General features: G+C 62.5%; 50 protein-coding genes and 2 pseudogenes (2 of these 52 only partly in view). 31 read left to right on the top strand and 21 right to left on the bottom strand.

Annotated features, from left to right (window positions below; genetic code table 11):
- Positions 1–2,665 carry the 3' portion of a DNA polymerase III subunit alpha gene (dnaE, locus tag NKH04_RS12795; protein ID WP_352971172.1) on the top strand. The gene continues 863 nt to the left of window position 1, outside the view, so 2,665 of the gene's 3,528 nt are visible here — the last part of the coding sequence; its start codon lies off the left edge, out of view; the stop codon is at positions 2,663–2,665.
- Between the two features lie 14 nt (positions 2,666–2,679).
- Here dnaE and NKH04_RS12790 read toward each other — a convergent pair whose 3' ends face one another.
- Positions 2,680–3,561, bottom strand: coding sequence for a DMT family transporter (locus NKH04_RS12790; protein WP_352816381.1), 882 nt, complete (start codon positions 3,559–3,561; stop codon positions 2,680–2,682).
- A 173-nt stretch (positions 3,562–3,734) separates the two neighbouring features.
- Between NKH04_RS12790 and NKH04_RS12785 the strand changes: the two genes are divergently transcribed.
- Positions 3,735–4,247: a hypothetical protein gene (locus tag NKH04_RS12785; protein ID WP_352971176.1), complete on the top strand. Its 513-nt coding sequence runs from the start codon at positions 3,735–3,737 to the stop codon at positions 4,245–4,247.
- Positions 4,248–4,397: 150 nt separating this feature from the next.
- On the opposite strand, the gene NKH04_RS12780 is transcribed toward NKH04_RS12785, so the two are convergent.
- On the bottom strand, positions 4,398–5,726 hold the full coding sequence (locus tag NKH04_RS12780) for a DNA polymerase IV (RefSeq protein WP_352742541.1): 1,329 nt from the start codon (positions 5,724–5,726) through the stop codon (positions 4,398–4,400).
- A gap of 68 nt (positions 5,727–5,794) precedes the next feature.
- Here NKH04_RS12780 and NKH04_RS12775 point away from each other — a divergent pair, with 68 nt between their 5' ends.
- Positions 5,795–6,370, top strand: a complete 576-nt coding sequence (locus tag NKH04_RS12775; protein WP_352971178.1) for a GNAT family N-acetyltransferase — start codon at positions 5,795–5,797, stop codon at positions 6,368–6,370.
- Between the two features lie 96 nt (positions 6,371–6,466).
- Positions 6,467–8,047 (top strand): hypothetical protein, encoded by a 1,581-nt coding sequence (locus NKH04_RS12770; RefSeq protein WP_353044370.1) that lies wholly within the window; start codon positions 6,467–6,469, stop codon positions 8,045–8,047.
- 9 nt (positions 8,048–8,056) lie between these two features.
- Here NKH04_RS12770 and NKH04_RS12765 read toward each other — a convergent pair whose 3' ends face one another.
- Together NKH04_RS12765 and NKH04_RS12760 are read right to left on the bottom strand one after the other, a co-directional pair.
- On the bottom strand, positions 8,057–8,710 hold the full coding sequence (locus NKH04_RS12765; protein WP_352971182.1) for a hypothetical protein: 654 nt from the start codon (positions 8,708–8,710) through the stop codon (positions 8,057–8,059).
- Positions 8,707–9,006: a DUF3572 domain-containing protein gene (locus tag NKH04_RS12760; protein WP_352502452.1), complete on the bottom strand. Its 300-nt coding sequence runs from the start codon at positions 9,004–9,006 to the stop codon at positions 8,707–8,709. The genes NKH04_RS12765 and NKH04_RS12760 overlap by 4 nt, the downstream gene beginning before the upstream one ends.
- Before the next feature lie 217 nt (positions 9,007–9,223).
- On the opposite strand from NKH04_RS12760, the gene NKH04_RS12755 reads away from it, so the two are divergent.
- The 8 genes from NKH04_RS12755 (at position 9,224) to NKH04_RS12720 (ending at position 17,747) form a co-directional block, all read left to right on the top strand.
- On the top strand, positions 9,224–9,595 hold the full coding sequence (locus NKH04_RS12755) for a response regulator (protein ID WP_006334976.1): 372 nt from the start codon (positions 9,224–9,226) through the stop codon (positions 9,593–9,595).
- Between the two features lie 33 nt (positions 9,596–9,628).
- Complete coding sequence (locus tag NKH04_RS12750) at positions 9,629–11,002, top strand: PleD family two-component system response regulator (RefSeq protein WP_352540644.1); 1,374 nt, start codon at positions 9,629–9,631, stop codon at positions 11,000–11,002.
- A gap of 463 nt (positions 11,003–11,465) precedes the next feature.
- Positions 11,466–12,200 (top strand): FadR/GntR family transcriptional regulator, encoded by a 735-nt coding sequence (locus tag NKH04_RS12745; protein WP_023679986.1) that lies wholly within the window; start codon positions 11,466–11,468, stop codon positions 12,198–12,200.
- Positions 12,197–13,384 carry a PLP-dependent transferase gene (locus NKH04_RS12740; RefSeq protein ID WP_352971184.1) on the top strand — a complete coding sequence of 396 codons (1,188 nt, stop codon included), beginning with the start codon at positions 12,197–12,199 and terminating at the stop codon, positions 13,382–13,384. The genes NKH04_RS12745 and NKH04_RS12740 overlap by 4 nt, the downstream gene beginning before the upstream one ends.
- Positions 13,385–13,413: 29 nt before the next feature.
- Entirely contained in the window at positions 13,414–14,691 is a 1,278-nt protein-coding gene (locus NKH04_RS12735; RefSeq protein WP_352770278.1) for an ABC transporter substrate-binding protein, read from the top strand.
- 212 nt (positions 14,692–14,903) lie between these two features.
- Positions 14,904–15,827 carry a carbohydrate ABC transporter permease gene (locus NKH04_RS12730; protein WP_352816719.1) on the top strand — a complete coding sequence of 308 codons (924 nt, stop codon included), beginning with the start codon at positions 14,904–14,906 and terminating at the stop codon, positions 15,825–15,827.
- Positions 15,827–16,675: a carbohydrate ABC transporter permease gene (locus NKH04_RS12725; protein WP_352502457.1), complete on the top strand. Its 849-nt coding sequence runs from the start codon at positions 15,827–15,829 to the stop codon at positions 16,673–16,675. Before NKH04_RS12730 ends, NKH04_RS12725 begins: the two co-directional genes overlap by 1 nt.
- A 4-nt stretch (positions 16,676–16,679) precedes the next feature.
- Entirely contained in the window at positions 16,680–17,747 is a 1,068-nt protein-coding gene (locus NKH04_RS12720; RefSeq protein WP_352682943.1) for an ABC transporter ATP-binding protein, read from the top strand.
- Between the two features lie 68 nt (positions 17,748–17,815).
- On the opposite strand, the gene rpmG is transcribed toward NKH04_RS12720, so the two are convergent.
- The 9 genes and pseudogenes from rpmG to NKH04_RS12675 form a co-directional block, all read right to left on the bottom strand.
- The gene (gene rpmG / locus NKH04_RS12715) at positions 17,816–17,983 is read right to left on the bottom strand and encodes a 50S ribosomal protein L33 (protein WP_006201775.1); all 168 of its coding nucleotides are present in this window, start codon (positions 17,981–17,983) and stop codon (positions 17,816–17,818) included.
- A gap of 318 nt (positions 17,984–18,301) precedes the next feature.
- Positions 18,302–18,670, bottom strand: a complete 369-nt coding sequence (locus NKH04_RS12710; RefSeq protein ID WP_352816715.1) for a YybH family protein — start codon at positions 18,668–18,670, stop codon at positions 18,302–18,304.
- A 51-nt stretch (positions 18,671–18,721) separates the two neighbouring features.
- Positions 18,722–19,183, bottom strand: coding sequence for a YqfO family protein (locus NKH04_RS12705; RefSeq protein ID WP_352471771.1), 462 nt, complete (start codon positions 19,181–19,183; stop codon positions 18,722–18,724).
- Between the two features lie 110 nt (positions 19,184–19,293).
- Entirely contained in the window at positions 19,294–20,469 is a 1,176-nt protein-coding gene (locus NKH04_RS12700) for an MFS transporter (protein ID WP_352502459.1), read from the bottom strand.
- Between the two features lie 16 nt (positions 20,470–20,485).
- Positions 20,486–21,220, bottom strand: a complete 735-nt coding sequence (locus NKH04_RS12695) for an NUDIX hydrolase (RefSeq protein WP_352971186.1) — start codon at positions 21,218–21,220, stop codon at positions 20,486–20,488.
- 72 nt (positions 21,221–21,292) lie between these two features.
- Positions 21,293–21,745, bottom strand: coding sequence for a DUF983 domain-containing protein (locus NKH04_RS12690; protein ID WP_023679976.1), 453 nt, complete (start codon positions 21,743–21,745; stop codon positions 21,293–21,295).
- Positions 21,745–24,051, bottom strand: a complete 2,307-nt coding sequence (gene rnr / locus NKH04_RS12685; protein WP_502913388.1) for a ribonuclease R — start codon at positions 24,049–24,051, stop codon at positions 21,745–21,747. Before rnr ends, NKH04_RS12690 begins: the two co-directional genes overlap by 1 nt.
- A gap of 6 nt (positions 24,052–24,057) precedes the next feature.
- Positions 24,058–26,673: a type I DNA topoisomerase gene (gene topA, locus NKH04_RS12680; protein ID WP_352471768.1), complete on the bottom strand. Its 2,616-nt coding sequence runs from the start codon at positions 26,671–26,673 to the stop codon at positions 24,058–24,060.
- Positions 26,674–27,120: 447 nt separating this feature from the next.
- Positions 27,121–27,497: pseudogene (locus NKH04_RS12675) on the bottom strand (COG4315 family predicted lipoprotein).
- Between the two features lie 187 nt (positions 27,498–27,684).
- On the opposite strand from NKH04_RS12675, the gene NKH04_RS12670 reads away from it, so the two are divergent.
- Positions 27,685–28,431, top strand: a complete 747-nt coding sequence (locus NKH04_RS12670) for a cytochrome c biogenesis CcdA family protein (RefSeq protein ID WP_352471765.1) — start codon at positions 27,685–27,687, stop codon at positions 28,429–28,431.
- Between the two features lie 24 nt (positions 28,432–28,455).
- On the opposite strand, the gene NKH04_RS12665 is transcribed toward NKH04_RS12670, so the two are convergent.
- Entirely contained in the window at positions 28,456–29,349 is an 894-nt protein-coding gene (locus tag NKH04_RS12665) for an SDR family oxidoreductase (RefSeq protein WP_352997548.1), read from the bottom strand.
- A gap of 128 nt (positions 29,350–29,477) precedes the next feature.
- Between NKH04_RS12665 and NKH04_RS12660 the strand changes: the two genes are divergently transcribed.
- Together NKH04_RS12660 and glmU are read left to right on the top strand one after the other, a co-directional pair.
- Positions 29,478–30,425 carry an AraC family transcriptional regulator gene (locus NKH04_RS12660; protein ID WP_352502464.1) on the top strand — a complete coding sequence of 316 codons (948 nt, stop codon included), beginning with the start codon at positions 29,478–29,480 and terminating at the stop codon, positions 30,423–30,425.
- Positions 30,426–30,555: 130 nt separating this feature from the next.
- Positions 30,556–31,917: a bifunctional UDP-N-acetylglucosamine diphosphorylase/glucosamine-1-phosphate N-acetyltransferase GlmU gene (glmU, locus tag NKH04_RS12655; protein WP_352502465.1), complete on the top strand. Its 1,362-nt coding sequence runs from the start codon at positions 30,556–30,558 to the stop codon at positions 31,915–31,917.
- Position 31,918: 1 nt separating this feature from the next.
- Here glmU and NKH04_RS12650 read toward each other — a convergent pair whose 3' ends face one another.
- A complete protein-coding gene (locus tag NKH04_RS12650) occupies positions 31,919–32,272 on the bottom strand; it encodes an ADP-ribosylation/crystallin J1 (protein WP_352971191.1) in 354 nt (117 codons plus the stop codon).
- A 227-nt stretch (positions 32,273–32,499) separates the two neighbouring features.
- On the opposite strand from NKH04_RS12650, the gene glmS reads away from it, so the two are divergent.
- The 4 genes from glmS (at position 32,500) to NKH04_RS12630 (ending at position 35,889) form a co-directional block, all read left to right on the top strand.
- On the top strand, positions 32,500–34,323 hold the full coding sequence (gene glmS, locus NKH04_RS12645) for a glutamine--fructose-6-phosphate transaminase (isomerizing) (RefSeq protein WP_352971194.1): 1,824 nt from the start codon (positions 32,500–32,502) through the stop codon (positions 34,321–34,323).
- A 113-nt stretch (positions 34,324–34,436) separates the two neighbouring features.
- Positions 34,437–34,718, top strand: coding sequence for a type II toxin-antitoxin system RelE/ParE family toxin (locus NKH04_RS12640; RefSeq protein ID WP_352471757.1), 282 nt, complete (start codon positions 34,437–34,439; stop codon positions 34,716–34,718).
- Between the two features lie 37 nt (positions 34,719–34,755).
- Entirely contained in the window at positions 34,756–35,055 is a 300-nt protein-coding gene (locus tag NKH04_RS12635) for a HigA family addiction module antitoxin (RefSeq protein WP_031212869.1), read from the top strand.
- Positions 35,056–35,136: 81 nt separating this feature from the next.
- On the top strand, positions 35,137–35,889 hold the full coding sequence (locus tag NKH04_RS12630) for a DUF502 domain-containing protein (RefSeq protein ID WP_352471756.1): 753 nt from the start codon (positions 35,137–35,139) through the stop codon (positions 35,887–35,889).
- On the opposite strand, the gene recG is transcribed toward NKH04_RS12630, so the two are convergent.
- Positions 35,841–37,949, bottom strand: a complete 2,109-nt coding sequence (gene recG / locus NKH04_RS12625) for an ATP-dependent DNA helicase RecG (RefSeq protein ID WP_352471755.1) — start codon at positions 37,947–37,949, stop codon at positions 35,841–35,843. The genes NKH04_RS12630 and recG overlap by 49 nt on opposite strands.
- A gap of 91 nt (positions 37,950–38,040) precedes the next feature.
- On the opposite strand from recG, the gene NKH04_RS12620 reads away from it, so the two are divergent.
- The 6 genes from NKH04_RS12620 (at position 38,041) to NKH04_RS12595 (ending at position 45,026) form a co-directional block, all read left to right on the top strand.
- Entirely contained in the window at positions 38,041–38,328 is a 288-nt protein-coding gene (locus NKH04_RS12620) for an FAD assembly factor SdhE (protein WP_352471754.1), read from the top strand.
- 13 nt (positions 38,329–38,341) lie between these two features.
- On the top strand, positions 38,342–41,839 hold the full coding sequence (gene mfd, locus NKH04_RS12615) for a transcription-repair coupling factor (RefSeq protein ID WP_352770309.1): 3,498 nt from the start codon (positions 38,342–38,344) through the stop codon (positions 41,837–41,839).
- 179 nt (positions 41,840–42,018) lie between these two features.
- Positions 42,019–43,392 carry a class II 3-deoxy-7-phosphoheptulonate synthase gene (locus tag NKH04_RS12610; RefSeq protein ID WP_254820158.1) on the top strand — a complete coding sequence of 458 codons (1,374 nt, stop codon included), beginning with the start codon at positions 42,019–42,021 and terminating at the stop codon, positions 43,390–43,392.
- A gap of 149 nt (positions 43,393–43,541) precedes the next feature.
- The gene (locus tag NKH04_RS12605; protein WP_352770313.1) at positions 43,542–43,961 is read left to right on the top strand and encodes a GFA family protein; all 420 of its coding nucleotides are present in this window, start codon (positions 43,542–43,544) and stop codon (positions 43,959–43,961) included.
- Positions 43,962–44,038: 77 nt separating this feature from the next.
- Positions 44,039–44,398, top strand: coding sequence for a diacylglycerol kinase (locus tag NKH04_RS12600; protein WP_352471749.1), 360 nt, complete (start codon positions 44,039–44,041; stop codon positions 44,396–44,398).
- Between the two features lie 40 nt (positions 44,399–44,438).
- On the top strand, positions 44,439–45,026 hold the full coding sequence (locus tag NKH04_RS12595; RefSeq protein ID WP_352770316.1) for a hemerythrin domain-containing protein: 588 nt from the start codon (positions 44,439–44,441) through the stop codon (positions 45,024–45,026).
- Between the two features lie 3 nt (positions 45,027–45,029).
- Here NKH04_RS12595 and NKH04_RS12590 read toward each other — a convergent pair whose 3' ends face one another.
- Complete coding sequence (locus NKH04_RS12590; RefSeq protein WP_352502473.1) at positions 45,030–45,617, bottom strand: DedA family protein; 588 nt, start codon at positions 45,615–45,617, stop codon at positions 45,030–45,032.
- Positions 45,614–46,178 (bottom strand): annotated as a pseudogene (locus tag NKH04_RS12585) (DUF1003 domain-containing protein). Before NKH04_RS12585 ends, NKH04_RS12590 begins: the two are co-directional and overlap by 4 nt.
- Positions 46,179–46,261: 83 nt before the next feature.
- On the opposite strand from NKH04_RS12585, the gene NKH04_RS12580 reads away from it, so the two are divergent.
- The 5 genes from NKH04_RS12580 to gltX all read left to right on the top strand — a co-directional run bounded on the left by NKH04_RS12580 (position 46,262) and on the right by gltX (position 52,859).
- Complete coding sequence (locus NKH04_RS12580) at positions 46,262–46,975, top strand: DNA-3-methyladenine glycosylase I (RefSeq protein WP_352770319.1); 714 nt, start codon at positions 46,262–46,264, stop codon at positions 46,973–46,975.
- Positions 46,976–47,040: 65 nt separating this feature from the next.
- Positions 47,041–48,723 carry an NAD+ synthase gene (locus tag NKH04_RS12575; RefSeq protein WP_352770321.1) on the top strand — a complete coding sequence of 561 codons (1,683 nt, stop codon included), beginning with the start codon at positions 47,041–47,043 and terminating at the stop codon, positions 48,721–48,723.
- A gap of 27 nt (positions 48,724–48,750) precedes the next feature.
- A complete protein-coding gene (locus NKH04_RS12570) occupies positions 48,751–49,164 on the top strand; it encodes a GNAT family N-acetyltransferase (RefSeq protein ID WP_352770323.1) in 414 nt (137 codons plus the stop codon).
- 382 nt (positions 49,165–49,546) lie between these two features.
- Positions 49,547–51,352 (top strand): ABC transporter ATP-binding protein, encoded by a 1,806-nt coding sequence (locus NKH04_RS12565; protein ID WP_353044369.1) that lies wholly within the window; start codon positions 49,547–49,549, stop codon positions 51,350–51,352.
- 133 nt (positions 51,353–51,485) lie between these two features.
- Positions 51,486–52,859 (top strand): glutamate--tRNA ligase, encoded by a 1,374-nt coding sequence (gene gltX, locus NKH04_RS12560; protein ID WP_352770326.1) that lies wholly within the window; start codon positions 51,486–51,488, stop codon positions 52,857–52,859.
- Here gltX and NKH04_RS12555 read toward each other — a convergent pair.
- Positions 52,777–53,961 carry a DUF2865 domain-containing protein gene (locus tag NKH04_RS12555; protein WP_352971199.1) on the bottom strand — a complete coding sequence of 395 codons (1,185 nt, stop codon included), beginning with the start codon at positions 53,959–53,961 and terminating at the stop codon, positions 52,777–52,779. The genes gltX and NKH04_RS12555 overlap by 83 nt on opposite strands.
- Positions 53,962–54,227: 266 nt before the next feature.
- Between NKH04_RS12555 and NKH04_RS12550 the strand changes: the two genes are divergently transcribed.
- Positions 54,228–54,848, top strand: coding sequence for a DUF1287 domain-containing protein (locus NKH04_RS12550; protein ID WP_352971201.1), 621 nt, complete (start codon positions 54,228–54,230; stop codon positions 54,846–54,848).
- A 12-nt stretch (positions 54,849–54,860) separates the two neighbouring features.
- Here the strand turns inward: NKH04_RS12550 and NKH04_RS12545 are convergent, their stop codons facing one another.
- Both NKH04_RS12545 and NKH04_RS12540 read right to left on the bottom strand, forming a co-directional pair.
- Positions 54,861–57,185 (bottom strand): NADP-dependent malic enzyme, encoded by a 2,325-nt coding sequence (locus NKH04_RS12545; RefSeq protein ID WP_352971203.1) that lies wholly within the window; start codon positions 57,183–57,185, stop codon positions 54,861–54,863.
- A gap of 229 nt (positions 57,186–57,414) precedes the next feature.
- Positions 57,415–57,416, bottom strand: a 2-nt sliver of a protein-coding gene (locus NKH04_RS12540; RefSeq protein ID WP_352471736.1) for a hypothetical protein. 436 nt of this gene lie beyond the right edge of the window; a 2-nt sliver of its 438-nt coding sequence is all that appears in the window; its start codon lies off the right edge, out of view; its stop codon straddles the right edge of the window (only 2 of its three bases are visible, at positions 57,415–57,416).

Below are 57,416 nucleotides of genomic sequence, written 5' to 3'. Positions count from 1 at the left end.
AATCGACAACACCGTCGAGATCGCGCTGCGCTGCTCGTATTACCCGAAGACCCGCAATCCGATTCTGCCGCGCTTTGCCGGCCGCGATGTCGCCGACGCCGATGCTGCGGTCAAGGCGGAGGCGCAGGAGCTTGCCAGGCAGGCGCATGAAGGGCTAGAGGCGCGGCTGGCGGCGCACGGCCCGACGCCGGGCTACACGGTCGAGCAATATCGCGAAAGGCTGGATTTCGAGCTCGGCGTCATCGAGAAGATGAAATATCCGGGCTATTTCCTGATCGTTGCCGACTTCATCAAATGGGCCAAGGCACAAGGGATTCCGGTCGGCCCGGGCCGCGGTTCGGGCGCCGGCTCGCTGGTCGCCTATGCCACGACCATCACCGACATCGATCCACTGCGTTTTTCGCTGCTGTTCGAGCGCTTCCTCAATCCCGACCGCGTGTCTATGCCCGACTTCGACATCGACTTCTGCCAGGACCGGCGCGAGGAAGTCATCCGCTACGTCCAGCAGAAATACGGCCGCGACCAGGTTGGCCAGATCATCACCTTCGGCACGTTGCAGGCGCGCGCGGTGCTGCGCGACGTCGGCCGCGTGCTGCAGATGCCTTACGGGCAGGTCGACAAGCTGAGCAAGATGGTGCCGTCGAACCCGGCCAATCCGGTCAAGCTCGCCGACGCCATCGCCAACGAGCCGCGCTTTGCCGAAGAGGCGGAGCGTGAGCCGATCGTGCAGACGCTGCTCGATACGGCGCAGAAACTGGAAGGTCTTTATCGGCACGCCTCGACGCACGCCGCCGGCATCGTCATCGGCGACCGGCCGCTGTCGGAGCTGGTGCCGATGTACCGCGATCCGCGCTCGGACATGCCGGTCACGCAGTTCAACATGAAATATGTCGAGCAGGCCGGGCTGGTGAAATTCGACTTCCTTGGCCTGAAGACGCTGACGGTGCTGGACAGGGCCGTCAAGCTGATCCGCCGCCGCGGCATCGAGATCGATCTTGCCCACATTCCGCTCGACGACCCCGAAACCTACGCCATGCTGTCGCGCGGCGAGGTGGTCGGCGTGTTCCAGGTGGAAAGTGCCGGCATGCGCAAGGCGCTGATCGGCATGCGGCCCGACTGTATCGAGGACATTATCGCGCTGGTCGCGCTCTACCGGCCGGGGCCGATGGAGAACATACCGACCTACAACGCCAGAAAGCACGGCGAGGAGGAGATGGCGTCGATCCACCCGAAGATCGACCATCTCGTCAAGGAGACGCAAGGCGTCATCGTCTACCAGGAACAGGTGATGCAGATCGCGCAGGAGCTCTCCGGCTATTCGCTGGGCGAAGCCGATCTGCTGCGCCGCGCCATGGGCAAGAAGATCCGCGCCGAGATGGACAAGCAGCGCGAGCGCTTTGTTTCGGGCGCGGTCGAGCGCGGCGTCGGCAAGCCGCAAGCCGACTTCATCTTCGACCTGCTGGCAAAGTTTGCCGACTACGGTTTCAACAAATCGCATGCCGCCGCCTATGCCGTCGTCTCCTACCAGACCGCCTATCTGAAGGCGCATTACCCCGTCGAATTCCTGGCGGCATCGATGACGCTCGACATGGGCAATACGGACAAGCTCGCCGATTTCCGCCAGGATGCGCTGCGCCTCGGCATCGAGGTGGTGGCGCCGTCGGTCATGACGTCGTTCCGGGATTTCGAGGTCGGCGAGAACCGCATCTTCTATTCGCTGGCCGCGCTCAAGGGCGTCGGCGATGCGGCGGTCGAGCACATCGTCGCCACGCGCGGCGAAAAACCCTTCAAGAGCCTCGCCGATTTCTGTGAAAGGGTCGATCCGAAGATCGTCGGCAAGCGCGTCTTCGAAAGCCTGATCATGGCCGGCGCGCTCGACTGCTTCGGTCATGACCGCGCGGCGATGATGGCCGGCGTCGAGCGGATGATGGGGCTGGCGTCGCTGGCGCAGCAGAATGCCGTCACCGGCCAGCATGACATCTTTGGCGCCTCGCTCGGCGCACAGTCGCAGGCGCTCAACTTGCCGGCGACCGATCCCTGGCTCGCCGCCGACCGCCTGCACCGTGAATTCCAGGTGGTCGGGTTCTATCTCTCGGCGCATCCGCTCGACGAATACAAGGCGGCGCTGCAGAAAATGCGGGTGCAGACCTGGGGCGAGTTTTCGGCCGCCGTCAAACGCGGTGCTGCCGCCGGCCGGCTCGCCGGCACGGTGACCACCAAGCAGGAGCGCAAGACGCGCACCGGCAACAAGATGGGTGTCGTGCAGTTCTCCGACACCTCCGGCCAGTATGAAGCGGTGCTGTTTTCCGAGGGGCTGGCGCAATACCGCGACCTGCTCGAACCCGGCCGCTCGGTGGTGATCACCGTTTCGGCCGAGGACAGGCCTGAAGGCGTCAATCTGCGCATCCAGACCGTGCAGTCGTTGGAGGAAGAGGCAAGCCGTATCCAGAAAGCGTTGCGCATCTTCGTCAGAAATGACGCACCGGCATCGACAATCCAATCGCAGCTTGGCCAGCGTGGCGACAGTCAGGTGAGCATCATCGTCATCAAGGAAGGCGGCGAGGGCGAGGTCGAGATCGAGTTGCCCAACCGCTACCGCGTATCGCCGCAGATCGCGTCGGCGATGCGGGCGGTGCCGGGCGTGGTCGAGGTGGAACTGGTCTAAGAGTTAGCGCACGCTTATGAAGCGGCGATCTCCGCCGGTTGCGGTGCTCTCCGCTGCAGATTGAGCAGATTGCCGAGCAGGATCAGCAGGGCGCCACCGGCGGTGAAGGCGTCGATCTGCTCGTGATAGAGCAGCCATCCGATCACCGCCGACAGCGGCACGCGCAAAAAGTCCATTGGCGAGATGACCGTCGCATCGGCATAGACAAGTGCGCGGGCCATGCAGAAATGCGACGACATGCCGGTGAAGGCGATGAGCAGGATCCACGGCCAGAGCTCAAGCGGCGGGTTGCGCCATTCGTAAAGCGCCGGGACGAGGCCAAGCAGCGACTGGATGATCAACATCCAGAAGATGATGCGCACGACGCTGTCCGTCCGCGTCAGCGACTTGACGAGGACCACCGAGACGCCGAAGCAGACCGCGGCTCCCAGCACGATGACATGTCCCGGATTGACCGCGCCGACGCCCGGACGCACGATGATCACAACGCCGATCAGCCCGAGCACGATTGCCGCCAGCCGTGGCCGGGAGAGCCTTTCGCCGAGGAAAGCGACGGCCAGCAAAGCGGTCCAGATCGGCGTCGTGAATTCAATCGAGATCAGTACCGCAAGCGGGATCAGCGTCAGGGCGTAGAGCCAGGCAGCCTGGCCGGTATAGTGGACGACGTTGCGGGCGATATGAGCCAGCGGGCGTCCGGTGCGCATCGCCGCAAAACCGCCTGACATCATGACCAGCGGCAACAGGATGAAAAAGCCGATCACCGAGCGCAGCTCGAGCACCTGGAAGACGTTTAGTTCGGCCGTCGTGGCACGGCCGGCCACCGACATCGCCAGGAACGAGGCGATCGACAGCGCCATCCAGAACGCGGCCTTGGGGATCGAGGGTGCGGGTGCCATGCGGCTATGTCGCAAGCCGGAGCGCTCATCGCAACCGCTAGCCGACGCATTCGACTGGGCCAGCCGTGCAGCGTTGCAAACAGTGATGTTGAAGCCGGAACCCGCCGCTGAGGGAAGCGTTGGTCCCTCAGTGTTTGCGTGCTGTGTTTTGGATACCAACGAGGAGCGGTCCGATGAAATCACTTGCACGATTTGTACTTGCCGGCTGCCTGACGGCCGGGGCCGGGGCCGGGGCAGCGCATGCCGACGATCCGGATTTTCTTAGCTCATTCCAGGGGAATTTCGCCGGCAAAGGCATCGTCAAGGTGACCACCGATGCGCCGACGGTGAATGTCTCCTGTCATTTCAATTCCGACGCAACGTCGAGCTCGCTATCGCTCGACGGCAGCTGCCGCGGTCTTATCGTGGTAACGCGCGCCATCAGCGCCGATCTCAAATCGAGCGGGACGAAATACACCGGCACCTATGTCGGATCGCGCACCGGGCCGGCGCAATTGAGCGGCAGCCGCTCCGGCAACGCAATCAATCTCGGCATCCGTTGGGCCAAGGAGGTCAATGGCGATCGCAAGGCGCAAATGACGGTCGAGAAGAACGGCGAGAATGGCATGCGGCTGATCGTCGTCGATACCGATCCGAAAACCGGGAAGAGTGTGGTGACCACCCGGATCGATCTGCAGCGCACGTGACTGGGGCAAGTTGATATTCAGGTGAGGCCGGCCTGCGAAAGGCGGTTTCCTGCGCATCCAGTGCTCACGTATTCACAAGTGCGCTCCGCTCCGGTTCTCGGAAACCACCCTTCTCGACTCGGCCTGACCTGAATCTCAAACATGCCGGTATCATTCCTCGACCGGTTCGGGCGGATGGGCATCGCGGCCCTTGCCGAAGGTATAGCCGGTTTCCACCGCCCTGCGGCCGAACTTGCCGCGCAGCGTGTCGATGGCGCCTTCGGCCATGGCGCGCTTGCGTGACTGGACGTCGACCAGATCGGGCGGGTCCGCCCGGTCATCGTCGGAGAGATCGCTGACGCCAATGCCGAGCAGCCGGTATTTCGTGCCATCCGCTTCCTTGCGCAGCAGCTCGAGCCCGGTCTGAAAGATGCGGTCGGCCAGCCGGGTCGGATCGCCGAGCTGGCGATTGCGCGTGCGGATCTTGAAATCCTGGGTCTTCAGCTTGAGGACGACGGTGCGTCCGGCAATGCCGGATTTCTTCAGCCGGGCCGAGACTTTTTCCGACAGCGCCCTCAGCACCGAAACCAGTTCGTCGACGGAGGCGATGTCGGTATCGAAAGTGGTTTCCGCCGAGACGCTTTTCGCGTCCTGGTCGGGAACGACGCGACGGTCGTCCTCGCCGCGCGAAAGCCGGTAGAGCCGGTCGCCCATGACGCCGTAGCGGCGCATCAGATCGCCACGTTCCATGCGCTGCAACTGGCCGATGGTGCGGATGCCGTCGCGCTCGAGGGTGGCGGCAAAGGCCTTGCCGACCCCCCAGATCAGCGTCACCGGCTGCTCGGCCAGGAAGCCGATAGCCTCGGCCTCGCCGATCACCGAAAAGCCGCGCGGCTTGCGGAAGTCCGATGCCACCTTGGCCAGGAACTTGCAGTAGGAAAGACCGGCCGAAACGGTGATGCCGATCTCCTTTTCCACGCCGAGTGCGAAGCGCGCCAGCACCACCGCAGGCGGCAGGCCATGCAGGCGCTCGGTGCCGGCGAGGTCGAGAAAGGCCTCGTCGATCGAGAGCGGCTCGACCAGCGGCGTCAGCGCCTGCATCATAGCGCGCACCTCACGGCCGACGCGGACGTATTTTTCCATGTCCGGCGGCAGGACCACCGCTTCCGGACAGGCTTCGAGCGCCTTGAACATCGGCATTGCCGAGCGCACGCCGTGGATGCGGGCAATGTAGCATGCGGTAGAGACGACGCCGCGCTTGCCGCCGCCGATGATCAATGGCCGGTCCTTCAACGCCGGGTTGTCGCGCTTTTCGACCGCCGCGTAGAACGCGTCGCAATCGATATGCGCAAGGCGCAGCCGGTAGAGCTCCGGATGGCGGGCGAGCCGTGGACTGCCGCAGCGCTCGCAACGGCGTGCCTCGCTGCACTGAAAACTCAGGCAGTCGCGGCAAAAACCGTGTTCGGAATTGTTGACAGGGGCCGCCATCGCTGCGAACATAAAGAGAACAAATGCAATGGTACGTCAGGACGGATGCCACGACAAGGCGGTGGGCCGGGAGAGAGCTCATGAATACGACCATAGCGCCGCTAGTGCCCGAGCTTTGGGCGGATTTCGAAGATCTTTTCGGTAGGCAAGGCGCCTGCTACGGCTGCTGGTGCACACATTTCCGGCTGTCGCCCGCAGCACGCCGCGCGAGCAACCGGGAGCGCAACAAGGACCACATCAAGGCGCGGATCGAGGCCGGGCCGCCGCCCGGCCTGCTGGCTTTCGAGGGTGGCCAGGCGGTCGGCTGGATGCAGATCGGCCCGCGTGCGGACGTGCCCGAATGGAACAACCAGGGCAGGGGGTCGGCGCCGATCGACCCCGCCGACGCCAGCGATCTGGGCGTCTGGGCGATCTCCTGCTTCTTCATCCACACCAAAGCACGCGGCAAGGGCCTGTCGCACCGCCTGGTCCAAGGCGGCATCGAGTTCGCCCGCGAGAACGGCGCGCGGCTGATCGAGGCCTGCCCGATCGACCTGTCGAAGGATTCGCGCTCGATCGGGCTGTTCGTCGGCTCGTCGCGGGTCTTCGACAAGGCCGGGTTCCAGCGATTGGTCGAACGTAAGCCAGGCCGACCGCTGGTGCGGCTGGTGCTTTAGCCGGATGCGCTTTTGGCCTACAGTCGGCGTCTTGCCGCTGTAACGCTGTTTCACTAACACAAGCAATGATTTGGCCCGAGACAACGGAGAATCGACGTGAAGCGTGTATTGCCACTTGTTCTCGCCGTCGCGTTTAGCGCGCCCGCTTTCGCCCAGACCGTCGACAGCCAAGGCGCGAAGAAGCTTACCGATGATCTGGCACATTATTTCGGCAGGCAGGGTTTCGATATCGGGCTGGTGAAAATCACTGCCGACGGCGATGCGTACAAACTCGCCGTCGATTTCAAGCCGCTCGTCGCTTTGCTGTCGAAACAGGATTCCTTCAAGTTCGACGTCACGCCTTACGACATGCGGGTCAAGCCGCGCCAGGACGGGCAGTGGGACGTGTCGGCGGATACGTCGCTGACCGGATCGTTCGATTTCAAGGGGCCTCAAGGGCCGCAGCACATCGACTTTTCGGTGTCGAACAACAAGTTCACCGGTGTATATGATCCGGCCCTGGTGGCCTTCGTCAGCGCCACGGGGTCAATGGACGCTATGACGATGAAAACCCGGGAGCCGAAGCAAGAGGCCGATGTCTCTGCCGGTGCCGGCACCGCCACGCTAAATTCGACGAAATCGGCGAACGGCGGCATCGATTTCACTGTCGCGGAAAAGATCTTGAATTTTGCTGAAGTCCTCAAAATCAACGATCCCGAGCGAGGGTTGAATTTCCCGGTCACCCTCAATGCGCCGGAACTTTCGGTGCATGCAAACGGCAAGGGTGTTCGGACAAAGCCGTTGATGGATCTGCTTGCTTTTGCCGTCGCTAATGAAGACGAGGCGAAACTGAAAGTAAATCAGGCGGAACTTAAGTCACGTCTTCTTGCGGCGTTGCCTGTCTGGGAAAGAATCGACGGAACGTACGCCTTCAAGGATTTCGCAATTGAGAGCCCAGTCGGCAAGTGGGGTGCGAAGCAGTTGGATTTGGCTAGTGGCATGGATGGCGTCTCCCAGAACGGCAAAATCAACTATGGGATCAAGGCCTCCGGTCTGACGATCCCCCGGCAATTGCTGCCCGCCTGGACTGGTCCACTGGTGCCGACGGATATCGACCTCAACTTCGGCGGTGCCAATATCGATCTCGACACGATGGCGAAGAAGGCGATCGAAGCCTTTGATCTCAATAAGAATCCGCCGTTGCCGGGGGAATTCGGCAAGGCTTTGGTCGCCGATTTCAAGGCCAAGAAACCCAAAGTAATCCTCGGCCACTCGACCGTGAAGAATGGCGACGTCGAAGTCGCCATAGAAGGCGAGATGACTTTCCCGGGCGGCGAAAAGCCTGATGCGACCGTGACCGTCGCTGTGGCCGGCTACGACAGGATCGTCGATGCCTTGAAGGAAGGCGCCAAGAGCGATGAGCAGATGGCGCAGGCCTTCCCCTTTGCGCTGGCCGTCAAAGGTTTTGGCAAGACGATGCCGGATGGCCGGCTGGAATGGGTGATCAACACCAAGGCCGATGGGTCCGTTGCGGTCAACGGCGCCATGCTGAAGGGGCCGGATGAAGTCCAGGACGACAGCGCCGGCCAGGATGACAACTCGGGCGATGATGGCGCGAATGGAACGGACAATTCGACCGGGGGCGAGGATTCGGACGGCGGCGACAATGGCGGGGCAGGACCGAAGCTGCAGCCCTGAGCGCTCGCATTAAAGCCCCAGAGCGCTCGCGATCTTCGGCGCGGCGTCGCGCCAGTCTTCGACGACTCTGACGCCGTCCGGCGGCGGCGGCAGGAAAGCGCGCAGCGAATTGTCGGCCATCAGATGGAAGAGATACGCATCGGCGACCGAGTTCTGCACCGACACAAGATTGGACGGCTGATCGTCGACGAAAGCGACCGGGCGGCCCTTGTTGCCGCGCAATTTGGCCACCGCCGGTCCCTTGGCCATTTCGGTGGTCAAAAGCGGGTAGGGCAATCCGAGCGCGTCGAGATGCGCACGGCGCACCACGCGGTGCTTGTGCGGCATGGCGGTTAGCAGAACGATCTCGGCGCTGTCGCTAAGCGCTGCAAGAGCATCCTCGGCACCGTCGGTGATGCTTTGCCAATCGGCCTGGGCGTCAAAGAATTCCCCCAGAAGTGCCGTAACCTCGGGCTGTTCGATCAAACGGCCGCTCGCCGTTTCGGTGATGTTGCCGGTGAGGCGGAAGGAAGCCAGCGTCAGGCCGAAGCCGCGCGATTTGAGGAAATGCGGAAACGGCCGGATGAATTCGAGCACGACGTCGTCGACGTCGAGCACCAGCAGCGGCCGGTCGTCGTCGGCCAGCTCCTCGATCTGCCGCGCCGTCTCGGGATCGTCGCTCATACCGAATGCTCATGATTGTCGTCGCCGAGCGGCAGCGCCCGCAATGCCTTGCCGACTGCGGCCGGCGGCGTCCCGGTCTCCTCGGAAAAACGCATCAGCGTCGGCTCGTGGGCAAGGATGAACTGCAGCACGCCGGCCAGGAATCCAGGCTCGCCCGCCGCCCGGCGGATGGAATGGGCTTCGATGCCGGTGATCGCCAGGAAGCGGGGCAGAAGTTCCGGATCGGCGGCGACGAAGCCCAACGCCTTTACGGCAATGGTTTCCGCTTCCTCGCGCATTGACGCTGCGTTTGCCATCGCTACCTTCCTTCATGGGCGGAATCGTTATGTTTTCGCAGTAGTGGCAAGTGTCGCCGGCAGCAAGCTCGCCCACCTGGAATCCGAACGCTTTTAGGGCGGCCGGTTTGCGTTTCGTCAATCATATTGCCGTATAGTGGGAACAGGTTTGGTGCGTGCCGACAAGGGGCGCATGACGGCACCCTTCGAGTGGAAGGTCAGCCGGGACGGGAAATCGATGCCAAAGAAGGTTATGATCGTCGAAGACAACGAGCTCAACATGAAGCTCTTTCGCGACCTCATCGAAGCGAGCGGCTACGAGACGGTGCGCACACGCAACGGCCTGGAAGCGCTGGATCTGGCGCGGCAGCACAGGCCGGACCTCATCCTGATGGACATCCAGCTGCCGGAAGTGTCGGGCCTCGAGGTCACCAAATGGCTGAAGGAGGACGATGATCTCCACGTCATCCCGGTCATCGCCGTCACCGCCTTCGCGATGAAGGGGGACGAGGAGCGCATTCGCCAGGGCGGCTGCGAGGCATATATCTCCAAGCCGATCTCGGTGCCGCGTTTCATCGAAACCATCAAATCCTACCTGGGCGATGCCTGATGTACCTTCTCAGCCGAGCCGGAGCTTTGTGAAATGACCGCGCGGATCCTCGTCGTCGACGACATCCCAGCCAATGTCAGGCTGCTGGAGGTTCGGCTGCTCGCCGAATATTTCGAGGTCCTGACCGCCACCAACGGGCCGGACGCGATCGAGATCTGCGAGAACGGCAAGGTCGACGTCGTGCTGCTCGACGTGATGATGCCCGATATGGACGGGTTCGAGGTCTGCCGGCGGCTGAAGGGCGACCCGGCGACATCGCACATCCCTGTCGTGATGATCACCGCGCTCGACCAGGTTTCGGACCGGGTGCGCGGCCTCGAGGCCGGCGCCGACGATTTTTTGACCAAGCCGGTCAACGATCTGCAGTTGATGACGCGCGTCAAGAGCCTGGTCAGGCTGAAATCGCTGACCGACGAGCTGCGGCTGCGCGCCTCGACGACACGCAATATCGGCATCGAGGAGCTTTTGAGCCGCAACTTCGCTACCGACGATGCGGTGCCGAAGGTGCTGCTGGTCGACGAGCGCAAATCCTCGTTCGAGCGCATCCAGAAGATGCTGCGCGGCAGTGCCGATCTCGACGTCGCCAACGATCCGCATGCAGGCTTCTTCCAGGCCGCCGAGCAGCCGTATGAATGCGTGATGATCTCGACGGCCTTCGCCGATTTCGACCCGCTGAGGCTCTGCTCGCAATTGCGCTCGCTCGATCGCACCCGTTTCCTGCCGATCATCCTTCTGGCGGACGAGGGCGAGGAGGGGCGTATCATCCGCGGCCTCGAACTCGGCATCAATGATTATCTGATGCGGCCGATCGACCAGCAGGAGCTGACCGCGCGGCTGCGTACGCAGGTGCGCCGCAAGCGCTACAACGACCAGCTTCGCGCCAGCGTCACCCAGACCATCGAGATGGCGGTGACCGATGCCCTGACCGGCCTGCACAACCGGCGCTATCTCGACAGCCATCTGCAGACGCTGTTCGACCGCGCCGTGGCACGGCGCCGGCCGCTGTCGGTGATGATCACCGATCTGGACCGCTTCAAGAGCATCAATGACGCGCATGGCCATGACGGCGGCGACGACGTGCTGCGCGAATTCGCGCGGCGGCTGCGCAAGAATGTGCGCGGCATCGACCTAGCCTGCCGCTTCGGCGGCGAGGAGTTCGTCGTGGTGATGCCGGACACCGACGGCGCGGTGGCCGAAAAGGTCGCCGAGCGCATTCGCGCCGAAATCGCCCAACTGCCGTTTCCCGTCGGCGCCGAAGGCAAAGCCGTCGAAGTCACCGTCAGCGTCGGCGTTTCGTCGGTGCTGAAAGGGGTGGACACGGTCTCCGCGCTAATGAAACGCGCCGACCTTGCGCTCTACGAAGCCAAGAGCGGCGGCCGCAATCGCGTCGTCGCCAAGGCGGCTTAGCACCGAACACCAATTGCCGGGTCAACGCGACAAGGTTACGAATTTACCTTAATCCAAGCGATTTGCGAGGCTTGGTTAAGAAACGGTTGATTTCCATAAGTTGTTGCGCAAATGTGCAGCCCTTAGACGTAACCGGCACGAGGCTAGATCGCCGGTTCGACCCGAAGAATACCCCATGATGCTCAGGTCCGCCGCATCTCCTGGGTCCGTGGGGTCGGCCGGCCGGCGCTGGCACATAGTGGCCTCCTCGTACCGCTGCCAAACGCCGGCCGGCCCCCAATTTTCAGAACACATCAGGATTCTACGCCAAGACCCGGAAAACGCTTGGTTTTTGTTGCGGCAGCGACAGCGCCCTTTGAAATAGCCGGCTGGGCAGGGCGTATGCGCCCGCAGTCGATTGACAGGCCCCTGTCTTCTATGCAGAAATTGGTTGGACCATTGAGCCATTTGGTGACCCGTTGGCATGACCGAATTCGGCCTTTCCCCCATACAGGCAACTGCTCGTGACGACGCGGTGCTCAAGGCGCTGGCCGGCTTTGTGATGCGGGAAGCTCTCGGGCCCGGCCAGAGACTGCCGACCGAACGAATCCTTGCCGAGCGCCTCAAGGTGAGCCGCAACACCGTGCGCGAGGCGTTGACGCGGTGGGAAGGGCTCGGCCTGGTCGAACGGCGCCAAGGCAGCGGCACCTATCTCAAGGGAGTGGTCTCGCTGGACATGCTGCACATGCCGCTGACGCTGGCCGGCGGCAATGATTTCACCAGCCTGATGCAGACGCTGGAAATCCGCCGGGCGCTGGAAGCGGAAGCCGCCGCCCTGTGCGCCGTCCGCGCGGGCCAGGCAGATCTCGTCGAGATCGGGCGCAAGCTCGACATTATGGAGCAGGCCTTCCACACCCGCGCCGGGATGTCGGCGGAGGAGGACTGGGAATTCCACCAGTCGATCTACCGCAGTTCCGGCAATCCGCTGTTCGAGCAGATCATCGCCGCCATGCACGAACTGTTCCATCGTTTCTGGGAGCATCCGCTCGGCGTTCGTGATTTCGGCCACGCCAGCTTTCCTTACCACCGCACCATCTACGAACGCATTGCCGCGCACGATCCGGAGGGGGCCCGGGCCGAGGCGCTCAAGCTGATCGCCACCGTCGAGGACGATCTGAAGCGCGGCGCGGCCAAACTCGAACTTTCAGGCCAGAAATGAGCGATCATCCCGCCGGTTTCGAAAACGACTATCTCGCCGAGGCAGCGACGCTTCTCGCCCATGACGAGCCTTTCCCCGGCGGCGCGGTGGTCCCGCCGATCTACCAGACTTCGCTCTTCACCTTCGCCAACTATTCCGAGATGGCCGACACATTCGCCGGCAGGCGACGTCAGCCGATCTATTCGCGCGGCGACAACCCGACGGTCATGGAGTTCGAGGCGCGTGTCGCCGCTCTCGAAGGCGCGGAGGCCGCGCGCGGCTTTTCCAGCGGCATGGCGGCGATCAGCGCCACGGTGCTTGCTTTCGTCGGCGCCGGTGAGCGCATGGTTGTCGTGCGCAATTGCTACGGCGATGCCTACCGGCTGTTCGAACGGCTTTTGCCACGGCTCAACATCAAGGTCGACTATGTCGACGGTGCCGATCCGGACGCGGTCGCGGCAGCACTTCCCGGCGCCAAGCTGCTCTACCTGGAAAGCCCGACGTCGATGATGTTCGAGCTCCAGGACATAACCCAGCTCGCGCGGCTGGCCAAAGAGCAGGGCATCATCACCTCGATCGACAATTCCTGGGCGACGCCGGTGTTCCAGAAGCCGATTTCGCACGGTGTCGACCTGGTGCTGCATTCGGCCTCGAAATATCTCGGCGGCCACAGCGACACCGTCGCCGGTGTGGTGGCCGGTTCGGCCGCCCATATCCGACATATCAACGAGCAGACCTATTCCTATCTCGGCGGCAAACTTTCGCCTTTCGAGGCCTGGCTGTTGCTGCGTGGCCTGCGCACATTGCCGCTGCGGTTGCCGCACCACATGAAGAGCGGGCTGACCATCGCCGAACGGCTGAAAGCGCATGACCATGTCGAGCGGGTCAACCACCCGGCCTATTCCAACCATCCAGGCAAGGCGACGCTTGCCGGCTATGCCGGGCTGTTCTCGTTCGAAGTGACGGAAGACGTCGACATCCCGGCTTTCGTCGATGCGCTGAAACTCTTTCGCATCGGCGTCAGCTGGGGCGGCCATGAGAGCCTGGTCGTTCCGGCAAAGGCCTCGCTCGAGCAGACTCCGGGCCTGAATTCGATGGCGCGCTTCGGCGTCAGCCCACGAACCATCCGCTTCAGTGTCGGATTGGAAAGTGTCGAAGACTTGTGGGCGGATGTTGCCCGGGCCTTCGACAGAGCAAAAAGATAAAGGAGCCGTTCAAAATGGGAGTGCTGAACATGAAAAAACTGAGCATCCTTCTTGGTGCCGTCTTGGGTCTGGCGATTTCCGCTGGCAGCGTGCTGGCCGATTCCACGGTCAAGATGGTCGAGGTCATCACCAGCCCGCCGCGTACCGAATTCCTCAAGAAGCAGATCGCCGAATTCGAGGCGGCCAATCCGGGTGTCAAGGTCGAGCTGGTATCGCTGCCCTGGGGCCAGGCGTTCGAGAAGTTCCTCACCATGGTGCAGGCCGGCGACACGCCCGACATCGTCGAGATGCCGGAGCGCTGGATGGGCCTCTATGCGACCAACGGCCAGCTCGAGGATCTCGGGCCATACATGGCCAAATGGGACGATGCCAAAACGCTTGGCGAGCGTGCCAAGCAGTTCGGCTCGACGGTCGATAACAAGCAGTACATGATCCCTTACGGCTATTACCTGAACGCGCTGTTCTGGAACAAGAAGCTGTTCAAGGAGGCCGGTCTGGACGGTCCGCCGGCGACGCTCGATGAATTCGTCGAGGACTCCAAAAAAATCTCGGCGATACCGGGCAAATATGGCTACTGCCTGCGCGGCGGCCCGGGCGCCTTCAACGGCATGCATATGTTCATGAACATCGCAGCCGGCAAGGGCGGCTATTTCAACGAGGACGGCACCTCGACCATCAATGAGGAAGGCTCGGTCAAGGGCCTGCAGATGCTCGCCGACATGTACAAGAACGGCCTGGCGCCGAAAGATGCGGTGAGCTGGGGTTTTAACGAGACCGTCACCGGGTTCTACAGCGGCACCTGCGCCATGCTGAACCAGGATCCCGACGCGCTGCTCGGCATCGCCGACAAGATGAGCGCCGACGATTTCGCCGTGGCGCCGATGCCGGTCGGACCGAGCGGCAAATCCTATCCGACGCTCGGTTATGCCGGCTGGGCGATGTTCGCCAATTCCCAGCACAAGGACGATGCATGGAAGCTGATGGCGACGCTGTTGTCGCCCAAGGACAATCTGGAATGGGCAAAGGAAGTCGGCGTCATTCCAATCCACAACGGCGCCGACCAGGACGCCCACTTCAGGACCGAGCAGTTCAAAGGCTGGTTCGAGGAACTGAACAACGGCGACAAATACGAGATGGTGACGCCGCCGACTCACCTGGAAAACCTTGGCAATTTCGTAGACCAGGTGGCGATCAAGAATTTTCAGGAAGTGCTGCTTGGCCAGAAAGCGGCCAAGGACGTGGCTGACGAATGGGCCAAGTTCCTGACCAAAGAACAGCAGGACTGGCTGGCCAAGAACAAGAAATAGCTCTTCTTCCTTCTCCCGTTCACGGGGAGAAGGTGTCACGAAGTGACGGATGAGGGCGGCGCCAACCCGTCGTGGCTCGTGTTGCCTCTCATCTGCCTGCCCGTCCTCCGCAGCAGCTGCGCTGCAGCTGCGGAGGGTGGACCGGCATCTCCCCGTAAACGGGGAAGGCGCTGTCGCCAGCCCGTGCTTACCCAGGAGACGATCCAGTACCAATGACCTATGCCGTGTCCGAAATCCGATCCGCCGGCAGGCCGCGAAAGAAGCGGCTATCCCATGCCGTGATCGAGCCTTGGCTCTATCTCAGCCCGGCGATCGCGCTGCTGGTCGTCGTGCTCCTGGTGCCGCTGGTTATCGGTGTCGGCTACTCGTTCCGCAAATTCTCCGCTTTCAAATCCGAATATGTCTGGCTTGGGCAGTATCAGGCGATGCTGTCGGATCCTGTGCTCGGGCAGGCGCTCGTCAACACGCTATGGTGGACGGCAGCCAGCCTGTTCTTCCAATTTTTCCTTGGACTTGGCCTGGCGCTGCTGCTCGATACGCCGTTCCGGGGCAGAAAGATCGTGCAGGCCGTGGTGTTCCTGCCTTGGGCGGTACCGTCCTTCCTCTCGGGCCTGACCTGGGCCTGGCTGTTCAACCCGATCATCGGGCCGCTGCCGCATTGGCTCTACGCCTTGGGGCTGAAAGCCGAGCCAACCAACGTGCTCTCCGATCCCTCGACAGCCATGTGGGGGCCGATCGTCGCCAATGTCTGGTTCGGCATTCCCTTTTTTGCCATCACCCTTTTGGCGGCGTTGAAGTCGATCCCGTCAGAACTGCATGAGGCGGCGGCGATCGACGGCGCCTCGCCGTGGCAGCGCTTCACCAAGGTGACGCTGCCGTTCCTGGCGCCGACCATCGTCATTACCGTCATGCTGCGCACGATATGGATCGCCACATTCGCCGACCTGATCTTCGTCATGACCGAAGGCGGGCCTGCCGGTTCGACCGCCACAGTGCCGGTCTATATCTATGTCAGCGCGTTCAAGTCGCTGGACAAAGGCTATGCCTCCGCAGTGGCGGTCCTGCTGCTTGTGCTGCTCATCGTCTACGCGGTTGCGCTTATCGGCATCCGCCGTTCGCTGGTGAGGCACGTCTGATGATTGCCGGACGCTCCGCTTCCTCGCGCGTCCTCGGCGGTATCGGCCTTTACGGCGCCATCGCCGCCTATATGGCCTTCGCGTTGTTCCCGATCTTCTGGACGTTGAAGATCTCGGTTACGCCGGAGCGGCTGCTCTATTCCGAAGGCATCACTTTCTGGCCGTCGCAAGCGACGCTGCAGAACTTCGTCACCGTGCTCGAAGCCACCGATTTCCCGCGCTACTTCCTGAACAGCGTTATCGTTTCGGTGTCGACGGCAGCCTTCGTAACGGTCATTGCCACGCTGGCCGGCTACGCCATGTCGCGATTTTCCTTCCGCGGCAAGGCGACCCTGGCCATCCTGCTTTTGCTCACCCAGACTTTTCCGCTGGTGATGGTCATTCCGCCGATCTACCGCATCATGGGGCAGATCGGCCTCATCAACAGCCTGACCGGCCTCGTCATCATCTACACCGCGTTCAATACGGCCTTTGCGACCTTCCTGATGCAATCTTTCTTCGACGGCATCCCGCGAGACCTGGAAGAGGCAGCGATGATCGACGGCTGCACGCGCCTGCAGGCGATGCGCAAGGTGATCGTGCCGCTGACGCTGCCCGGCATGGGCGCGACGCTCGGCTTCGTCTTTACCGCCGCCTGGAGCGAGTTGCTGTTTGCGCTGATGCTGATTTCCAGCGACGACCAGAAGACCTTCGCGGTCGGCCTGCTCACCTATATCGGCAAATTCGCGGTCGACTGGGGACAGATGATGGCGGCTTCCATCCTGGCGCTGATCCCGGTCTGCGTCTTCTTTGCCTTCCTGCAACGCTACCTCGTCACCGGCCTTACCGCCGGCGCCGTCAAGGGATAGATCGATGGCCTCCGTTACACTCGACAAAGTCCGCAAAGACTATGGAGCGGTGCGCGTTCTGCACGCAGTCGATCTCGAAATCGCCGACGGCGAGTTCGTCGTTCTGGTCGGTCCGTCCGGCTGCGGGAAGTCGACACTGCTGCGTATGATCGCCGGGCTGGAGGAGGTCTCCGACGGCGAAATCCATATTGGTGAGCGCCTGGTCAACGATATTGCGCCAAAGGACCGCGACATTGCCATGGTATTCCAGTCCTACGCGCTCTATCCGCACATGGACGTGTCGAAGAACATGGGCTTCAGCCTGATGCTGAGAAAGGCCGGGAAGCCGGCGATCGATGCAAGGGTGGACAGTGCCGCCAAGCGGCTCGGGCTCGATGCGCTTCTGCAGCGCCTGCCTCGGCAATTGTCCGGCGGCCAGCGTCAGCGCGTCGCCATGGGCCGTGCCATCGTACGCGACCCGAAGGTCTTTCTCTTCGACGAGCCGCTTTCGAACCTCGATGCCAAGCTGCGCGTTCACATGCGTGCCGAGATCAAGGCGCTGCACCAGCAATTGAAGACCACTTCAGTCTATGTCACCCACGACCAGACCGAAGCGATGACAATGGCCGACCGCATCGTCGTCATGCATGACGGCCTCGTCCAGCAGGTCGGTGTGCCGCTCGATCTGTACGACCGGCCGGTCAACATGTTCGTCGCCGGGTTCATCGGCTCGCCCGGCATGAATTTTCTGTCTGCCGTGGTTGAAAAGGGCGCCAAGCCGGATGCCATCCTGGCCGACGGCCAGAAGCTGAGGCTGCCGGACGGCCTGCCGCTCAGGGATGGCGATGCGATCACCGTCGGCTTGCGGCCCGAGCATATCCGGCTCGCCGACAATGGCGCGCTGAAGGGCGAGGTGGGTGTCGTGGAGCCGCTCGGCCTGTCCACCCAGTTCTATGCCAGGCTTGCCGGCCAGCAGGTCTGCGTGTTTGCCATGGGCCGGGCCAGCGTGAAGCCGGGTGAGGCCGTGCGCCTGTCGGCTGATCCGGCATCGCTCCATCTGTTCGATCCGGCAAGCGGCGATCGCATCGGCTAGCCCTGTATCCCCGAAATGAAAAACGCCGCCCGGAAGGCGGCGTTTCGGTACTGCGAGAGAAAACCCGATTACTTGATCTTGGTTTCCTTGAATTCGACGTGCTTCTTGGCGACCGGGTCGTATTTGCGGAACGACAGCTTGTCCGTCTTGGTGCGGCTGTTTTTGCTGGTCACGTAGAAGAAACCGGTGTCGGCGGTCGACAGAAGCTTGATTTTGATGTTTGCGGCTTTGGCCATGATGTTCGTCCGTTGAATGTTCGTGGAGTTTTGGCCGCTGGAGCACGGGAAACACCCGGACGCGGGAAACTTGCCGCGACACATAAAGAACGCGCCCGGAAAGTCAACCCTTGTCCAGGTTCTGTGTCGTAAGCAGATGAGTTGTCCGGATTAGGTAGCACATGAGTTGTCCGGGTTTATGCCAGCCGATGGAGGCTGGGGACGAAGCGGACATTGAGTGCTACCAAAACCCGACAAGTTGATTGGGTGCCGACAGCCGCGGGAGGCTCCTGTGTGCCTCCGGCCGTCCTCTGGGTGGCGTCTCAGTTTGAATGCTGGCTATGAATATCGAGCGATGGACGGCTGATCGATCACCCAAAGCCAGTTCCCGTCACCTTGCCGGCGAGCGATTTCCGCAGTAACGGTGCCGTCGGCAAGGCGCGTGGAAGTGAGCGCCAAATCCCTGTTGATGATAGCCGGACGCTGATCTCCGAGATCAAACTTTCGTCCCGCTGCCACCAACTTGGCGTAAAATCGGCGGATGGCATCTCTGCCGCAGGCCAACTGTCCGTTGCCGGTATCGAGGATGGCACCGGGTTCGTAAAGAGCAGCCACTCCTTCCGCGTCTCCCGCTTGCTCGCGAGAAACCAATAGCCGCGCCAGGTCCTGGGGATCGCTTGCCGGTTTGCGGTTTGCTTCATCATTCATCGGCAGGCTTCCTGACAGCCAGATTCAAACCGAGATACGACCAGGTTCCGGTCACTCCGCCGCGACGGTTTCCGGTTGTAACGCCTTCTTCCAGTCTCCCGTCGTGTTCCACCAGCGGTTCGGGTTGGTGCGGTCGTCGAGACCCTTGGAGCGGCTGGCAAGCAGTGGCTGAATGCGGATCACCGGTTCCTGATAGCTGTGAACCTGATAAATCGCCTCGACGACGCGTGCGGCGAGCTTCTGGTCATCAGGCAGTTCGAACGACACCTCGACAGTCCCCGACCGCCTGCGCAATTCCGTCTCGGCGCCGGCGGCGGCACCTTCAAGCGGCCGGTAACGTTCGATGCCGTCCGCCGACTGAAAGGCATTGCTGTCATATTTGCCCATTTCGAGCGGCGCGATCGCGACCACCGCCTCCATGATGCGGTCGACATCGGCTGCCGGTGCCTGAAAGGTCACCAGCAGCAGCAATTCCATCCGCAGCGATTTCGTTTCAAAGCCACTATCGATCATCCGAGGTCTCCCTGCTTATGCACTTTGGGGGAGCATATACTCGAGCCCTCCTGACATGGTTGTGTCAGGAGTTGGTCAGCAGTGGGAGCGATGTCGGCAGCTGGGCCGACTCAGAGGATTTTGCGGAGCAGCCTGGTGCCGACCAGCACGATATAGCAGGCGAAGAACAGGCCGAGCGCCCAACCGAAGCCCGACGGACCGAAAGCGTCCATGCCGATGCCGATCGCCTGCGGGCCAAGCACCATGCCGACGCCGTAGCAGAGCACGAAGGCGGCGTTGGCGGAGGCCAATTCGTGGCCGGAAAGCTGCGAGCCGAGATGCGCCAGGCCGATTGTGTACATGGCAGCGACCACACCGCCCCAGACGAACAGAAGCGCTGCCATCAAATGCCAGTTCTGCGCGAAGTACGGCATGAAGACCGTGCCGGCAAGCCCGACGGTGGCACAGGCCATCAGCAGATAGCGACGGTCGCTTACGCGGTCGCTGATCATGCCGATCGGGATCTGCAACAGCACGTTGCCAAGCCCGATCATGGTGAGCAAAAGGGCGGCGTCCGCCTCTGAGTAGCCGATGCGGCTACCGTAGACCGGGAACAGTGCAAAGCCGCCGGTCTCGACCGCGCCGAACACCAGCACGGCCGCGGTCGCCGTCGGCACCAGCCAGATGTAACGCAGGAAATTGCTGGTTTCGCCGTCCGAGACGATCGTCGGGCTCTCGTTGCGTGCCGCCAGGACCGGTATGGCAGCGAGCGTAACCAAGGCGATGGTAACGCCGAAGGGCAGGAAGCCACTGCTGCCGAGATGGGCGAACAGCCAAGGCCCGGCGGCAAAGCCGAGAGACAGCACGGTGGCATAGATGCCGAGGACCAGTCCGCGCCGGTGTGGCGGCGCCGAGGTGCTGATCCAGAATTCCGACAGGATGAACAGTACCGTCAGCGCGATATGCAGCAGCACGCGCAGCGGAAACCACATCCAGAAAGCTGGCGCGAAATGGAAACCGACAAAGGCCAGCGCCCCGGCGGCGATCATGGCAAGCATCGTCCAGGCGACCCCGAACCGCATGGCAAGCGGGGTGGCGAGCGGCGCGCCGGCGATAGAGGCGAGGCCGGCGACCGCGGTGTTGAGACCGATCATCGACGCGGAATGGCCACGCGTTTCCAGGATCACGCTGAGCAGCGGCATGCCAAGGCCGATGGCAATGCCGACGACGCTGATCGACGAGATCGCCGCGACCATCGGCAGCCAGTGTACGCGTTCCTTGCCCTGCGGCTGGGTATCGACTGTCATGGAATGCCTGGCTGCTCTAGAGAATTTCGCGGACGAAGCGATTGCGGACAAGCCGGTAGAACGGCACGGGACTGCCGGGGCTCAGCAACGGATCCCAGGCGAGCCGCATTTCCAGTTCCTCCAGGACCGTGCGCGTGATGTCTGGAATATCGGCTTGCCTGGCCTTGGCCAGCGGCAGCCAAACGACGTCCTCCAACTCGTTGGTCGGACCGCCACCCGGCAGTTCAACGGCGACATCGTCGCGCCATGCGGCGAGAAAGCGCGTATCGAAGCGGCGCACCCGGTTGGGCGGGGTGATGGCGCGTGCGACGAAGCGCAGCGCTTGCAGTGATGGGATGACCCCGTGTTCGACAAAGCCCTGCCAGTCGCGCCTGGCGGTTGCGAACACGCCTTTTTGACCGATCAGCAGGCCGGCCTCCTCATAGGTTTCGCGGATTGCCGACAGGGCAATCGCGCGGGCGCGAGCCGGGCTGGTGCGACCGATATCAGCGGTCAATCTCGCTTCTTCCTCGGGATGAAGTGCGGTGGCTATTGAGATGCGGCTGTCGGCCGGATCTGTGCGGCCGCCAGGAAACACGAATTTTCCCGGCATGAAGGCATGACCGGCGTGGCGCCGGCCCATCAGCACCAGGAATTCGTCGCCTTTGCGGTCGAGCAGGATCAGCGTCGCGGCGTCGCGTGGGCGTATAGGCTTGGCCTCGAGCGCGATCCGCTCAACCTTGTCGACTTCCGCCTTGGTCATAACGTCCATGCGGTCGACCTAGCGGAATCTTCTCCGATGCGAAAGTGGCGTCCAGCCATGCCGATTGCGCCAGCCTCGGTTTCAAGCCTCGGGATGCGACTCGATCAGATCTTCTTCACCGCCAAAGCCGTGCATATAAAACGCCCATTGCAGGCCGATGACAGCGCCCTTGACCGGTTGCAGCAGGACGACGGCCAGAATGATGGTCAATGGCACCCAGATGGCGATGTGCTGCCAGGTAGATAGCGTCGAGGTCGCCTCGACACCCATGAAGGCCCCGAGCACGATGTGGCCGACAATGACGACCACGAGATAGGCCGGCAGGTCGTCGGCGCGATGGTGGTGGAGCTCCTCGCCGCAATGATCGCATTTGTCGACGGTCTTGACGAAGGCGCGAAACAGCTTGCCCTCGCCGCAATGCGGGCAGCGGCCGAGCATACCGCGCTTCATTGCCGTCCATAGCGGCCGGGCGGTCCGGCCCGAGTGATGTTCGCCACCGAAAATCCGTTCTTCCACCTGCAGTTCTGTGGGCATTACCGTCTCCTGCCGCGCGAGCCTGGACGCGATTGCGACGCCCGGGCGCGGCCTTTGGCCTTGTGGAACGACCGTTTGGAGCCGGGCAGCGGCTTTGGCTCGGTCAGCATCTCGAAACGCATCGCGCCGGCCATCGGCGCCACCTCGATCAGGCGAACCTCGACGCGATCAGCAAGCTGATAGCCCTTGCCGGTGCGTTCTCCGAAAAGCGATCGAGCAGTTTCGTCGTATATATAGTAGTCGCCGCCCAGGGTTGAAACCGGAATGAAGCCATCCGCGCCGTACTGCGGCAATTGGACAAACAGGCCCGATTTGGTGACGCCCGAGATGCGGGCGCCGAAACGGTCGTCGATGCGCTCGGCGAGAAAGGCGGCGATCAGCCGGTCGACCGTGTCGCGCTCGGCGGCCATCGCGCGCCGCTCGGTCGCCGAAATCAGCGCCGAGACCTCTTCCAGCCGCTCCGCCTCGTCCTGCGTCAGGCCCCCCGGACCAAGGCCGAGTGCGGCAATCAGCCCACGATGCACGATCAGGTCGGCATAGCGACGGATCGGCGAGGTGAAATGCGCGTAGCGCTTCAGGTTGAGGCCGAAATGGCCGATATTGGCGGGCGAATATTCGGCCTGGCTCTGCGAGCGCAGCACCACTTCGTTGACCAGCCCCTCATTATCGGCGCCGCGCACGCGAGCGAGGATGCCGTTGAACTGGTTCGGCAGCATTTGCGCGCCGCGCGCCAGCGACAGGCCGAGCGTCTGCAGGAATTCACGCAGCGATTCCTGCTTGGCGAGCGAGGGCGCATCGTGGATGCGGTAGACCAGCGCCTGGCGCTTCGCCTCGAGTGTCTCGGCGGCGGCGACATTGGCCTGGATCATGAACTCTTCGATCAGTTTGTGCGCGTCGAGCCGCTCCGGCACGACGACCTTGTCGACGGTGCCGTCCTGCTTGAGCAGGATCTTGCGCTCGGGCAGATCGAGTTCGAGCGGCTGGCGGGTGTCGCGGCCGCGCTTCAGGATCGCGTAGGCGTCCCATAGCGGCTTCAGCACCGTATCGAGGATCGGGCCAGTCGTGTCGTCCGGTGCGCCGTCGATCGCCGCTTGCGCCTGCTGATAGGCGAGTTTCGCCGCCGACTTCATCATGACGCGATGGAAGGAATGTCTGAGTTTGTGGCCATCGGCCGAGAAAGTCATACGCACCGCTATCGCCGGACGATCCTGGCCCTCACGCAGTGAACAGAGGTCGTTCGAGATGCGCTCCGGCAGCATCGGTACGACTCGGTCGGGAAAATAGACCGAATTGCCGCGCTTCAGCGCTTCGCGATCGAGCGCCGTGCCATAGCGCACGTATGCAGCGACATCGGCAATGGCGACGGTGACAATCACGCCGCCGGCGTTCTTCTCGTCGGTGTCAGGCATGGCGAACACCGCGTCGTCATGATCCTTGGCATCGGCCGGATCGATGGTGAGCAGCGGCAGCTCGCGCCAATCCTCGCGGCCGGCAAGCGTCGCCGGCTTGACCGCCTCCGCCTGGGCGATGACGTCGGCTGGGAAAATATGCGGAATGTCGTGTGCGTGGATGGCGATCATCGAGACCGCCTTTTCGCTGGTCAGCGACCCCAACACCGCCAGAACCTTGGCTCGCGGCAGCCCGTAGCGCGAGGCCCGCGCCGGCTCGACCTCGACCAGGTCGCCGTTCTTGGCGCCGTTCTGGAATTCCTTGTCGACGACCAGCTCCGGCTGACGCCTTTCCACCGGTTCGATGCGGAACGTGCCGTCCTTCAGCACACGGAAAACGCCGAGAACCGCATCGGTGCGCTTCTCGAATATCTTCATCACCCGGCCCGTATAGGCCGGGCCTGCCGGATCGTCGGTCGGAAAGGTCTTGGCCAGCACGCGGTCGCCGATGCCCGGCGTCGGGCCATTGCCGCCGCGCGACACGCGGATCGCTATGACCGGAGGTTCGCCATTGCCAATCACTTCGGTCGGGTGCGCCAGCAGCACACCGTCGGCGTCACGGCCGAAGATGTCGAGCACCGCGACGTGGGGCAGGGCGCCGACACGGGCAAGCCGCTTGCGCTCCTTGGTCAGCAGGCCTTCATCCTGCAGGTCGCGCAAGACGTCCTTCAGCCAGATACGGTCTTCGCCGCGCAGCGCAAACGCCTTGGCGATGTCGCGTTTTCCGGCGCGGTCCGGATTTTCGGCGATGTAACGCAGTATCTCGTCGCGTGAAGGCCGGTAATTGTCCCTGACCTTGGCACGGGTATCGGCGGTGCGCAGATCGCCGTGCCTTCTTCCGGAGACTTTGCGCGCCAACCCGTCCTATCCCTTTTTCCTGGCGGCCGGTTTTTTGGCCGCAGCCGGTTTCTTCGCAGGCGCGGCCGCTTTGCGGAAGGGCTTCCTGGCACCGTTGCCGCCCTTGGCTTCCTTTTCCGCAATGAGCGCCACCGCATCCTCGATCGTCACCGATTGCGGATCCTTGCCCTTCGGCAGCGTCGCATTGACCTTGCCGAAATTCACATAAGGCCCGTATTTGCCGTCGCGCACGACTATTTTGCCGCCGCCGGCAGGATGCTCGCCTAGTTCCTTGAGCGCAGCGGCTGTGCCGCCATTGCGGCCGCCTTTGCCCTTCAATTGCTTCTCGGCGATCACCGAGACGGCGCGATTGAGGCCGATCGAGAACACGTCCTCGATGCTGTCGAGATTGGCGTAGGTGCCGTCATGCAGCACGAACGGCCCGTAGCGCCCCAGCCCGGCCGAAATCATCTTGCCGGATTCCGGATGCTTGCCGACGTCGCGCGGCAGCGACAACAAGGCGAGCGCCTTTTCGTGATCGATCGAATCGACCGTCCAGCCCTTGGGCAGGCTGGAGCGCTTGGCATCCTTGCCGTCGCCGCGCTGGATATAGGGGCCGAACCGGCCATTGCGCAGCGTGATCTCCTCGGCGGTATAGGGGTCCTTGCCGAGCACTTTGGTGCCGTCTTCACCACCGCCGTTCTCGCCATTGGGATTGGCGGCGTCGCCGAGCTGGCGGGTGAAGGAGCATTCGGGATAGTTCGAACAGCCGACGAAGGCGCCGAACTTGCCGAGCTTCAGCGACAGGTTGCCGGTACCGCATTTCGGACAGATGCGCGGGTTCGAACCGTCTTCCCGCGCGGGAAAGACCAGCGGCGCCAGTTCCTCGTTCAATGCATCGAGGACGTCGGTGACGCGCAACTCCTTGATGTCGGCGACGGCGCCGGAAAAATCCTTCCAGAAATCGCGCAGCACGTCCTTCCATGCGAGCTTGCCGTCGGAAATCTCATCGAGCTTTTCCTCCAGCGAAGCGGTGAAGTCGTACTCGACATAACGCTCGAAGAAGCTTTCGAGGAAGGCCGACAATAGCCGGCCCTTGGCCTGCGGCACCAGCTTGCGCTTGTCGATGGTGACATAGTCACGATCCTCGAGCGTCTTCAGGATCGCCGTATAAGTCGACGGCCGGCCGATGCCCAACTCTTCCAGCTTCTTGATCAGCGAAGCTTCCGAATAACGCGGCGGCGGTTCGGTGGTGTGCTGGGTGGCGTTGATCGCCTCGCGTGTGAGCTGCTCGCCGGCACGGATCTCGGGCAGGCGGCGGCTTTCCTCGTCTTCCGAATCTTCTTCCTTCTGCTCGATGTAAGCGGCAAGGAAGCCGTCGAAGCGAACAACCGAGCCTACAGCACGAAGCTCGGCGGTGCGCGGGCCGTTGATGGCCTCGACCTCGACCGTGGTGCGCTCTATCTCGGCCGGCTGCATCTGGCTGGCGATGGCGCGTTTCCAGATCATCTCGTAAAGCCGCGCCTGGTCAGCGTCGAGATACTGCCTGACGGAAGCCGGCGTGCGCATGAAATCGGTCGGACGGATCGCTTCGTGCGCCTCCTGGGCATTCTTGGCCTTGGCGGAATAGTAGCGCGGCTTTTCAGGCAGGTATTTAGGGCCGAATTCCTTGGCAATCGCATCGCGCGCGGCAGAGATCGCCTCCGGCGCCATCTGCACGCCGTCGGTTCGCATGTAGGTGATCAGGCCGGTGGTCTCACCGCCGATCTCCATGCCCTCATAGAGCCGCTGAGCCACCTGCATGGTGCGGTTGGCCGAAAAGCCGAGGCCCGATGAGGCTGCCTGCTGCAGCGTCGAGGTGGTGAAGGGCGGCCCGGGATTGCGCTTGGTCGGCTTGGCTTCGACCGACGCCGCCTTGAAGCTGGCGCCTTCGAGCATCGCTTTGATGTCGTCGGCCTGCGCCTTGTTGGAAATGTCGAGCTTTTGCAGCTTCTTGCGCTCGAAGGCGGTCAGCCGCGCCTCGAAATTATCCTTGCGCGGCGTACCGAGAATGGCGGCGACCTGCCAGTATTCCTCGCGGATGAAGCGCTCGATCTCGGATTCGCGGTCGCAGACCAGACGCAGCGCCACCGACTGGACGCGGCCGGCGGAGCGGGCGCCGGGCAGCTTGCGCCACAGCACGGGCGACAGCGTGAAGCCGACCAGATAGTCGAGCGCGCGGCGAGCGAGATAGGCATCGACCAGCGGCGCGTCGATCTGGCGCGGATTGGCCATCGCCTCCAGCACGGACGCCTTGGTGATGGCGTTGAAGACGACGCGGCTGACCGGCTTGTCCTTCAACGCGCGCTTTTGCTTCAGCACTTCCAGGACATGCCAGGAGATCGCTTCGCCCTCGCGGTCCGGATCGGTGGCGAGGATCAGCCCGTCGGCGTCCTTGACCGCCTTGGCGATATCGGCGAGACGCTTTCCAGACGCCGTGTCGACGGCCCAGGACATGGCAAAGTCCTCATCCGGACGCACCGAGCCATCCTTGGCCGGCAGATCGCGGACATGGCCGAACGAGGCCAGAACCTTGTAGTTCTTGCCGAGGTACTTGTTGATTGTCTTCGCCTTGGCCGGCGATTCGACGACGACGACGTCCATACGGTCTCATATCAGTTGTGATGCGGCAGAAGAATTCCGCTGCGCGCGACGAAATCTCGTTCAATGTGTCGCTCACATGGCCGCGCTTTTGCATCCGGTCAAGGCCAAGCAGTCAAAATGCGGCCCTGTACCGAATGCGCAACCCAACGGCGCGCCATGCGATTTCCGCAATCCTGGACAAGGGAAATGAGCAGCCTATCGCTGGACAAACCCGGCAATTGATCCTGGAGAACGGGACAAACTCTCCCGCGGATATAAGAGAAACATCGAGCACGCGCCAGCCCTGCTTGAACAGATGCTGTAAAGCGCGCAATCGCTTGCCCGGCATTTTGCTCGGACAGTCGCAAGGAAGTACCGTGCTGAAAAGCTGGCCGCCGGGGCGGTTGGGTCGAGTTCCCAGCGACCAGCCGTGTTACCGCCCGTTACGGCCGATCAGAAGCTCAAGGCCTAGTCGGCCTTGGCGATATGCCAGACGCCGCCGACACCCTCGCCGGTCACGTCGCCGGCCTTCTTGTCCTTGATGAACGTGTAGAGCGGCTTACCTTCGTAGCCCACATCCTGGTGCCGTCGGTGCGGTCGACGATCGTCCACTCGCTCTCGGCCTTGGCGTTGGCGTCAGCCTTCAGCGGCGGCCAATTGGCGGCGCATTTGTCGTAGCAGTTCGACTTGCCCGCCTCGTCCTTGTCGTAGGTGTAGAGCGTCATGCCGCTGGCGTCGGTGTAGATCTTGGTGCCGCCGACCTCCGCTTCCTTCCACGCCTCGGCAGCGAAGGATGCGGCAGTGCCGAGCAAAAGCGCGGCCATGCCAATTGCGATCGTTTTCATGGACTTCTCCCTGGATCATTCGAAAAGCGCGCGGAACAACGCAGTTTCGTTTGATCAACGCTGCCTGGCCGCCCTTTCTTCCCGGGCGGGCGTCGACTTGCTACCCAATGTGATGGGGCCACGCGATGGTGATTGGCGGACGGCTGTTGTCGCGGCTATATGGCTGCGCAGTCATCGGGAGACGGAAATGGCATTGGACGTCGGCTATGTCAGTGCGATCGGGGCGGGAGCAATTTCCTTCCTGTCCCCCTGCGTGCTGCCGCTGGTGCCGCCTTACCTGTGCTATATGGCCGGCGTGTCGGTCGACGATTTCCGCGGCGAGGCCGGCATTACGGCAAAGGCCGGCGCGCGAGGCGCGCTGATTAATTCCTCAATCGCCTTCGTGCTCGGCTTCTCGACCGTCTTCGTCGCACTCGGCGCCGGCGCCTCGACCATCGGCCATTTGCTGCGAGTCTGGCAGGAGCCGCTGGCAATGGCGGCAGGCGTGCTGATCATCCTGATGGGGCTGAATTTCCTCGGCGTACTGCGCATCCCTTTGCTTTCACGCGAGGCGCGCTTCCAGTCACAAGGCAAGCCGGCCAGCCTGATCGCCGCTTACGTCATGGGCCTGGCCTTCGCCTTTGGCTGGACGCCCTGTATCGGCCCGGTGCTGGGGCCGATCCTGACGCTTGCCGGCGGCCGCGAGACGGTGGGCGAGGGCGCGCTGCTGCTCGCCGCCTATTCGCTCGGCCTCGGTATTCCCTTCCTCGTTGCGGCGCTGTTTTCAGGCGCCTTCATGCGCTTTCTCGGGAAATTCCGCGTCCATCTCGGCCGCGTCGAAAAGGCCATCGGCGCGTTGCTGGTGGTCGCCGGCGTGTTTTTCCTGACCGGCGGCGTGCAGGCGGTGTCCTATTGGTTGCTCGAGAATTTTCCGGTGCTGGGGCAATTGGGATAGGTTTGCCGCCCGACATGGGTCTGTTCAGCCTTCGAAATAGCCCGGCTGGTCGATATCAGCGATCAGCCCGGGTCCGCTCGGCTGCCACCCCAGCAGCGCCTGGGTCCGTTCGCTCGAGGTCGGGACATCCATCGCCGCGAACATAGCGAACCAGCCAAAATGATCGGCGGCTTCTTCCGCGGACTTGGCGACGACCGGCACGTTCAGGCGCCGGCCGATCACGCCGGCGATGTCCTTGAACGGCACGCCTTCTTCGGCGATCGCGTGATATCGCCCGCCACCGGCTCCATGCTCGAGCGCAAGCCGGTAAACGCGGGCTGCATCGAACCGATGCACGGCAGGCCAGCGATTGAGCCCTTCGCCGATATAGGCCGACACGCCCTTCTTGCGAGCGAGGTCGATGAGAATAGGAACAAAAGCGTGGTCGCCTTGGCCATGGACCGACGGAGGAAGGCGCACAACCGACGCGCGCACGCCGCGTGCCGCCAGCGCGGCGGCTGTCGCTTCGGAGGCGCGGGGATACGAAGCGGAAGATGGGACAGGCGCATCTTCCTCGGTCGCGATACGGCCCCGCGCCTGGAGCGCGGTCCCGGAGGTGACGAGCAGGGGCCGCTCGGAGCCTTCGAGTGCACCGCCCAAGGCCTCGATGGCGCACCGGTCCATCTCGCAGTTTTGCGCGAACTTCGAGAAGTCGTGGTTGAAGCCGGTATGGATCACTCCATCAGCTGCCGCTGCGCCCCTGCTGAGGCTTTCGAGGTCTTCGAGGTCACCTCGATGCACCTCGGCTCCGGTGGCTGCAAGCGACTTGGCCGACGCCGCCGAGCGGGCGAGGCCGAGCACCTGATGGCCGGCGCCGATGAGTTCTTGAACGACGGCAGAACCGACGAATCCGGTCGCTCCGGTAACGAAAACACGCATCACGACTTCTCCTGTCCGTTTCTGGCCACGACCATTTTCGCGGCTCAGTTGTGTCGTGATAGGCGCTTGAGAAAATACGATCTATGCGGTAAAGTCCGTATTATCTTCGCAATCGTCCGGAATGACCTGTGGATCCCCTTTCAGATGTGCTCTCGCTGCTGAAGCCGCGAAACTATATGTCGGCCGGTTTCGATGCTGGTGGTGAATGGTCGATCCAGTTCCCCGACCAGCAGCAAAGCATCAAGACCGGAGCGGTGGTCTCCGGCCGGTGCTGGCTGTCTGTGGAGGGCGTTGCTGACGCAGTGCGCCTTGAGACGGGAGACTGCTTCCTGCTGCCGAGTGGACGGCCTTTCCGCCTTGCAAGCGACATGAGCTTGACGCCTGTTGAAGCCGTCAAGATTTTTCCGCCTGCGCGAGCCGGCGGTGTCGTGACCCACAATGGCGGTGGTGATTTCTTTCTGGTCAGCAGCCGCTTCGCGCTTGGCGGCAATCATGCCGGCATGCTGTTGCGGATGCTGCCAGCCATTGTGCATATCCGCAAAGAGTCGGACCAGTCGGCGCTGCGCTGGTCTGTGGAGCGGATGATGCAGGAGCTGCGCGAGCCGCAGCCGGGCGGCTTTCTGATGATCCAGCACCTCGCCCACATGATGCTGGTTCAGGCGCTGCGGCTGCATCTTTCGGAAGGATTGAAAGGTGGCATCGGCTGGCTCTTTGCCCTCGCGGACAAACAGATCGGCGCGGCGATCAGCGCCATGCATGACGATCCGGCGCATGGCTGGACGCTACAGGAACTGGCGGAACGGGCCGGCATGTCGCGATCGACCTTTGCGCTCAGATTCAAGGAGACGGTTGGCGCGTCGCCGATGGACTATTTGACGCGCTGGCGAATGCTGCTGGCTGGCGACCGGCTGACGAATTCCAGCGATCCCGTCGCCGTCATAGCGCTTTCGCTCGGCTACGAATCCGAAAGCGCCTTCAGCACAGCCTTCAAGCGGGTCATGAACTGTTCGCCACGGCAATACGGCCGTGGCCGAGCCCCCAGCTTCGCATCACGCAACGAGGCGGAAGCCGCCTGAGCCGATCGGCTTGAGCGTGTCGCGGGTTGGAGGTTCCACCGTCTCACCGGAATTTAACCGCATTGGTGCAGCATGGCGCCGGTGCTACTAACGCTTCGATTCCAGACCCCTTTCAACGGTTGCTGTCCCCATGAGCCAGAGATCCTGCCTGTCCATCATCCTCGCCGCCGGTGAAGGCACGCGCATGAAGAGTGCAGTGCCGAAAGTGCTGCACACAATCGCGGGCCTGCCGATGGTTGCCCATGTCGTCAAGGCGGCCGAAGCCGCCGGCAGCGGCGAATTGGCGCTGGTGATCGGCCATGGCGCCGATGAGATGCGCAAGGCTGCACTCAAGTTTGCGCCGAAGGCCGAGGCTTTCGTTCAGGAAAAACGTCTCGGCACCGCGCACGCCGTGCTTGCCGCACGTGCAGCAATATCAAAAGGTTATGACGATATCTTGGTGATGTTTGGCGACACGCCGTTGATCGATCCGGAAGCGCTCGCGGCGGCGAGGCTGAAGCTGGCGGAAGGTGCGGCCGTCGTCGTGGTCGGCTTCCGTACGGAAAATCCTTCGGGCTACGGCCGGCTTATCGAAAAGGCCGGCAAGCTCGTGGCCATCCGCGAGGAGAAGGACTGCTCGGACGAGGAGAAAAAGATCACCTTCTGCAATGGCGGGCTGATGGCGGTCGCCGGCAGGCACGCGCTGAAGCTGCTCGATCAAGTCGGCAGCAAGAACGCCAAGGGCGAGTATTATCTCACCGACATCGTCGAGATCGCCGCTGCGCAGGGACTTGATGTCGTCGCCACCGAAGCCAGTTTCGAGAACGCGCTCGGCATCAACAACCGTGCCGAGCTTGCCCAGGCGGAAGGTATCTGGCAGCAGCGCCGGCGGCGCGAGGCGATGCTTTCTGGCGTTACGCTGATCGCGCCCGAAACTGTGTTCTTCTCGCACGACACCGAGATCGGCGCCGATACGGTCGTCGAACCCAATGTCTGGTTCGGGCCGGGCGTGAAAATCGCGACGGGGGCCAAGATCCATGCCTTCAGCCATATCGAAGGCGCCACCATCGCGTCGAATTGCGATGTCGGGCCGTTCGCGCGGCTGCGGCCCGGGGCCGATCTGAGAACCAAGGCCAAGGTCGGCAATTTCTGCGAGGTCAAGCAGGCGATCGTCGAGGAGGGCGCGAAGGTCAACCATCTGACCTATATCGGCGATGCCCGCATCGGTGCCGGCGCCAATATCGGCGCCGGCACCATCACCTGCAATTATGACGGCTATTCGAAATTCTTCACCGATATCGGCGAGGGCGCCTTCATAGGCTCGAACTCCTCGCTGGTGGCGCCGGTGTCGATCGGCAAGGGCGGCTACATCGCCTCGGGCAGCGTCATTACCGAAAGCGTACCCGACGATGCGCTGGCTTTCGGCCGCGCCCGCCAGCGGACTCTACCCGGCAAGGGCAAGGAGTTGCGAGAGCGTTTTTCTCAGGCCGCGGCGGCCCGCAAAAAAGGGTAGACTAGCGGAACTCGGCGACAAGCTGGATTTCGCCAACGATTGCATCGTTGAAGGCCGACAGGTCTTCGGCCGGGATCCAGTATTCCAGATGCGCCCGGCTGCCGGCATGCTGGACGCTGTAACGGTCCAGAAAGCTGCGACGCACCTCGAAACGCGTCACGAAACCTGATCCGCTCGCGGGCACGTTCCAGTCTCGGGCGATCTGGGTGGCATAGGCCTCGCTGGTAACCGGATAGAAGATCGGCTGATCAGCAGGTCGAGGAGGAAAGGCGCGCATCCCTGCCCTCTGGATCAACGCCAGTTCGCGGGGACCAACCGGACGCCAAAGCGTCACCGTGTCAATTCGTTCGTTCATAGCCGCATCATGTCTTTGACTGATTTCTGGAGCCGTTGAGCCGAGATAGGATACATAAGCGGAGAAACTGAGCAATTGCAGTAACCGGATTGCAAGTGCGCCCTGTCATGGTGCATCTGTGCAGGATAGTCCGGCTGATACCGGACGAAATGGAATGTGATTTTTCGCGGCAGCCCGGCAGTCTCTAAATAGCGCCGGGTTTGAGGTCGGAATCGGGGGCAAGCGCCATGTGCGGTATCGTTGGAATTGTCGGTGACTCGCCGGTCGCGCCGCTTATCGTCGATGCGCTGAAAAGGCTCGAATATCGCGGCTATGACTCGGCCGGCGTCGCCACGATCGAGCACGGCAGGCTTGACCGCCGCCGCGCCGAGGGCAAGCTGGTCAATCTCGAGCGCCTGCTGAAGGACGAACCGCTCGACGGCATGATCGGCATCGGCCACACGCGCTGGGCCACGCATGGCGTTCCGAACGAGAGTAATGCGCATCCGCATTTTTCCGACGGCGTCGCCATCGTCCATAACGGCATCATCGAGAATTTCGCCGAATTGCGCGACGAGCTGATGCGCGACGGCTACAGCTTCACCTCGCAGACCGATACCGAAGTCGTCGCGCATCTGGTGGCGCGCGAACTGGCCAGGGGGCTGAAGCCGGTTGAGGCGGCGCACAAGGCGCTGAAGCGGCTGGAAGGCGCCTTTGCGCTCGCCATCATGTTCAAGGGCGACGAGGATCTGATCGTCGGCGCGCGCAATGGCCCGCCGCTCGCGGTCGGTCATGGCGACGGCCAGATGTTCCTTGGCTCCGACGCCATTGCGCTTGCCCCTTTCACCAATTCGATCACCTATCTGGAAGACGGCGACTGGGCGGTGGTGCGCCGCAACGAGGTCGATATCTTCGACATGGGCGGCAACAAGGTCGACCGCAAACGCCAACAGTCGCTCAGCACGAGCTTCATGGTCGACAAAGGCAACCGCCGCCATTTCATGGAAAAGGAAATCCATGAGCAGCCGGAAGTGATCTCGCACACGCTGGCGCATTATGTTGATTTCATCAGCGGCGTCTCGAAGCCGCTCGACCTGCCGTTCGATTTCGCCAAGATCGACCGGCTGGCGATCTCGGCCTGCGGCACCGCCTATCTCGCCGGGCTGATCAGCAAATACTGGTTCGAGCGCTATGCGCGGCTGCCGGTCGACATCGATGTCGCTTCGGAGTTCCGCTATCGCGAGATGCCGCTGTCGAAGAACGATGCCGCTTTCTTCATCTCGCAATCGGGTGAGACCGCCGATACGCTGGCGTCGCTGCGCTACTGCCGCAAGGCCGGCATGAAGATCGGCGCGGTCGTCAATGTGCGCGAATCGACCATGGCGCGCGAATCCGACGTCATCCTGCCGACATTGGCCGGCCCGGAGATCGGCGTCGCCTCGACCAAGGCGTTCACCTGCCAGCTTTCCGTGCTGGCCTCGCTGGCGGTGCGGGCCGGCGTGGCGCGCGGAACGATTTCGCAGGAGCAGGAGAAAACGCTGATACGCGAGCTGTCGGAAGCGCCGCGTTATGCCAACCAGGTGCTAAAGCTCGACGGGCAGATCGAAAAGATCGCGCGCGACCTCTCGCACTACAAGAACGTGCTTTATCTCGGCCGCGACACCAATTTTCCGCTGGCCCTGGAAGGCGCGCTGAAGCTCAAGGAAATTTCCTATATCCACGCCGAAGGCTATGCCGCCGGCGAGTTGAAACACGGCCCGATCGCGCTGATCGACGAGAACATGCCCGTCATCGTCATCGCCCCGCATGACCGTATCTTCGAAAAGACCGTCTCGAACATGCAGGAGGTGGCGGCGCGCGGCGGCAAGATCATCCTGATCACCGACAGCAAGGGCGCCGCGCACGCCACGGTGAAGACGATGGAGACGATCGTTTTGCCGGACGTGCCGGAAATCATCTCGCCGATCATCTACGCACTGCCGATCCAGATGCTCGCCTATTTCACCGCCGTGTTCATGGGCACGGATGTCGACCAGCCGCGCAATCTGGCGAAATCGGTAACGGTGGAATGATCGGTTTCCAAACGGCTGCCGATAGGGTCCAGCGACAATTTAGTATCAGTTATTGATACGTATTTCTTGCACCCTGTCTTGTATCAATGTATGATACAAGACGAGGGCAGAAGTTGATCGTTTCGTTCAAAGGCAAAGCGGTGGAAGCGGTTGCCGAGGGGAAGACTCCGAAAGGTTTTCCACCGGATCTGGTTGCCCGTGGCGAACGTCGTCTTCGAGCGATCGAAAACGCCGCACAATTGGTCGACCTTCGATCGCCACCCGGAAATCGCCTTGAAGCCCTGAAAGGGAGCAGAGCTGGGCAGCATTCAATTCGTATCAACGACCAATGGCGTATCTGCTTCAAATGGACCAACGCTGGCGCCGAAGAGGTGAAGATCGTCGACTACCATTGAGCGCGCACTTGCCCTAAACCCTTGAGGTCTCTGAACCATGCTCAAGTTCGTACGTCCAATTCACCCCGGAGAGTTCCTGCGCGAGGAATATCTCGTCCCGCTCGGTATGAGTGCCGGTGCGTTGGCGAAGAAGCTCAATCTTCCTCGTACCCGTATCGAACGCATTGCCAAGGAAGAGATCGGCCTGACTCCTGATACCGCGCTTCGCCTCGCCAGGTTCTTCAACACCACGCCGGAATTCTGGATGAATTTTCAGCAGGCTTATGAACTTGAAACCGAGGCGAAGAAACTCGCACCGGAGCTCGAGAAGATCGAACCGCTGGAAGCCGCGGCATAGTTGATCTTTTAAAAACTTCGCCATTCCAAAGCGCCTTGGGGTTCAGTAGTGTCGCGCTGCAAACACACGCTGCGGTGAACCATGTCGGATGCTCTCAAGACCTCAGGCATGACCCGGCTGAGAAACTATTTCCTGACCGGCTTCGTCGTTTGCGCGCCGCTGGCGATTACCGCCTACATTGCCTGGTCGCTGATCGGCTGGGTCGATTCCTGGGTGAAACCCTACATTCCGGTACGCTACAATCCGGACACGTACCTGCCGTTTCCAGTGCCGGGTTTTGGGCTGATCGTTGCCCTGATCCTCATCACCTTCATCGGCTTTATGACTGCAAATATCGTTGGCCGCGCCATCGTCAACTTCGGCGAGCGCCTGCTTGGCCGCATGCCGCTGGTGCGCGGCATCTACCGTTCGCTGAAGCAGATTTTCGAGACAGTGCTGTCGAACAAGGGCGACATGTTCCGGCAGGTCGGGTTGGTCGAATATCCGCGCAAAGGGGTCTGGTCGCTTGTCTTCGTCGCCAGCGAGAAGGAAACCGAGATCAACCAGAAGCTCGACCGGGAAGGCGATCCGCTGATTGCCGTGTTCATGCCGTGTACGCCCAACCCGACGACCGGCTTTCTGATGTATGTGCCGAAATCCGACATTGTGCTGCTCGACATGACAATCGAGGACGGAGCCAAGCTGATCGTGTCGGCCGGCCTGGTGGCGCCAGCTGTCAAAATGGTGACGGTGAACGGCGAGCATATCCACGGCGCGCTTGCCAATCCTCCGCTCGACACGATGCCTCAGCCGGCACGCAGGAGCCGCACGGCCTCGTCGCGGCCGAACAGATAGAGCAACAGGCGCAGCGCCGTGCCGCGTTCGGACTGCAGTTCCGGATCGCGCGACAGGATCAGCCGCGCATCGTCGCGAGCGGCCTCGAGCAGGTCGGCATGCACCTCGATGCGCGCCACCTGGAAGCCCGGCGTGCCAGACTGGCGAGTGCCGAGCAACTCGCCTTCGCCGCGCAGCTTCAGATCCTCTTCGGCGATACGGAAGCCGTCCTCGGTCTCGCGCATCACCGACAAACGGCGTTTTGCCGTCTCGCCGAGCGGGTCCTTGTAGAGCAGCACACAGGATGAAGGCTTGTCGCCACGCCCGACCCGGCCACGCAATTGGTGCAACTGGGCGAGGCCAAAACGCTCGGCATGCTCGATGACCATGATCGTCGCATCAGGCACATCGACGCCGACCTCGATGACGGTGGTGGCGATCAGGATACGGGTGTCGCCCTGCTTGAAGGCGCGCATCGCCTCGTCTTTGTCGGTGCCTTTCATGCGGCCGTGCACCAGGCCGATGCGGTCGCCGAACAGCGGCTTCAGCGAGGCAAAACGGTCCTCGGCCGACATCAGCTTGATCTCCTCGGATTCCTCGATCAGCGGACAGATCCAGTAGATTTTCTGGCCATCGGCGACGGCGTCGAGCATGCGTCCGATCAGTTCGTCGAGCCGTTCAAGCGGCAAGGTGACGGTGCGGATCGGCTGGCGGCCGGCCGGCTTTTCCGTCAGCTTCGACACATCCATGTCGCCGAATGCAGTCAGCACCAGCGTCCGCGGTATCGGCGTTGCTGTCATCACCAGCATGTCGGGCGCATCGCCCTTGGCGGTAATGGCAAGGCGCTGATGGACGCCGAAACGGTGCTGCTCGTCGACGACGGCGAACACGAGGTCACGGAACGTCACCGTTTCCTGGAACAGCGCATGGGTGCCGACGACGATGTCGATGTCACCATTGGCCAGCCCGGTCAGCGTGTCGGCACGCTCGCGGCCCTTTTCGCGACCTGTGAGGACGGCGACACGCAGGCCGGCCCGTTCCGCCAACGGCGCAATTGTTGCCAGATGCTGGCGCGCCAGGATTTCGGTCGGCGCCATCAATGCCGCCTGGCCGCCGGCCTCGACGGCACGCGCCATGGCAAGCAGCGCGACCACCGTCTTGCCGGAGCCGACATCGCCCTGCAAAAGGCGCAGCATGCGTTCGGGGTCACCGAGATCGGCGTTGATTTCGGCAAGCGCCATTTCCTGCGACATGGTCAGCGAATAGGGGAGTGCCACGCGCAGTTGTTCGACTATGCGGCCGTCGCCGACCAATGGCCGGCCAGATAATCGGCGGACCTTGGCCCGCACCAGCGCCAGCGATACCTGGCCGGCCAAGAACTCGTCATAGGCAAGGCGCCGCCACGCTGCGCCGTCGACAGAGACGTCGATCGGGTCGGCAGGATTGTGGATGCGGTTGAGCGCATCGCTGAAAGCAGGAAAGGCATGGCGGCGCCGGAACTCACCGTCCTGCCATTCGGGTAGCACCGGCAGGCGGGCCAGCGCCTGGCCGATGGCCCGGCGCAGCACCTTGCCCGAGAGCCCGGCGGTCAGCGGATAGACCGGCTCGACCAGCGGCAGGTTTTCCGCGTCACCGGCAAGTGCGATATGGTCGGGGTGAACCATGGTCGGGCGGCCGTTGAACCATTCCATGCGGCCGGAGACGACGACATGCTCGCCTACGGGCATTGCTTTTTCGAGATAGGCGGCATGGGCATGGAAGAAGGTCAGCGCGATCTCGCCGGTGTCGTCATGGGCGTAGACCCGGTACGGGACCGACCTGTTGCCGCGTGGCGGCGGCTGGTGGCGGTCGATGCGGACGTCGAGCGTAACGATGGCGCCTTCCGCCGAGCCGGCGATGCCAGGCCGGTTGCGGCGGTCGATGACAGTATGCGGCAGCACGAACAAGAGATCCCCGGCGCGCGCGGCCCGGTCGCCGAGGTCGGCTGCTACGACTTTTTCGATCAGGGCGCCAACTTTTGGCCCGACCCCGGCAAGCGAGGTGATCGGGACAAACAGCGGATCGAGGAGGGAGGGACGCATGATGTCAGCTTATGTTGCGGCGACTGTCGCGCAAGGCTGACACCGCCTTCTATCCACGCTATATGCGCCGCCTGGGCAAGGATATTGCAAGATGACCGGAACGAAACGATCAAGCGAGGGCCTCGATGCCCGCCGCCGCAAGCTTCTGTTTCGTTCGTGGCACCGCGGCATGCGCGAGATGGACCTTATACTCGGCAGCTTCGCCGATGCCGAGATCGGCGCCTTGACCGGCGACGAAATCGACCAATATGAGAGGCTCCTCGACATTCCCGACACCGAATTCCTGCCTCTCGTCACTGGCGAACGCCCGGTTCCGGCGGATATCGACTGTACCGTCCTGCAAAAAATCCTGGCTTCGCGCCGGGAGATGACCTTCTGAACAACGTGTAGCCATGAGCCTTATCCCTACGATCGGTCTGCCGAAAGGCCGCGCCGGCCAGTTCATCGTCGATGGCGTCGCCGACGGCTACGAAGCCTTTGCGCTGGTGCAGGCTGCGCACGAGATCGCCCCTGACAAGCCGGTGCTGTTCGTGGCGCGCGACGGCCAGCGCCTGCCGGCGATCGTCGAGGCGCTTGCCTTTGCCGCGCCGGGCCTGCCGGTGCTGGAACTGCCGGCCTGGGACTGCCTGCCTTACGACCGCGTCTCGCCCGGCGCCGACGCCGCCGCAAGGCGGCTCGATGCGCTGGCAGCGATGATCGCGCTGGCGAAGAAGCCGCACCGCGCCGTCATTCTCACCACCGCGAATGCCTTGCTTCAACGCATTCCGCCGGCGGAACTCGTCGAGGCGCAGACCTTTCACGCCAAGCCCGGCAACCAGATCGACATGAACGCGCTGGTGTCACGGCTGGAGACTTCCGGCTTCGAGCGGGTGCCGACGGTGCGCGGCATCGGCGAATTTGCGGTGCGCGGCGGCATTCTCGATCTCTTCGCGCCCGGCTGGACGGAGGCACTGCGCCTCGATTTCTTCGGCGATACGCTGGAATCGATCCGCGTCTTCGACACCGCAACCCAGCGCACCATCGGCCAACGCAAATCGATGGCGCTGCAGGCGATGAGCGAGGTGGCGCTGACGCCGGAAACCATCAGCCGCTTCCGCCGCGCCTACATCGAAGCCTTTGGCGCGCCCTCCCGCGACGATGGGCTCTATGCGGCGGTCAGCGAGGGCAGGCGGTTTGCCGGCATGGAGCACTGGCTGCCGTTCTTCTATGAGCGGCTGGAAACCGTGTTCGATTACCTGCCGGATGCGCCCGTGGTGTTTGATCATCTGGCGCATGAGGCACTGGCCGAGCGCCACACTCTGATCCTCGATCATTACGAGGCGCGAAAAAAACAGGCCGACGGCGCCTTGAAGGATGCCGTGCCCTACAAGCCGGTGTCGCCGGATCAGCTTTATCTGTCGCCCGAGAACCTGATTGCCTCGCTTGGTCCGCGCGAAGCGATCGACTTCACCTCCTTCGACGCGCCCGATGCCGGTGCGAAAAAGGTGTTCCATGCCGGCTCGCGCCATGGCCGCAGCTTCGTCGAGGAACGCGCCGACCCTAACGCCAACGTCTTCGACGTCGTCGTCAAACACATTTCCGACGAGCGCGCTACACGCCGCCGTGTCGTCGTCGCCGGCTGGACTGAAGGTTCGCTCGACCGGCTCGGCCAGATCCTGGTCGAGCATCACCTTGGCAATCTGGAGCCGGTGGCGACGCTTGCCGAAGCCGAAAGGCTTGAGCCAGGGCAGGCGGCCCTGGCCGTGCTGCCGCTCGAATCCGGCTTCGAGACCGAGAAACTGGTCGTCGTCGCAGAGCAGGACATTCTCGGCGACCGGCTGATCCGGCGCTCGAAGCGCAAGAAGCGCGCGTCCGACGTCATCGCCGAGGCTTCGGCATTGTCTTCAGGCGATATCGTCGTGCATGCCGACCATGGCATTGGCCGCTTCATCGGGCTGCGCACCATCGAGGCGGTCGGTGCGCCGCACGATTGCCTTGAAATCCACTATGCCGGCGACGATCGGCTGTTCTTGCCGGTGGAAAACATCGAGCTGCTGTCGCGCTATGGCTCGGATTCGGCCGAGGCGACGCTCGACAAGCTTGGCGGCGGCGCCTGGCAATCGCGCAAGGCACGGCTGAAGAAACGTCTGCTCGACATGGCCGGGGAGCTGATCCGCATCGCCGCCGAGCGACAAATGCGGGCCGCACCGGCGCTGGTGCCGGCGGAAGGCCTCTATGGCGAGTTTGCGGCGCGTTTCCCCTATGAAGAAACCGACGACCAGCAAACGGCAATCGATTCGGTCATGGGTGATCTGGGCGCTGGAAAGCCGATGGATCGGCTGATCTGCGGCGATGTCGGCTTCGGCAAGACCGAAGTCGCGCTTCGTGCCGCCTTCATCGCGGCGATGGAAGGCTTTCAGGTCGCGGTGGTGGTGCCGACGACATTGTTGTCGCGCCAGCATTTCAAGACCTTCTCGCAGCGCTTCTCCGGCCTGCCGATCCGCGTCGCCCAGGCCTCGCGGCTGGTCGGCGCCAAGGAACTGGCCGAGACCAAGAAGGGCGTCGCCGAAGGCCAAGTCGACATTGTCATCGGCACGCACGCGCTGCTCGGCTCCTCGATCTCGTTCAAGAATCTCGGCCTGCTGATCATCGACGAGGAGCAGCATTTCGGCGTCAAGCACAAGGAGCGGCTGAAGGATCTCAAGACCGACGTCCACGTTCTGACGCTGTCGGCGACGCCGATCCCGCGAACGCTTCAGCTTGCCTTGACCGGGGTGCGTGAGCTGTCGCTGATCGCCACGCCGCCGGTCGATCGCATGGCCGTGCGTACCTTCATCTCCCCTTTCGATCCGCTGGTCATCCGCGAGACGCTGCTGCGCGAGCGCTACCGTGGCGGCCATTCCTTCTACGTCGTACCGCGTATCAGCGATCTCACGGAAATCCATGATTTCCTGCGCGAATCCGTGCCTGAGCTGAAAGTGGCGGTGGCCCACGGCCAGATGCCGCCCGGCGAGCTCGACGATATCATGAATGCCTTTTATGACGGCCAGTACGATGTGCTTTTGTCGACCACCATCGTCGAATCCGGCCTCGATATACCGACCGCCAATACGCTGATCGTACACCGCGCCGACATGTTCGGCCTGTCTCAGCTCTATCAGTTGCGTGGCCGCGTCGGCCGTTCGAAGGTGCGCGCCTATGCGCTGTTCACTCTGCCCGCCAACCGCAAGCTAACCGATACAGCCGAGCGTCGGCTGAAAGTGCTGCAATCGCTCGATACGCTAGGCGCCGGTTTCCAGCTGGCCAGCCACGACCTCGACATCCGCGGCGCCGGCAATCTGCTTGGCGAAGAGCAGTCGGGCCACATCAAGGAGGTCGGCTTCGAGCTCTACCAGCAGATGCTGGAGGAGGCGGTGGCCGAAGTGAAGGATTCCGGCGAGGTGCAGGACGGCGGCTGGTCGCCGCAGATCGCCGTCGGCACGGCGGTGATGATCCCGGAAAGCTACGTCCCGGATCTGCAGCTCAGGCTGGCGCTCTATCGCCGTCTTGGCGATCTCGAAAATACGGAAGAGATCGATGCTTTCGGCGCCGAGCTGATCGACCGGTTCGGACCGTTGCCGGAAGAGGTAAAGCATCTGTTGAAGATCGTCTTCATCAAGGCGCTTTGCCGCAAGGCCAACGTGGAGAAGCTCGACGCCGGGCCGAAAGGTGTCGTCGTCCATTTCCGCAAGCGGGAATTCCCCAATCCGGTCGGGCTGGTCAAGCTCATCGGCGAACAGGGCTCGCTGGCCAAGATCCGACCCGACCAGAGCGTCGTCTTCAGCCGTGACTGGGCGACGCCCGAGAAGCGGCTGGCTGGCTCAGCGGTTGTCATGACGCAGCTGGCGCGGCTGGTGGAGAAGGCGGCGTAGCAGCGCGTGGCTGGTGCTCTGGGCACAGCCGCATCGGCACTTTCGCAGTGCCGTGCTCATTCGCCACGCGACCACTTCCGGTCTAGAATAGGAAATCGGCTTCGTGTATGGAGCCGCGACCCCATATGGGGCGGATTGGCGGGCGATGGCGTCCGTGTGAAAGAGCGTTAGGTGCTTCGATGACGAAATGGTCGCCGAATTCGTGGAGAGCCAAGCCGATCCAGCAGGTTCCTGCCTATCCGGATCTTGCCGCGCTGAGGAACACGGAAGCCCAGCTTGCCACGTTTCCGCCGTTGGTTTTTGCAGGTGAGGCACGCAAGCTGAAGAAGCAGCTTGCAGCCGTCGCTGCCGGTGACGCATTCCTTCTGCAGGGCGGCGATTGCGCCGAGAGCTTCGCCGAGCATGGCGCCGACAATATCCGCGACTTCTTCCGGGTCTTCCTGCAGATGTCGGTGGTGCTGACCTTCGCCGGCGCCCAGCCGGTGGTGAAGGTCGGCCGTGTCGCCGGCCAGTTCGCCAAGCCGCGCTCGTCCGACAATGAGACCAAGGGCGGTGTGACGCTGCCGAGCTATCGCGGCGACATCATCAATGGCATCGAGTTCGACGCCAAGTCGCGCATTCCAGATCCGGCAAGACAGGAGATGGCGTACCGCCAGTCGGCGGCGACGCTCAACCTGTTGCGTGCCTTCGCCCAGGGCGGCTACGCCAGCCTGGAGAACGTGCATCAATGGATGCTCGGCTTCGTGTCCGACAGCCCGCAGGGCGAGAAATACGAGTCGCTCGCCAACCGCATCACCGAGACGATGGACTTCATGAAGGCCGTCGGCATCACCTCGGAGACCAATTACGCGCTGCGCGAGACGGATTTCTACACCAGCCACGAAGCGTTGCTGCTCGGCTACGAGGAGGCGCTGACCCGCGTCGATTCGACCTCCGGCGACTGGTACGCCACCTCTGGCCACATGATCTGGATCGGTGATCGCACGCGCCAACCCGACCATGCGCATGTCGAATATTGCCGCGGCATCAAGAACCCGCTCGGGCTGAAATGCGGTCCGTCGCTGACGCCGGATGGCCTGTTGCAGCTCATCGACCTGCTCAATCCGGAGAACGAGCCCGGCCGGCTGACGCTGATCGCCCGCTTCGGCTCCGACAAGGTTGCCGACCATCTGCCCAAACTGGTGCGCGCGGTGCAGAAGGAAGGCCGCAGCGTGGTGTGGTCGTCCGACCCAATGCACGGCAATACGATCGAGGCCGCCGGCTACAAGACACGGCCGTTCGACCGCATCCTGAAGGAAGTGCAGACCTTCTTCGAGGTGCACCGCGCCGAAGGCACGCATCCGGGCGGCATCCACATCGAGATGACCGGCAAAAACGTCACCGAGTGCACCGGTGGTGCCCGCGCCATCACCGCCGAAGAACTGCAGGACCGCTACCACACCCATTGCGATCCGCGCCTCAATGCCGATCAGGCGATCGAGCTGGCGTTCCTGGTGTCCGATCTGCTCAAGAAGAGCCATCCGGTCCAGCACAAGCAGGCCGTTAACGGCTGATATGATCTGAACTTTGATGTCGTTGAAGAAGCGCCGGGCGAAAACCGGCGCTTTTTGTATTCAATCCCGCCGGTGTCGCATTTGCTCGTGCCTAACGCGCGCAAAACTGGAATCCTGCCAGGCGATGGCAATTGCATCGGGAGGCCGACATGGCTGACAGTCACACCGGATCATGCTTGTGCGGGGCAGTGCGGTTCAAGACACGAGGACCGCTACGCGGTGTCATCTACTGCCATTGCTCGCAGTGCCGGAAGCAGAGCGGGCATTTTTATGCGGCGACCAACGTTGCCGACCGCGACATTACAATCGCCGGCGCGGAGAGCATCACCTGGTACGAGGCCTCTTCGTTCGCCAGGCGCGGCTTCTGCAAGACATGCGGCTCTCTATTGTTCTGGAAGCCGAGCGATGACGGCTATGTTTCGGTGATGGCAGGGCTGTTCGACGCGCCAACCAGGCTCCAAGGCGAATGTCATATCTTCGTCGGCGACAAGGGCGATTATTACGCCATCGATGACGGGCTGCCGCAGTTCGAGAAGTCGACGCCGTCGATCAAGGTGGCAGACGGCTGATTCTTTGCAGAGGCCGCCTTATTCCCTTGGTCCAGCCATTGCGCTATCCCCTGCCGGTGATTCCGAAGGGTTTTGGCATGCAGCGACTGATCGACGCTTTTTACAATTCGGTGCGGGCGTTTCGCAAACTGGCCGCCGGCGAGGAGGCCTTCCAGCTGGAGCTGACGCTGCTCGTGCTTGCCTTGCCGCTCGGCTGGTTCCTTTCGGAATCGTGGCGCGGCTATGCGTTGCTGATCGGCGCGGTGCTGCTCATGATCATGATCGAGGTGCTGAACACCGGCATCGAGGCGGCATGCGACGCGTTCAGCCGCGAATTCAACGTCGATATCCAACTGGCCAAGGATTGCGGTTCGCTGGCGGTGCTGATTTCGGTGGTGATCGCTGCCGGGGTATGGGGCGTCGCCGTCATCGAGCGGATCCTCGGGGTACCGATCTGACGTTTCAGACACTACATGCCGGTCAACTGAGGGGCCCGACATGGCCGATACCACCGGATTTCTGTTGCTTGAACGTGACGGCCTGCCGGACGATCTGCACTGGCTGGTCGAAAAATATCCGCGCGAGGACTGGCAGGCGCATGCCAATATCCACGGCATAGCCAATATGTGGCTGCAGCGGCACGACATGTTCCGCGAGCTTGGCGGCATGCTCACCAATGGTATCGGCGATTATCGAGAAAGTAGGCTGAACGCGCCGGAATTCGCGCGCTGGTTCGCGCCGCGCCTCAACCATTTCCTCGGCAATCTCGACGGCCATCACAATGTCGAGGACCATCATTATTTCCCGGTCTTCGCCAGGGCCGAGACCCGTCTGAAGCGCGGCTTCGAGATTCTCGATGCCGATCACCACACAATCCATGAGGGACTGGAGCGCAATGCCGAGGCGGCAAATGCCTTCATCCGCACGCTTCAGGAGAGCGAAGACAAACAGCGTTTCGCCGCCGATGCCTATGCCGACGAGAACGGCCGGTTGATCGCCATGTTGACCCGGCATCTTGCCGACGAGGAAGACCTGATCATTCCGCTGATCCTCGAGAAGGGTGATCGTGCGCTCGGCATTGATTGACGATCAGCTTCCCTTGTGGAGTTCCTTCTTGGCGACGATATGGGCCGCGAGCCAGCCGAGGATGGCCACAACGAGGCCGATTGCCAGAGCGATCAGTAATCGCTCGTGACGAGCCAGCGCTTGGCCGACGATGTGCTCCGCGCCCAGCCCGAAGACATAACCGACAGTGCAGAACAGTGCCGCCCAGACCACCGATGAGATGGCGTTGAGGATGACGAAGCGCGCCGCCGCAATGCCCGACAGCCCGGCGGCGATGCCGCCGACCAGGCGGAGGCCATAGATGTAGCGGTTCGACAGCACGAAAATGTTGGGATGAGAGGTGACAAGGCGGTAGGCGTGGCTGAAGCCCGGCCGGGCTCGGAGCCTGATCACGAATTTATGGTCGGCGAAGCTCCGTCCCAAGATGAAGAAGAACGTGTCGCCACCGAAGGCGCCGAGCGCGGCTGCGAGAAACGCCTGCCACGGGATGAAGACATGCTGATGCGCAAAAAAACCGCCAAGAATTGCGGCGCTTTCGCCCTCTGCGACGCAGCCCAGAAAAACCGCGACCAATCCATATTGCTCAATGAGACGATGGATGACTTCCGTCATGAAGACGTTCGCTGCTTCGACAGAATGTCGTCGATGCGCTTCACCTGCTCGGCCAGCCGGGCGATCTCGTCTCGCATGCCGATGATCTGGCTGTGGCGCAGTTCGTCGAGCTTTTCGTGTAACGCCATGATCTCGATCTCGGCCTTGAGATTAACCTCATAGTCGTGGGCGGCGTCGATTCGATCGCGCTCCGTCTGGCGGTTTTGCGCCATCATGATCACTGGCGCCTGCAGGGCGGCAACCATGGAAAGCACGAGATTGAGGAAGATGAAGGGATAGGGATCGAAGGCGGCGCGCGACAAGAGCCAGACATTGCCTGCCGTCCACAGGATCAGGAAGCCAAATGAATGCCAGGATGAAGGACCAAGAGCCGCCGATCCGGGCGATGGTGTCGGCCAGGCGATCTCCAAACGTCTGGTGAAAGGCGACGGCCTTGTTGGTGTCCTTGGAGATCGTGGTGCGCTCGAGCGTAGATTGCAGTACCCGGCTTTCGAGCGCGCTGAGGCCGTCCGGCTTTCGCTTCAGCCAGCGGCTTGCCAGGTCCTCGATCGTTTTGTTCATCGTCGCCTCCGTCGTCCGCGATGAGGTAGACGCTGCCGGTTCCTACGGGAAGTGGTAGATTGACGCGATGGGGTCAGGAAACAATGGTGGATTTTCAGAAAATTCGCGCCCGTGCAGCGAAGCGCAAAGGCGGTGAGGCAGCGCTGACGTCGCTGCTGGGTCCTATGCCCGACAATGCCGAGGTGGCAAAGATTACGGACGACCGGATCCTGTCGACCATGGCCGAGCGGGTTTTTGCCGCCGGCTTTGTCTGGCGCGTCATCGAGCAGAAATGGCCGGGTTTCGAGGAAGCATTTCTTGGCTTCGAGCCGAAGCGGCTGCTGTTCCAGCCTGACGATTTCTGGCACGATCTCACATTCGACAAGCGCATCGTCCGCAATCCGCAGAAGATCAAATCCGTACGCGACAACGCAGCCTTCGTCGAGCGCGTGTCGAAGGAGCATGGCAGCTTCGGCAAGTTCCTGGCCAATTGGCCGGCGGATGACCAGGTCGGATTGATGGCCTATCTCGGCAAGCATGGCAGCCGGCTCGGCGGCAATACCGGCCAGTATTTTCTGCGCTGGCTGGAGTGGGACGCCTTCATCGTCTCGGCCGACATGGCGGCAGCGCTGCGCGACGCCGGGCTCGACATCGCGCAGAGCCCGACATCGAAGAAGGACCTGGACAAGATCCAAGTACAGATAAACGCCTGGGCGGCGGAAACCGGGCTGCCGCGCCGGCACATTTCGCGCATTCTGGCAATGTCGATCGGCGAGAACCATCCGCCGGAAGCCTTGCGCGAATATATGGGCGAATAGGATCGACTGTTTGGTCCAAACGAACGCCATTGCTCGACGAATTTTGCCGCGCTAAACCCACGGGCATGACAGACAAGACCGCTCCAGACATATTGCGCATCGCCGTCGCCCAGCTCAATCCGACGGTCGGCGACGTCGCCGGCAATCTTGCCAAGGCACGCGAGGCGAGGGCGGATGCCGCCCGCCAAGGCGCCGACCTCGTGCTGTTTACCGAGCTTTTCCTTGCCGGCTATCCGCCTGAGGATCTGGTGCTGAAGCCCGCCTTCCTGAAGGCCTGCGAGCGGGCGGCGGAGGATTTCGCCGGCGATACCGCCGACGGCGGCCCGGGTTTCGTCATCGGCACGCCGTTGAAGCGCAAGACCGGCACGCACAATTCGATCATCTTTGCCGATGGCGGCAAGATCCTTGCCGAACGCTACAAGCTCGATCTGCCGAATTACGGTGAGTTCGACGAGAAGCGCGTCTTCCAGGCCGGCCCCGAGATCCAGGGGCCGGTCAATTTCCGCGGCGTGCGCGTGGGAGTGCCGATCTGCGAAGATATCTGGGGCGAGGTTGCCGTCTGCGAGACGCTGGCCGAAAGCGGCGCGGAAATCCTGCTGGTCCCGAACGGCTCGCCTTATTACCGCGGCAAGGTCGACGTCCGCCACCAGATCGTTATCCGCCAGGTCATCGAATGCGGACTGCCGATTATCTATGCCAACCAGCTTGGCGGCCAGGACGAGCTGGTTTTCGATGGCGCATCGTTTGCCATAGGTTCTGACAAGACGCTGGCCTTCCAGATGAGCCAGTTCGAGGAGACGGTCAACGTCACCACCTGGAAGCGAAAGAATGACATCTGGGTCTGCTCTGACGGACCGATGTCGAAAATCCCGGAGAAGGAGGAGGCCGACTACCGCGCCTGCATGTTGGGCCTGCGCGATTACGTCAACAAGAACGGCTTCAAGAATGTCGTGCTCGGCCTCTCCGGCGGCATCGATTCGGCGATCTGCGCGGCACTTGCCGTTGATGCGCTCGGCGAGGAACGGCTGCGCGCCGTGATGATGCCTTACCGCTACACTTCGAAGGACTCGCTGAAGGATGCCGAGGACTGCGCCCGCGCACTCGGCTGCCGCTACGATATCGTGCCGATCTTCGAGCCGGTCGAAGGTTTCCTGCACGCGCTGACGCAGCTTTTCGAGGGTACCAAGGAAGGTATTACCGAGGAGAACCTGCAGAGCCGTGCACGCGGCACTATCCTGATGGCGATTTCCAACAAGTTCGGCTCGATGGTGGTCACTACCGGCAACAAGAGCGAGATGTCGGTAGGCTATGCCACGCTTTATGGCGACATGAACGGCGGCTTCAATCCGATCAAGGATCTTTACAAGATGCAGGTCTATGCGTTGTCGAGTTGGCGCAACGCGCACGTGCCGCCGGGTGCGCTCGGTCCGTCCGGCGAGGTGATCCCGACCAACATCATCGACAAGGCGCCCTCGGCGGAACTGCGAGAGAACCAGACCGACCAGGATTCGCTGCCGCCCTATCCAGTGCTCGATGACATATTGGAGTGTCTGGTCGAGAACGAGATGGGCGTCGACGAGATCGTTGCGCGCGGCCATGACCGGGCGACGGTGGCGCGTGTCGAGCACCTGCTTTACGTCGCAGAATACAAGCGTCGGCAGGCGGCGCCCGGCGTGAAGATCACCAGGAAGAACTTTGGCCGCGATCGCCGTTATCCCATCACCAACCGGTTCAGGGATCGCGGGTAGGCCATTGGCCTGCGTAACGGTTTAGCCATGGCCAACCTTGAAATCAGCTTTGACCTGTCGCGGATCGACTTCCGGGCGACATCCGACATTTTGAAGGCGAGCTATTGGGGCAGCGGCCGCAGCGATGAACTGCACCGCCGCGCTTTTGCCAACTCACTGTGCGTCGGCGCCTATGTCGGCGGCAATCAGGTCGGCTTCGGCCGGGCGATCACCGACCGTACGGTATTTGCCTATCTCGCCGACATAATTGTCTGGCCCGGGTATCGCGGACAAGGCATCGGAACCCGGCTTGTCCAGGCGCTTATCGACCACTCGGACGTCAAGACGGTCACGCGTTGGAGCCTGTCGACCAACGACGCCCATGCGGTTTACGAGAAGCTCGGCTTCAGGCCTTCCACCGATGGCCGCTATATGCGCCTCGACCGTATCCCGGCAACCTGAACAGAGGCAGCGCACAACCCGCGATTGTTGCAAAATCGTCTCACTGCTTGGACCAGATGCGCTTTTGGCTATCTACTGACTTGGCGCGGCGTTGAGGCGTCTCTATAAACACCTCTCCGCGATTCCCCTTCAGGAGGAACCGAATGCCAGGATTTGACATCGTTATGCGAGGCTGCGAAGCCTAGGTCTTGGTCAGTGCGCCGCGAGATAGCCTCGCGGCAAGGCTGAACCGAGGCAGGTATTTCGCCGCTGCCGGTCGCCGCCCCTCTACAGGGCCGCCAAATACGCCAAACCTCCGCATCTCCGGGCGCCAAACGGCGCCGACGCGGTTTTTCAATTTCTACTTTCGTGGGATCGGGCTCGTTTGCGCCCGAATGACATCATGACTCGTTTTCGAATAGATTTGCGCGCGGGCGCCTTTCGCAGCGTTCTTGGCTTCACGCTCAGCCATTGGCGGTGTCAGCCGTGGCGGCTTGCCGGCATTATGGGCACATTCCTGCTGTCGACCTTGGCCGACGTGCTGACGCCGCTCTATTTCGGCCGGCTGGTGGATGCCGTCGCCAGCAGTGCTGCGGCCGACGATGTTGCGTGGAACGCGGCGACAGCGGCCTTTTCGATGCTGGTGGCCCTGGCGCTCACCGGTGTCGTGCTGCGCAATCTCGCCTTCATGGCCATTGTCGAGCTGACGTTGAAGATGATGGCGGATATCGCCGCCGACGCCTTCCACCGCGTCCAGCGCTTCTCCACCGACTGGCACGCCAACAGCTTCGCCGGATCGACGGTGCGCAAGATAACGCGCGGCATGTGGGCGCTCGACCTGCTCAACGACACGATCCTGATCGCGCTGCTGCCATCGGTCGTCATGCTCGTCGGCTCGACGCTGCTGCTTGGCTGGTTCTGGCCGCTGATGGGTGCTGTCGTCGCCACCGGTTCGGTTCTGTTCATCGCGGTGACGACGATGCTGTCGCTTGGCTATGTCGCGCCCGCGGCAAGGCTTGCCAATGCGTGGGATACACGGCTCGGCGGCTCGCTGGCCGACGCGGTAAGCTGCAACGCCGTGGTCAAGGGTTTTGGCGCCGAGGAACGCGAGGAGACGCGGCTCGCCGAGGTCGTCGCCAAATGGCGCGGTCGCACGCGCCGCACCTGGATGCGCGGCACCGTCAACGGCACCACGCAAGGGACGATGCTGCTGCTTTTGAGGGCAGCGGTCATCGGGTTCTCCCTGCTGTTGTGGTCGTGGGGGCAGGCGAGCGCCGGCGATGTCGCCTTCGTGCTGACCTCATTCTTCGTGCTGCAAGGCTATCTGCGCGACATCGGCACACATATCCGCAATCTGCAGCGCTCGATCAACGACATGGAGGAACTGGTCGACTTCCAGTCCGAACCACTCGGCATCGAGGATCGGCCCGGAGCCAAACCGATCCGGATCACCGATGGCCGTATCACCTTCGACAATGTCACGTTCCACTATGGCAGCCACCGCCTGCCGCTCTATCGCGACTTTTCGGTGGACATCGCGCCGGGCGAACGGGTTGGGCTGGTTGGCCATTCGGGCTCCGGCAAGACGACATTCGTCAAGCTGATCCAGCGCCTCTACGACGTGACTGCGGGCAATATCCTGATCGACGGCCAGGATATTGCGAATGTGGCGCAGGCGTCGCTGCGCGCACAGATCGCAATCGTCCAGCAGGAGCCGATCCTGTTTCACCGGTCGCTGGCCGAAAACATCGCCTATGCTCGGCCGGCCGCCACGCAGGCCGAGATCGAGCACGCGGCGCGATTGGCCAGCGCGCATGACTTCATTGCCAATTTGCCGAAAGGCTATGGCACGCTGGTCGGCGAGCGTGGCGTAAAGCTATCGGGTGGTGAGCGTCAGCGCGTTGCAATCGCACGCGCCTTTCTTGCCGATGCGCGCATTCTCATCCTGGATGAGGCAACGTCGAGCCTCGATTCGGAATCGGAGGTGCTGATCCAGCAGGCGATGGAGCGGTTGATGGTCGGCCGCACGACGCTGGTCATTGCCCACCGGCTGTCGACGGTGCGGGCGCTGGACAGGCTTTTGGTGTTCGATCGCGGCCGCATCGTCGAAGAGGGCTCGCATGACCAACTGATCCGGCTGCAAGGCGGCATCTACCGCCGGCTGTTCGAACGCCAGGCGCTTGAACTGACCAAAGGCCTGGTGATCTGACGGTTGCGGTGCCGCGCGTCTTGATAGACGTGCGGCGCTGCAGTCTTTTCTTCGCCTTTGTCATGTTCTATGTCTGCCGCCGAGCGCGGGGGCGCGTCTTGTCAACAGCAAAACCATCCGGTACGCCCTGCTCATGACAGTTACCGTCCGTTTCGCCCCGTCACCGACCGGCCGCATCCATATCGGCAATGCGCGCACCGCTTTGTTCAATTGGCTGTTCGCCATCAAGAACAAAGGCCGCTTCATCCAGCGCTTCGACGACACCGACGTCGCCCGTTCGACGCAGGAGTTTTCCGACGCTATCCTATATGACCTGCATTGGCTGGGCATCTTCCCCGATGCCACGGAGTACCAGTCGCGGCGGGTCGAAATCTACGATGCCGCACTGGAGAGGCTGAAGGAGGCGCGCCTCGTCTATGCTTGCTATGAGACGCCTGAAGAGCTCGACCTGAGGCGCAAGGTGCGCCGCACGCGTGGCCTGCCGCCAGTCTATGGCCGCGAGGCGCTGACGCTGGCACCCGAGCAGGTGGCGGAATATGAGGCCGATGGCCGGCGGCCGCACTGGCGCTTTCTGCTGCCCAACTTCAGCAGCGATCCGCTACAGCCGGAGCGCACCGAAATCCACTGGAACGACCTGGTGCGCGGCGAAGAGACCGTCGACCTCGCCTCGCTTTCAGACCCGGTTCTGCGGCGTGAGGACGGCACCTACCTCTACACATTGCCTTCGGTTGTCGACGACATCGACATGGGCATCAGCCATGTCATTCGCGGCGACGACCACGTCACCAATACCGGCGTCCAGATAGCCCTGTTCCGAGCACTTGGCGCGGAGCCGCCGGTGTTGGGCCACCACAATCTCCTGATAACGGCATCAGGCGAGGGACTTTCGAAGCGCACCGGCGCGCTGTCCATCCAGAGCCTGCGTGAGAGCGGCATCGAGCCGATGGCGATCGCTTCGCTGGCGGTGCTCGTCGGCACCTCGGAAAACGTCGTGGCGGTGCCAACGATGGCCGAGCTAGTCGAGCGCTTCGATCCGGCTGCAACATCGAAATCCGCCGCCAAATTCGACCCGGACGAGCTCTTCGTGCTCAACCGCACGCTGCTGCATCACATGCCGTTTTCCGAGGCGCGCGACCGGCTGATCGTGCTCGGCATCTCCGGCGAACAGGCCGAGTCTTTCTGGCTGGCCGTGCGCGGCAATCTCGACAGGCTGGCCGATGCGGCGATCTGGTGGCGTACGCTTCGAGACGGTCCAGAGGAGCCGGCGGAGTTTTCCGACGAGGACCGCGACTTTCTTCGCCAGGCATTCGAGTTGCTGCCGGAAGAGCCTTGGAACGGCACCGTCTGGAAGGACTGGACGGGCAAGATCCGAGCGGCGAGCGGCCGTAAGGGCAAGGCGCTGTTCATGCCGCTCAGGCTGGCGCTTACGGGACAGCCTTCGGGTCCGGAGCTTGCAGATCTGTTGCCGCTGCTGGGTCGGGAAGGAACGTTGGCCCGACGACCCTGACCTTGCGCTGCTCCGGCGGCGGCAGCGATGTCGGCGAGGGCACAGGTTTGACAGCAAGCCGTTTGATCGCCTCACGGTCGAGGCCGCCTTCTGCATTGGCCAAGGTCTCCGGGTCGGCGGCCGGATCAGGCCTGGCAACCAGCAGCGGAACGAACGGGGTGGTCGCCACGTTCGCCTCAGATTGTCCCGGGGTTGGCGGGTTGCCGGCAATGATCTCGAAATTTTGCCCGGCATTGCAGCCGCAGGTCGGCGGCCGCGGCATGTCGGATTGCTTGTAGAGGTAGGCCGTCGGCAGTTCGATATAAGGCCTGCCCGTCACCGAAGACGTCATCGACGCCGAATCGCTGTTCATGCCGCGCGTGTAGAAAACCTGCATCTCGGTGCCGGGGCAGCTCGATTCGCAATTCTTCTGATCGCGCTCGAAATCGCCCAGCGAGGCAGCATTCGACATCGGGAAGAAATAGCCGTCGCAGGTCCGCACACACATGGTGCGGAATTCGCCTTGGGGCTGGCCCATGTCGGCGCTGTTGAGCACGGTGCGGATGTTGCCCGGCTGGCTCAGTTCTTCAGCCTGGTCGGCCTCTTCGGGCTGACTGCCCAAAAGCTGGTCGAGCAGGTTTCGCTTGCCGTTTTCACGGCTGGCTTCGCGGACCGGCGCGGGCGTCCGGGCCGCCGCATCATCGCGGCAGCCATTGGCGTCAAGCAACGTCAATATGCGCGCACGATCACGTCGCGAACCACCGCCGGCAAGGTCGCCGCGCTTGGCCTGCAGGGCGTCGAGATTGGCTGCCATGCGATCGATGGTGGCGTCGAGTGCTGCGCATGCGTTGGCGTTGCGGCGAGACAGCGAAAAGCCGCAGCCGGCGCTGCTGGCCTGCCTGACGGCCTTTGAAATCTGCTGGCGCTGCCGGACGATTGCGTCGTCATATTTCCTGAGCAATGCCGGTTTGCCGCCGCCACCACGAGAAGCGGCGGCAAGATCGGCTTCAAGCTGGCGGCAGAGGCGGGAAGCGGCCTGTGCCTGAGTGGCGGCAATGCCGCACAGCACCACGGCGCCGAGCAGCGCAGCGGCCCGCGTCAGCTTCCAACTTGCGCCCGTCATCCCTCCGGAACTCCGCCTGCCTGTCGTTCAGAAAGCTACCGCGCTTGCGGTTAACCGTTTGTTTAGCATACCGCCGATTCCGCCTTCAGCCCAAATCGGCGATGGCTTGCGCCAGTGCGCGGCTTCGATCACGACCGGTGCTGTCATTTCGACCACGCCACACTGCGTATTCGGACAGAGCCAGAACCGCGACGTCCTGGCACTGCACGAAAAAGGCGTATTCGCCCAGAAGAATGCCTGGATTCAGTAACGCCCGGAGGCTTGGCATGACCGCGATTACCCGTCGAGCCGCGCTGCAGTTTGGTCTTTTGTGCCTGGCGATGCCGGATGCCATGGCGCAGCAAAAGCCCATCGCGCTGGATTGGGGTACCAGATTGGTTGAAGCTGCCCGTGAGCAGATCGGCGTCACCACACTCTACGATCCGACCTATACACGCCTGGCCTATCCGGGCGGGGACGTTGGGCCCGAGCGGGGTGTTTGCACGGATGTCGTGATCCGTGCCTATCGCCGCGCCTTCGATCTCGACCTGCAAAAATTGGTGCATGAGGATATGCGGGCCAATTTTGCCGCCTATCCGAAGGCTTGGGGCCTGAAAGCGCCGGACCGCAACATCGACCACCGCCGTGTGCCCAATCTTGCGGTCTATTTCGAGCGGCGCGGTGCCACCTTGCCCGTCAGCCAAGACCCCGCCGATTATCGGCCTGGGGATCTCGTCGCCCAGATGCTGCCCGGCAATCTGCCGCATATTGCCATCGTGTCGTCCAATCGCTCCACATTGGTACCGACAAGAAGACTGGTCATTCACAATATCGGCGGCGGCGCCAGGGAAGAGGACACTTTGTCTGCCTTCAGGCAGACAGGGCATTTCCGGTTCAAGCCAGTCTGAGAAAGCCCGCGGCTATCCCAGTTCGACGATGGCTTGCGCCTTATGCGCGGCTTCGACCACTGCCAGTGCGGTCATGTTGACGACGCCGCGCGACGTGACCGACGGCGTCAATATGTGCGCCGGGCTGTCGGTGCCGAGCAGGATCGGGCCGACATGCAGCGCGTCCATCATCGTGCGCAGCGCGGTCAGCGTGATGTTCGCCGAATCGAGATTGGGGAACACCAGCAGATTGGCTTCGCCCTTCAGCCGCGAATGCGGATAGACGCGCTGGCGCAGCTGCTCCGACAGTGCCGAGTCGGCATGCATCTCGCCGTCGCATTGCAGGTCGGGCGCGATGCGCGCCAGGATCGCCGCCGCCTGCCGCATCTTCATGGCGCTTGGCGAATCGCGGGAGCCGAAATCCGAATGCGAAAGCAGGGCTGCCTTGGGCTCGATGCCAAAACGCTGAATCTCCTCGGCCGCCAGAACGGTCATCTCCGCAATCTCCTCGGCGGTCGGATCGACGGAGACATGGGTATCGGTGAGGAAGATGATGCCGCGCTGCGAAATCAGCATGGAAAGCGTCGACAGGTCGCGATCCCTAATGCCGGCGCGTGGCCCGATGATCAGCGTGACGTTGCGCAAATGGCGCTCGAAACGGCCCTCAAGGCCGCAGACCATGGCGTCGGCGTCGCCGCGCTTCAGGGCAAGGGCGGCGATCACCGTATTGTCGGTGCGCACCATGGTGCGTGCCGCTTCCGTAGTCACCCCACGGCGGCCGGCAAGCTCGATCAAAAGGTCGACGTAGTGGCGGTAACGCGGATCGTCTTCCGGGTTGATCAGGCCGAAATCGACGCCCGGCTTGATGCGCAGCCCATAGCGTTTCAACCGCACGTCGATGACGTGCGGGCGGCCGATCAGGATCGGTTCGGCTATGCCTTCCTCGAGCACGACCTGCGCGGCGCGAAGCACGCGCTCGTCCTCGCCGTCGGCATAGATGACGCGCTTAGCGCTCGACGTCTTGGCCATCGAGAACACGGGCTTCATGACCAGGCCGGAGCGGAAGACGAAGCGGTTCAGCTTGTCGATATAGGCGGCGAAATCGGTGATCGGCCGGGTCGCGACGCCGGTCTCGCAGGCTGCCTTGGCAACGGCGGGGGCAATGCGCAGGATCAGCCGCGGATCGAAAGGCGAGGGGATCAGGAACTCCGGGCCGAAGATCGGCGTCTCGCCGGAATAGGCGCGCGCGGCAACGTCGGACGGCTCTTCGCGGGCAAGCGCTGCGATCGCCCGAACGGCGGCCATTTTCATCTCTTCGTTGATGGCACTTGCGCCGCAATCCAGCGCGCCACGGAAGATGTAAGGAAAACAGAGTACGTTGTTGACTTGATTGGGGAAATCGGAGCGGCCGGTGCAGATCATCGCATCGGGTCGCGCCGCCCGTGCCGCTTCCGGCATGATCTCGGGATTGGGGTTGGCCAGCGCCAGGATCAACGGCTTGGGCGCCATGTGGTGGAGCAGTTCCGGTTTCAGTACGCCGGCGGCAGACAGGCCGAGAAACACGTCGGCGCCGGGCAGAACGTCAGCCAGCGCGCGCGCCTCGGTATCCTTGACATAGGGGTCTTTCCAGCGGTCCATCTCCTCGACGCGGCCCTTATGGGCGACCCCGAACCGGTCGGTGACCCAGATGTTTTCGACCCGCGCGCCGAGCGAGACCAGTAGGTTGAGGCAGGCAAGCGCCGCAGCACCAGCGCCCGACGTGACGATCTTGATGTCTGAGATGGACTTGCCGGCGAATTCCAGCCCGTTGAGCACGGCGGCGGCGACGATGATGGCGGTGCCGTGCTGGTCGTCATGGAAGACTGGTATGCCCATCCGAGCTTTCAACTGCTCCTCGACTTCGAAGCATTCGGGCGCCTTGATGTCTTCCAAGTTGATGCCGCCGAAGGTTGGTTCCAGCGCCGAGATCGTCTCGACCATGCGCTCGATGCCCGGTGCGTCGATCTCGATGTCAAAGACATCGATGCCGGCGAACTTCTTGAACAGCACCGCCTTGCCCTCCATCACCGGCTTGGAGGCGAGCGGACCGATATTGCCAAGGCCGAGCACCGCCGAACCGTTGGTGACGACGCCAACAAGATTGGCGCGGGCTGTATAGTCGGCAGCGGTTGCCGGATCGTCGCGGATTTCAAGGCAGGGGGCGGCGACACCCGGCGAATAGGCAAGCGCCAGGTCGCGCTGGTTGCCCAGCGGTTTCGTCGCCTGGATTTCAAGTTTTCCGGGACGGGGATGCTTGTGGAAATAAAGCGCCGCTTCGTCGAGGTCGGATCGGGCCGCCTTCTTGCTTTCGCCTGTCATGACGGCCGCCTCCTCAGTTCAGTCCGTTTGGTGTTTTGAGTCTCTTAGCATGCAGCCGAGGCTTTTCGAGAGGTGATATGTCGCAAGCGCGAGCTTACGGCTTGCACCGCCCGCCGGCCCTGTACGGTCTGCCATTGAAATGTTGGGGCGATAGGCGCGTTGCTGGAGCGAGCTGCGAGCCGAATGTCTGCTTCAGGTGGTGGTTTGCGGACGATTAGGTATTCTTTCGCT

This window comes from Mesorhizobium sp. M1365, assembly GCF_040317865.1.
GTDB lineage: Bacteria > Pseudomonadota > Alphaproteobacteria > Rhizobiales > Rhizobiaceae > Mesorhizobium.
Note: the sequence above shows the minus strand (reverse complement) of the source record. Positions and strands in the feature narration are given on the sequence as shown.

Excerpts from the sequence above, each read along its gene's own strand:
- NKH04_RS12565 (WP_353044369.1), top strand. The coding sequence starts at position 49,547 with ATGACTCGTTTTCGAATAGATTTGCGCGCGGGCGCCTTTCGCAGCGTT.
- NKH04_RS12635 (WP_031212869.1), top strand. The coding sequence starts at position 34,756 with ATGCTCAAGTTCGTACGTCCAATTCACCCCGGAGAGTTCCTGCGCGAG.
- NKH04_RS12725 (WP_352502457.1), top strand. The coding sequence starts at position 15,827 with ATGATTGCCGGACGCTCCGCTTCCTCGCGCGTCCTCGGCGGTATCGGC.
- topA (WP_352471768.1), bottom strand. The coding sequence starts at position 26,673 with ATGGACGTCGTCGTCGTCGAATCGCCGGCCAAGGCGAAGACAATCAAC.
- NKH04_RS12790 (WP_352816381.1), bottom strand. The coding sequence starts at position 3,561 with ATGGCACCCGCACCCTCGATCCCCAAGGCCGCGTTCTGGATGGCGCTG.
- rpmG (WP_006201775.1), bottom strand. The coding sequence starts at position 17,983 with ATGGCCAAAGCCGCAAACATCAAAATCAAGCTTCTGTCGACCGCCGAC.
- NKH04_RS12730 (WP_352816719.1), top strand. The coding sequence starts at position 14,904 with ATGACCTATGCCGTGTCCGAAATCCGATCCGCCGGCAGGCCGCGAAAG.
- recG (WP_352471755.1), bottom strand. The coding sequence starts at position 37,949 with ATGCGTCCCTCCCTCCTCGATCCGCTGTTTGTCCCGATCACCTCGCTT.
- NKH04_RS12760 (WP_352502452.1), bottom strand. The coding sequence starts at position 9,006 with ATGGCAAACGCAGCGTCAATGCGCGAGGAAGCGGAAACCATTGCCGTA.
- NKH04_RS12710 (WP_352816715.1), bottom strand. The coding sequence starts at position 18,670 with ATGAATGATGAAGCAAACCGCAAACCGGCAAGCGATCCCCAGGACCTG.
- NKH04_RS12750 (WP_352540644.1), top strand. The coding sequence starts at position 9,629 with ATGACCGCGCGGATCCTCGTCGTCGACGACATCCCAGCCAATGTCAGG.
- NKH04_RS12705 (WP_352471771.1), bottom strand. The coding sequence starts at position 19,183 with ATGATCGATAGTGGCTTTGAAACGAAATCGCTGCGGATGGAATTGCTG.
- NKH04_RS12755 (WP_006334976.1), top strand. The coding sequence starts at position 9,224 with ATGCCAAAGAAGGTTATGATCGTCGAAGACAACGAGCTCAACATGAAG.
- NKH04_RS12670 (WP_352471765.1), top strand. The coding sequence starts at position 27,685 with ATGGCATTGGACGTCGGCTATGTCAGTGCGATCGGGGCGGGAGCAATT.
- NKH04_RS12740 (WP_352971184.1), top strand. The coding sequence starts at position 12,197 with ATGAGCGATCATCCCGCCGGTTTCGAAAACGACTATCTCGCCGAGGCA.
- glmU (WP_352502465.1), top strand. The coding sequence starts at position 30,556 with ATGAGCCAGAGATCCTGCCTGTCCATCATCCTCGCCGCCGGTGAAGGC.
- NKH04_RS12570 (WP_352770323.1), top strand. The coding sequence starts at position 48,751 with ATGGCCAACCTTGAAATCAGCTTTGACCTGTCGCGGATCGACTTCCGG.
- NKH04_RS12555 (WP_352971199.1), bottom strand. The coding sequence starts at position 53,961 with ATGACGGGCGCAAGTTGGAAGCTGACGCGGGCCGCTGCGCTGCTCGGC.
- NKH04_RS12775 (WP_352971178.1), top strand. The coding sequence starts at position 5,795 with ATGAATACGACCATAGCGCCGCTAGTGCCCGAGCTTTGGGCGGATTTC.
- NKH04_RS12765 (WP_352971182.1), bottom strand. The coding sequence starts at position 8,710 with ATGAGCGACGATCCCGAGACGGCGCGGCAGATCGAGGAGCTGGCCGAC.
- NKH04_RS12735 (WP_352770278.1), top strand. The coding sequence starts at position 13,414 with ATGAAAAAACTGAGCATCCTTCTTGGTGCCGTCTTGGGTCTGGCGATT.
- NKH04_RS12605 (WP_352770313.1), top strand. The coding sequence starts at position 43,542 with ATGGCTGACAGTCACACCGGATCATGCTTGTGCGGGGCAGTGCGGTTC.
- NKH04_RS12575 (WP_352770321.1), top strand. The coding sequence starts at position 47,041 with ATGACAGACAAGACCGCTCCAGACATATTGCGCATCGCCGTCGCCCAG.
- NKH04_RS12630 (WP_352471756.1), top strand. The coding sequence starts at position 35,137 with ATGTCGGATGCTCTCAAGACCTCAGGCATGACCCGGCTGAGAAACTAT.
- glmS (WP_352971194.1), top strand. The coding sequence starts at position 32,500 with ATGTGCGGTATCGTTGGAATTGTCGGTGACTCGCCGGTCGCGCCGCTT.
- NKH04_RS12550 (WP_352971201.1), top strand. The coding sequence starts at position 54,228 with ATGACCGCGATTACCCGTCGAGCCGCGCTGCAGTTTGGTCTTTTGTGC.
- NKH04_RS12610 (WP_254820158.1), top strand. The coding sequence starts at position 42,019 with ATGACGAAATGGTCGCCGAATTCGTGGAGAGCCAAGCCGATCCAGCAG.
- NKH04_RS12780 (WP_352742541.1), bottom strand. The coding sequence starts at position 5,726 with ATGTTCGCAGCGATGGCGGCCCCTGTCAACAATTCCGAACACGGTTTT.
- NKH04_RS12600 (WP_352471749.1), top strand. The coding sequence starts at position 44,039 with ATGCAGCGACTGATCGACGCTTTTTACAATTCGGTGCGGGCGTTTCGC.
- NKH04_RS12690 (WP_023679976.1), bottom strand. The coding sequence starts at position 21,745 with ATGCCCACAGAACTGCAGGTGGAAGAACGGATTTTCGGTGGCGAACAT.
- NKH04_RS12580 (WP_352770319.1), top strand. The coding sequence starts at position 46,262 with ATGGTGGATTTTCAGAAAATTCGCGCCCGTGCAGCGAAGCGCAAAGGC.
- NKH04_RS12695 (WP_352971186.1), bottom strand. The coding sequence starts at position 21,220 with ATGGACGTTATGACCAAGGCGGAAGTCGACAAGGTTGAGCGGATCGCG.
- NKH04_RS12720 (WP_352682943.1), top strand. The coding sequence starts at position 16,680 with ATGGCCTCCGTTACACTCGACAAAGTCCGCAAAGACTATGGAGCGGTG.
- gltX (WP_352770326.1), top strand. The coding sequence starts at position 51,486 with ATGACAGTTACCGTCCGTTTCGCCCCGTCACCGACCGGCCGCATCCAT.
- NKH04_RS12620 (WP_352471754.1), top strand. The coding sequence starts at position 38,041 with ATGACCGGAACGAAACGATCAAGCGAGGGCCTCGATGCCCGCCGCCGC.
- NKH04_RS12785 (WP_352971176.1), top strand. The coding sequence starts at position 3,735 with ATGAAATCACTTGCACGATTTGTACTTGCCGGCTGCCTGACGGCCGGG.
- NKH04_RS12595 (WP_352770316.1), top strand. The coding sequence starts at position 44,439 with ATGGCCGATACCACCGGATTTCTGTTGCTTGAACGTGACGGCCTGCCG.
- mfd (WP_352770309.1), top strand. The coding sequence starts at position 38,342 with ATGAGCCTTATCCCTACGATCGGTCTGCCGAAAGGCCGCGCCGGCCAG.
- NKH04_RS12650 (WP_352971191.1), bottom strand. The coding sequence starts at position 32,272 with ATGAACGAACGAATTGACACGGTGACGCTTTGGCGTCCGGTTGGTCCC.
- NKH04_RS12700 (WP_352502459.1), bottom strand. The coding sequence starts at position 20,469 with ATGACAGTCGATACCCAGCCGCAGGGCAAGGAACGCGTACACTGGCTG.
- NKH04_RS12745 (WP_023679986.1), top strand. The coding sequence starts at position 11,466 with ATGACCGAATTCGGCCTTTCCCCCATACAGGCAACTGCTCGTGACGAC.
- NKH04_RS12665 (WP_352997548.1), bottom strand. The coding sequence starts at position 29,349 with ATGCGTGTTTTCGTTACCGGAGCGACCGGATTCGTCGGTTCTGCCGTC.
- NKH04_RS12590 (WP_352502473.1), bottom strand. The coding sequence starts at position 45,617 with ATGACGGAAGTCATCCATCGTCTCATTGAGCAATATGGATTGGTCGCG.
- NKH04_RS12545 (WP_352971203.1), bottom strand. The coding sequence starts at position 57,185 with ATGACAGGCGAAAGCAAGAAGGCGGCCCGATCCGACCTCGACGAAGCG.